This is a genomic window from Amaricoccus sp. (assembly GCF_017993425.1).
In the GTDB taxonomy this organism is placed as follows: Bacteria; Pseudomonadota; Alphaproteobacteria; order Rhodobacterales; family Rhodobacteraceae; genus Amaricoccus.
In genome coordinates this window covers 1-54,300 of record NZ_JAGOMQ010000029.1, presented here as the reverse complement: position 1 = coordinate 54,300, position 54,300 = coordinate 1, and the positions used below count along the sequence as shown (strand labels likewise).

Here is a 54,300-nt window from a genome sequence, read left to right as displayed (position 1 = left end):
GAGCGCATGGAGGCCGGCCCCCCGCCCGACCTCCGGGACGGCCCTCCGCTCGCGGAGCGCGCCGACGCCGGTCCGCGCCCCCACCTCCGGGAACCCGCCGCCCCCGCGCAGCCCGCCCCGGCCACCCCGCGCCCCGACCTCGGGGAAATCCCTGCGCCCGCGGAGCCCTTCGCGGCCAGCCCGCGCCCCGAGCCCGCCCGCCCTGCGCCCGCGCCGCGACCCGAGCAGCGGCTCGACCCCGCGCCCGCGCGGCCCGCCGAGGCGCCGGCGACGCCGCTGCGGCCCCGGCATTCCGACCGCCCGGCCCCGCCCCCGGCGGTGATCCCCGAGCCGCCGCTCCGCCGCCGCGGCGGCGCCGCCGGCTTCCTGCTGGCGCTGGCGCTCGCCGCCGCGGCGACGGCGGCCTACCGCAACGCCGAGCCGCTCGCCGCCCGCCTCCCGGCCGCCGGATCCGCCCTCGACGCCTATGCGGAGCGCGTCGACGCCGCGCGCCTCTGGATCGAGACGACGCGCGACCGCCTCACCGGCTCCTGACCGGCGCTCATATTATCGCAACAATATCAAATAGATAATCAGCGTCCTACTGCGGGACGCCCCGCCCCGGGGCCTTACTCCGCCGCCTGCCCCGCGACGGCGGCCTCGGCCGCCCGCTCCGCCTCGATCTCCGCCGCCTTGCGCTCGACCAGCTCGACGATGTGGTCGATCATCCCGGCATTGCCGAGCTTGTGGTGCTGCCGGCCCGCCAGGTAGACCATCCCCGCCCCGGCCCCGCCGCCGGTGAAGCCGACGTCCGTCATCAGCGCCTCGCCCGGCCCGTTGACCACGCAGCCGATGATCGAGAGCGACATCGGCGTCTTCACGTGCTCCAGCCGCTTCTCGAGGATCTCCACCGTGCGGATCACGTCGAACCCCTGCCGCGCGCAGGACGGGCAGGAGATGATGTTCACCCCCCGATGCCGGAGCCCCAGCGCCTTCAGGATCTCGAACCCGACCTTCACCTCCTCGACCGGATCGGCCGAGAGCGACACCCGCAGCGTGTCGCCGATCCCCATCCACAGCAGGCTGCCGAGCCCCACCGCCGACTTCACCGTCCCGCCGACGAACCCGCCCGCCTCGGTGATCCCGAGATGGATCGGCGCGTCCGTCGCCTCCGCCAGCGCCTGATAGGCCGCGGCGGCGAGGAACACGTCCGACGCCTTCACGCTGATCTTGAACTCGCGGAAGTCGTTGTCCTCGAGGATGCGGATATGGTCGAGCCCGCTCTCCACCATCGCGTCGGGGCAGGGCTCGCCGTACTTCTCCAGCAGATGCTTCTCCAGGCTCCCGGCGTTCACCCCGATCCGCATCGAGCAGCCGTGGTCCTTCGCCGCCCGGATCACCTCACGCACCCGCTCGGCCGAGCCGATGTTGCCCGGGTTGATCCTGAGGCACGCCGCCCCCGCCTCGGCCGACTCGATCGCCCGGCGATAGTGGAAATGGATGTCCGCGACGATCGGCACCGGGCTCTCGCGCACGATCTCGCGCAGCGCCCGGGACGACTCCTCGTCCGGCACCGAGACGCGCACGATGTCCGCCCCGGCCTCGGCGCAGCGCAGCACCTGCTCGATCGTCGCCTTCGCGTCCGTGGTCGGCGTGTTCGTCATCGTCTGAACGCTGATCGGCGCGCCGCCGCCCACCGGCACCGGGCCGACATGGATGCGCCGGCTCTCGCGCCGGTCGATGTTGCGCCAGGGGCGGATCGGGTTGTGCGACATGGCTCCTTCCGCGGCGACCGCGACGCGGCGCAACATAGGCCGCGCCGCGCCGCATGTCACCCCGGCGGCGTCACCCCAGCGGCGGCCGGGGGATGCGCGGCAACAGGATCGTGAAGAGCCCGAGCAGCGGCAGGAACGAGCAGAGCTTGTAGACGAAGGCGATGCCGTGGCTGTCCGCGAGCCCGCCGAGCGCCGCCGCCCCGAGCCCGCCCGCCCCGAAGGCGAAGCCGAAGAACACGCCCCCGACCAGCCCGACCCGCCCGGGCAGCAGCTCCTGCGCGAAGACGACGATCGCCGGGAACGCCGAGGCGAGGACGAGGCCGATCACCACGACCAGCACGCCCGTCCAGAACAGCGACGCATAGGGCAGCAGCAGCGCGAAGGGGATCACCCCGAGGATCGAGAGCCAGATCACGAACCGCGCCCCGAACCGGTCGCCGATCGGCCCGCCCATGAAGACGCCGACCGCGGCCGAGCCGAGGAACAGGAACAGGAACAGCTGCGCGTCCCGGGTCGAGAGGGCGAACTGGTCCATCAGGTAGAAGATGAAGTAGCTCGACAGGCTCGCCATGTAGACGTTCTTGGTGACCGTCAGCAGGACGAGGATCGCCACCGTCCACTGCACCTGCCGCGACGGCAGCGGCAACGCCTTGCTCGGCGCCGCCCGCCCGGCATGGGCGCGGCGATGCGCGGAATACCAGCCGCCGACGCGGGTCAGCGTGACGATGCCCACCATGGCGATCGCCGCGAACCACGCGACGCTCGGCTGGCCGAACGGCAGCACGACGAAGGCGGCGAGCAGCGGCCCGACGGCATGGCCGACATTGCCCCCGACCTGGAAGAACGACTGGGCGAAGCCATGCCGTCCGCCCGAGGCGAGACGCGCGACCCGGCTCGCCTCGGGGTGGAAGACGGCGGAGCCGAGCCCGATCAGGCAGGCCGCCAGCACCAGCATCGCGTAGTCATGCGCATGGCCGAGCAGGATCAGCCCGAAGAAGCTGCTGGTCATGCCGACGGGCAGCGAATACGGGGCCGGCCAGCGGTCGGTGACGAGCCCGACCACCGGCTGCAGGAGCGACGCCGTCACCTGGAAGGCGAAGGTCAGCAGGCCGATCTGCACGAAGTCGAGCGAATAGTTGACCTTCAGCAACGGATAGAGCGACGCCAGCAGCGACTGCATGATGTCGTTCAGCATGTGGCAGAAGCTCACCGCCACCAGGATCGACAGCGCAGTCCTCTCGTAGCGGGGCTGCCCGCCGGCAAGCACGTCGGCCAACTCGTTCACTCCGGATTTGCGGGCGCGTCCGCCCACGCTGAATCGGCGCGGGCCGGGGCCTGCGCCGAAGAGGAGATAGCGCAGTTGCCCGCGGCCGTCTTTCGTGCTCTGGTCTAATATCTTCGCGATCGGGCCAAACAGGATGTCCCCGACCCCCTCCCGCATCCAGCGCGTCGAGCGCGCCGACGCGGTGCTGCACCTCCTCGACGAGCAGGCCCCCGCGGGCTACCGCGCGCCGCGCCACAGCCACGACCGCACGCAGTTCCTCTGCGTCTTCGCCGGCCTCGCCGCAGTGACGACGGATCGCGGCCGCTGGATGGTGCCGCCCGGCCATGCCCTGCGCATCCCCCACGGGCTGGAGCACGAGGTCGACATGCTGAGCGAGGTCGACGTGACCTCGCTCTACCTGCCGCCGCGCGGCGACGAGCCCGAGGACGAGGCCCCGACCGTGCGGGCGATCTCGCCGCTGGCCCGCGGCCTGATCGAGGAGGCGATTCGCCTCGGCGACGCGCCCGAGGGCGACCGCAAGACCCGGCTCGTCTACGCCCTCCTCGCCGAGGAGGCGGCCGCCCTGCCGGTGCGCCCGCTCGGCCTGCCCTTCCCCTCCGACCGCCGCCTCGCCGCGCTCTGCCGCGCCTTCATGCGCGATCCCTCGGCGGAGGTCCGCATCGACGACTGGGCGGCCGAGCTCGCCATGAGCCGGCGCACCTTCACCCGCTTCTTCGCCCGCCAGACCGGGGCCGGCTTCGCCACCTGGCGCCAGCAGGCGAGCATCTTCGCGAGCCTGCCCCACCTCGCCGCCGGCGAGCCGGTGTCGCGCGTCGCCATGCGCGCCGGCTACGGCAACGTCTCCGCCTTCACCACGATGTTCCGCCGGATGCTCGGCGCCGCCCCCCGCGACTACGTCCGCGCCCGCCGCGCCGACAGCCCCGCCGCAGGCTGAAAGCGCCCGCCTTCGCCGCGCAATAAAACTGCCAGCTTTTTATTCGTGCTTTAATCCAATGGATTCACCCATGTCCCATTGTGGGACGCCCCCCGCCGGGATTCCGCGGAGGAGGACCCGCCTAGCGGATCACGGCCGCCTGCGCCACCGGCTCGACCGCCCGCGCGATCGACTCCGGCACCTCGGCGACCACCCCGAACCGCTCCGCCAGCGCCGCCGGCTCCAGCGGCACGTCGCGCACCGCGCGGGTGCCGCTGCCGAGCGGCCCGCGCAGCTCCTGCCCGAGCCGGACATAGACCGAGCCGGAGTTCCCCGCCCAGATCATCGGATCGACGAGATCGGGCGGCAGCGCATAGCTCTCCCCGGTCTCGAGGATGCGCTCGAAGACCACGGTCTTGTCGGCGAGGTAGACCCGCACCCAGGCCGCCCGCTCCGCGACGATGGTGACCGCCGGCTGCCCCGCCGCCACGTCCGCCGCCGCCCTCGCCGGCGCGCCGACCACCGCCGGCTGCGGCCCGAACGGCGCCCCGGCGCCCGGCGTGGCCCCGGCGACCGGAACCGGCCGCGGCGCGGCGTCGGCCGCCGCGAGCAGGCCGACGCTGTCGGGATCGAGCGCCGCGATCGGCCCGTCGCGCGGGGCCAGAATCGGCACCTCCAGCTCCTGGCTCCGGTAGAGTTCCGCGAGCGCCGTCGCCGCCACCGGCTTCGCGAGCTCCGTCAGCTCCGGCTCCACCAGTGCCGCCGTCTCCGGCGCCGCGAGCGGCGGCGCCGAGGCGAGCGCGATGGGCGCCTCCTCCACCGGGGCGAACTGCACCCGCTGGATGTTCTGCAGCACGGTCCAGCCGCCCCAGCCGAGCGCCCCCACCACCGCCGCCAGCACCACGAGCGACCCGAGCGCCGACAGCGGCACCGCCGTCAGCCCCCGCCGCCGCGGCTCCGCCAGCGGAAAGTCCGGCCGGAACCCGCCGCTCGCCTTCCCCGGCCGCGGCGCCTCCCGCCCGGCGGCCGGCTTCGCCCCGAGCCCGACCGGGTTGCGAAAGCCGCTGTCGGCGCAGAACCGCCCGTAGACCTCGTCCGCGTCGAGCCCGAGATAGCGGGCATAGGCCCGCACGTAGCCCGGCACGAAGCTCGGATTCGGGAACACGCCCGGATCGGTGTTCTCGATCGCCGAGATGTAGACCGCCTTGATCCGCAGGTCGCGCTGCACGTCGAGCAGCGACCGGCCGAGCGTGGCCCGCTCGCCGCGCAGCTCGTCCCCTATCGGGAAGTCGAAGGCGCCGCGGGCAGCGTTCATGCCGGGACTCGTATTCATGCGATCGCCTGCGGGATCCTGCGCTCGTGCCTGACGTTTATGGGGATCGCACCGAATCGCCGACGCAAATCCCTGTTTCCTCGCAGGTTATCACCATTGCGGGGGGATAGTCAGCCGGCGCGCGTCATGGTTGAGCAAACTTTCCCGCGGCCGACCGCCGGGCCACACCCGGCCGGTCCCCGCGGGCGCAGGCTCAGTAGATGTAGCGGATCTGGTCGGTCCAGTAATGCTCCATCCGGCGCAGGCTCGCGTTGATGTCCGCGAGCCGCATCTCGCCCAGCACCTCGCGGCCGAGGATGCCCGCGGCGTGGCGCTGGAACAGGTCCGCGATGATCGTGCGGATATGCCGCCCCTTGTCGGTCAGCCGCACCCGCACGGCCCGCCGGTCCACCTCGCAGCGCTGGTGGTGCATGTAGCCGCACTCGACCAGCTTCTTGAGGTTGTAGCTGACGTTGGAGCCTTGGTAGTAGCCCCGCGTCTTCAGCTCGCCCGCCGTCACCTCGTTGTCGCCGACATTGAAGAGCAGCAGCGCCTGGACCGAGTTGATGTCGATGATGCCGAGCCGCTCGAACTCGTCCTTGACGACGTCGAGCAGCAGGCGGTGCAGGCGTTCGACCATGGACAGCGTCTCGAGATAGGAGCCGAGGAACTCGCCGTCCAGGACAGGTTCGGGAACCTTCGCCACCGAGGCGTGCACGCTCATGATCTCTCTCCGCATGACCCTGTGCCCGGACCGTTGCTCAGATTCATATACAACCCGTTAACGCCGACCCTGCCGACGCAGCTTTCGCCCCATGCCGCCGCCTCCGCTCACCCCGTGCCGTGAAAGGCGGCAATACGCCCGACGATTCCGTCGAAGCGGGAGGGCTGTCCGCAGTTGCGGCTAATCCAGAGATATAGGTCCTGGTCGTTCTCTAGCAACAGAGATTCAAATGCGTCGAGTTCGTCGGACGAAAGTCGTCCGAGTTCGGCGTCGGCGAAGCCGCCGAGCAGCAGGTCGGTCTCGCGCATTCCCCGCCGCCAGGCCCGCAGCCGCAGCCGCTTGAGCCGCACCAGGGCCTCGCTGATCTCGTCGGGAAGGTCGTGCGGCACGGGCCTCGCTCCTGTTGCGCGGCATGTTGGGGAACCCCAAGACGCCGCCGAAGTCGACGCACGCCGGGCCCCCGTCCATGGCCTTCCTCGCCAACGCGCCGTTGCGCGTCAAGCCGTCGCCCCCCGTGGCCATACCCTGCGCGCCCGACACGGCCCGCTTCCGGCCGTCGCCGCGGCGGCGGGCGACCTCCTCAGTTGTTCGCGGGCGCCGGAGCCGCCGGGGCCGCAGGCTCCCCCTCCACCGCGTCCTTGACCGCCTCGCCCGCGGCCTCGGCCGCGTCGCCGGTCGCCTCGGCGGCCTCGCCCGCCGCGGTCGCGGCGTCCTCCGCCGCATTCTCCACCGCCACGCCGGCCTTCTCCGCCGCGGCCTGGGGGTCCTGCCCTCCGAAGCCGAGGTAGAGCGCCAGCGCGATCAGGACGGCGCCCGCGATCAGGATCAGAATGCGCATCGCGCTCTCCCAAGACATGCGTTGCGGGCGCCTGCGCGCCCCTCGCGCGAACTGAGAGCCGAGCCCCCCGGGCGATGCAACTGAAATCGCCCCCCGCCCCGAACCCGGCCCCGCAGCGTGGCGCCGCCGCCGCGGCCTCTTCACTTGCCCCGGCGATTGCCCTATTGTGCGCGCTCCGTGGCGCAGGGTGCCCCGGTTTTTGTCCGAGCAACGATCGAAGGACCTGAAGGCCATAGCTCGCAGACCTCACAACGCGCCGCCCACGCGCGACACCGGCCCCCGCGTCAACGAACGCATCCGCGCCCCCGAGATCCGCCTCATCGGCGCCGAGGGCGAGAACATCGGCCTGATCACGCCCGAGCGGGCGATGCTCCTCGCCGAGCAGGCGGGCCTCGACCTCGTCGAGATCTCGCCGAACGCGACGCCGCCCGTCGCCAAGATCATGGATTTCGGAAAGTACAAGTACGAAACCCAGAAAAAGGAATCCGAGGCCCGCAAGAAGCAGAAGGTCATCGAGATCAAGGAGATCAAGTTCCGCCCCAACACGGACACGCATGACTACGAGGTCAAGATGCGCTCCGTGATGAAGTTCCTCGAGGGCGGCGACAAGGTCAAGATCACGCTGCGCTTCCGCGGCCGCGAGATGGCCCATGCCGACCTGGGCCGCAAGCTCCTCGAGCGCGTCGCCCAGGACGTCAGCGAGCTTGGCAAGGTCGAGGCCATCCCCCGGCTCGAGGGCCGGCAGATGGTCATGATGATCAACCCCGTCCGCCACTGAGCCGGACGGGCGACCGCCGACGCGGCCGCGACGCCATGACCCGCCTCCCCCGACATCGCCCTCGCGCCACGGCCCCGGCCGTGGCGGGCGGCTGAGCATGGCCCGGCGCGGCCGCCCCGTCGCCGAGGCGCTCGCCTTCGCGCCGGCGGCGCTGACCCTCGGCATCGTGCGGCTGCTGCCGTGGCGGGCGCGCCTCGGCCTCGGCGGCTGGCTCGGCCGGCGCATCGTCCTCGGCCTGCCGAAGCTCCGCGGCCGGGTCGACGCCAACCTGCGCTACGTGATGCCGGAGCTCGACGCCGCCGCCCGCCGCGGCGTCGCCGGCGCGGTCGGCGACAGCTTCGGCCGCACCTTTGTCGAGACCTTCTGCATGGCCGACTTCCAGGCGGCGCGCACCTGGATCGCGCCGACCGGCCCGGGGGCCGAGGCGGTGCTCGCCGCGGCGCGCGAGGGCCGCCCGGCGATCCTCGTCAGCGGCCATCTCGGCCAGTGGGAGGCCGGCCGCGCCTGGCTGAAGGCGACCTGCGGCGAGGCCGCCGGCGTCTACCGCCCGCTCAACAACCGCTGGCTCGAGCCGATCTACCGCCGCCAGCTCGAGATCGGCGGCCGGCCGATGCTCGCCAAGGGCGGCCCCGGCCTGCGCGGGCTCGTCACCCACCTCCGCGCGGGCGGCATCGCGGCGATCCTCATCGACCAGTACGACCGCCGCGCGCCCCGCCTCGACTTCCTCGGCCGCCCCGCGCCCACGCTGACGCTGACCGCCGAGCTCGCGCTCAAGCTCGGCGCGGCGCTCGTTCCCGGCTACGGCGTGCGCCAGCCCGACGGCGTCCACGTGGCGATCCACCTCGATCCCCCGGTCCCGCACACCACGGCCGAGGAGATGATGCAGGTCGTCAACGACAGCCTCGCCGCCCAGGTCCGCGCGCACCCCGGCCAATACCTCTGGCTCCACCGCCGCTGGACCAAGGACCTCGACCCGACCTGACCCGGCCGCAAGGCGGCGACGCCTGCTCCCCGAGCGGCAAGGTCCGTCCCGCGACGGCGCCCGCCGGGTGACATGCGCATGTCACCCGGCTCGACGCGGAGAGATAGCGGCGGGGACGGCGGAACCTCGAAGTGAGTCACACGGCGCCGCGAAATGCGCCGCTGATAACGATGCAATGATTTTCATCGTTTATATTCAAAATATTTCGAAATATACTTGCGCGGAAATTGCAGCTACCGGGCGACGCGGCCCCGCCCCCCTCAATCAACGGCAATGACCCAACCGACTGCTACAGAACCACCGCCGGCTCCGCCCGCCCCCGCGCGTCGACCCGACGCGCGAAGGTCATCCCGGCCGCCGGCTCCGCCTCGCGCGCGGCTTCGTCCATGCCCTCCTGCGCCGAAGTGACGAAGAGCGTGGCGAGATCGGCCCCGCCGAAGGCCGGGCAGGTCAGCCGCGACGCCGCGAACGCCTCCTCGTGCAGCAGCCGCCCGTCGCGCCCGTAGCACGCCACAAGCGACGACTCCCATTGCGCGTTCCAGAACCGCCCCTCGGCGTCGATCACCGCGCCGTCGGGATGCCGCCCCGTGCCGGCGAGCGCCAGCCAGACCTCCGCCTCCCCCGCCGGCCAGCCGCTCGCCGGGTCGAGCCGCTGCCGCCAGACGTTCCCCGCCCGCGTGTCGGCGAAGAACCCGAGCTCCGCCTCCGCATCGAAGCAGATCGCGTTCGGGACCGACAGCCCCGGCCGCAGCCGGCGCAGCTCGCCCCGCCAGTAGCGCCACAGCGAGCCGGCGCCGTCCTCGGCCCGCTTGCCCATCGTGCCGAACCAGAATCCGCCCCAGGGATCCGCGCGCCCGTCGTTCGACCGGAGCCGCGGCCCCTCCTCCGGCGGCATCGCCGCCACCCGCTCCCGCTCGCCGGTCGGGATCGCGAACCGCCAGAGCCCGCCCTCGCCCGCGACGAGCAGGTGGTCGCGGTCGATCCACCCCGCCGCCGACACCTGCTCGCCGAAATCCCAGGCCCGCTCCGCCGCGCCCTCGCGGCCGAGGAGCGCGCGCCCGTGGATGTCGAGCCAGAAGAGCTGCCCCCGCTCCGGGTGCCAGAGCGCCCCCTCGCCGAGCTCGCAGCGCCGCGCGTCGAGAACGTCCTCCATCACCCCATCCGCTCCGAGGCGTAGGAGCCGGGCGAGGCGGGAAACACCACCGTCTTGTTGCCGTTGAGGAACGAGCGCCGGTGGATATGCGCGTGGATCGCCCGGGCGAGCACCGAGGCCTCGACGTCGCGCCCGAGGCTCACGTAGTCCTCCGGCGACTGCGCATGGGTCACCCGCACGGTGTCCTGCTCGATGATCGGCCCCTCGTCGAGGTCGGCCGTCACGTAATGCGCGGTCGCCCCGATCAGCTTCACCCCGCGCTCGAAGGCCTGCCGGTAGGGGTTCGCCCCCTTGAAGCTCGGCAGGAACGAGTGGTGGATGTTGATGATCCGCCCCGACATCCGGGCGCAGAGCCCGTCCGACAGCACCTGCATGTAGCGGGCGAGCACGATCAGCTCCGCCCCCGTCTCCTCGACCAGCTCCATCAGCCGCGCCTCGGCCTGCGGCTTGTTGTCGCGGGTGACGCGGATGTGGTGGAAGGGCACGTCGTGGTTCGCCACCGCCTTCTGGTAGGTCATGTGGTTCGACGCGACCCCGACGAGATCGACCGGCAGCGCCCCGATCCGCCAGCGATAGAGCAGGTCGTTCAGGCAATGCCCGAAGTTCGAGACCATGATGAGCGTCCGCACCCGCTCCGCCTCGCCATGGATCGCCCAGTCCATGGCGAAGGGCCCGGCCACCGCCGGGAACCCCTCGCGCAGCGCGTCGAGCGTCGCGCCGGTCTCGGCGACGAACGAGATGCGGGTGAAGAACTTGCCCGTCTCGCGGTCGTCGAACTGCGCGGCGTCGGTGATGTTGCAGCCGCGCTCGGCGAGGTAGGTCGAGATCGCCGCCACGATGCCGCGGCGGGAGGGGCATTGCACGGTCAGGACATGGGAGTTCACGCGGATCACCGGATCGAGGAGGCCGACGCCCCCTATAGCCGACCCGCCGCCCCCGCGCGACCCGCCCGCGACCTCCGGCGCCCCGAACGCGCCCTCGTGAGGACCGCCGCAGACCCACGCCGCCGAAGACCCTCCCGAAGCCCCCCGGGACGCGCCCTGCCCGCGGCCCGGCGGCGCCCGCGCCCGCCGCCCCGGCGCTCGCCGCGGGCGCCACGTCCTGGAGTGTGAAGCGGCAGGGCCTTGCACGGGATCCGCCGGGTGCATGAGCCGCCAGACCGTGACGCTCTGAACGGGCGTCCGGGCTAGCGAATTCACGCTTCTCCTCCAGCCGCCATGGACCGAACGACAGGAAGCCGACAGCCGACCGAAGCGGGCTCCGCCCGCGAGGCTGCGGCGCGACAAGCGAAAGCACGGCTTTCGCCGCGCCGACGACCGGAGCGCATTGGCGCGGAGGTCGTCAGGGGTGAAGATTTCCCCGTCGCGCGCAATCCGTCCGTGAGCGCCCCCCGCAGGGGCGATCGCGGACGGATTTGTCACGGGTCAAATCCGTCGGGCTTCGACGTCGCGGCCCATTCCTCCCGATCCGTGGCTTCAGCCGGGATGTGTGAATGCCGTAGACGTCCGGGAGGCGATCTGCACCTGGCAGGGCCCGGTGGGCGGACTCCCGGCAGAAGGCAGGAAGTCCTCCAGCCAGCCGACCCGGATTGCCTGCCAGATGACGCCGAGGATAGGGCCGCTCAGGGTCAGGGCTATCCCGGACCCCGCGGCTATTCCACCGTGACCGACTTCGCGAGGTTGCGCGGCTGGTCGACGTCGGTGCCCTTCAGCACCGCGGCATGATAGGCGAGGAGCTGGACCGGCGCCGCGTAGAGGATCGGCGCGACGAACGGGTCGCAGGCCGGCAGCGCCAGCACCTCGCCCACCTCCTCCGCCACCCGCGCCGCGCCGGCGGAATCCGAGAGCAGCGCCACCGGCCCGCCGCGCGCCATCACCTCGTGGATGTTCGAAACCGTCTTGTCGAAGAGCGCGTCCGAGGGCGCGAGCGCGATCACCGGCGTCTCCTCGTCGACGAGCGCGATCGGCCCGTGCTTCAGCTCGCCCGCCGCATAACCCTCGGCGTGGATGTAGCTGATCTCCTTCAGCTTCAGCGCCCCCTCCAGCGCCAGCGGATACATCGCGCCCCGCCCGATGAAGAGCACGTCCCGCGCCCGCGACACCGACCGCGCGATCTCCGCGACCCGCGCCTCCTGCGCCAGCGCCTGCGCCATCAGCCCCGGCAGGCTCCCGAGCGCCGCCGCGAGCCGCGCCTCCTCCGCCGCATCGATCGTGCCCCGCGCCCGCCCCGCCGCGATGGCGAGGACCGCGAGCACCAGCAGCTGGCAGGTGAACGCCTTGGTCGAGGCGACCCCGATCTCCGGCCCGGCGAGGATCGGCAGCGCCAGCTCGCTCTCCCGCGCGATGGTCGAGCTCGGCACGTTGACGATCGAGAGCACCCGCGCCCCCTGCGACCGCACGTAGCGCAGCGCCGCCAGCGTGTCCGCCGTCTCGCCCGACTGGCTGACGAAGATCCCCATCGCGCCCGCCCCGAGCGGCGGCTCGCGATAGCGGAATTCCGAGGCCACCTCGATCTCGACCGGCAGCCGCGCCACGCCCTCGAACCAGTATTTCGCCACGTGGCACGCGTAGTGCGCCGTCCCGCAGGCGACCAGCGACAGCCGCTCCACCCCGGAGAGATCGAGCCCCTCCGGCAGCGACACCCGGTCCCGCGACGGCGCGAGATACTTGCCGAGCGCGTTCCCGAGCGCCGTCGGCTGCTCGTGGATCTCCTTGGCCATGAAGTGCTTGTAGGGCCCCTTCTCGACCGAGAACGCCTCCGCCGGCGTCGACTGCACCTCGCGCTCCACCCGCGCCCCGGCCGCGTCGAAGATCTCCGCGCCCGCCCGGGTGACCCGCGCATGGTCCCCCTCCTCCAGATAGGCGATGCGGCTCGTCAGCGGCCCCAGCGCCAGCGCGTCGGAGCCCACGTACATCTCCCCCTCGCCATAGCCGATGGCGAGCGGCGAGCCCTTGCGCGCGACGATCAGCAGGTCGTCCTCGCCCTCGAACAGGAAGACGAGCGCGAACGCGCCCTCCAGCCGCCCCAGCGCCGCCCGCACCGCCGCCAGCGGATCGCCGCCGTTGCCCAGCGCCCGGTCGACGAGATGCGCCACCACCTCCGTGTCGGTCTCGCTCTCGAAGACCCGCCCCTCCGCCTCCATCTCGGCGCGGAGCGCCCGGAAATTCTCCACGATCCCGTTATGCACCACCGCCACCCGCCCCGCGACATGGGGATGCGCGTTGCGGATCGAGGGCGCGCCATGCGTCGCCCAGCGCGTATGCCCGACCCCGGCATGGCCGCGGACCGGATCCTCCACCAGCAGGTCCGACAGCGCGATCAGCTTCCCCAGCGCCCGCCGCCGCCCCAGCCGCCCCTCGTGGACCGTGGCGATCCCGGCGCTGTCGTAGCCGCGATACTCCAGCCGCTTCAGCGACTCGAGGATCAGCGGCGCCACCTCGTGCCGGCCGAGCATCCCGACGATGCCGCACATCTCAGTGCGCCCCCCGCGCCTTGATCTCGCGCAGCCGCTCCATCAGCCGCGCCCCGAGCCCCGGCTTGACCGCCTGCCGCGCCCGCCCGAGCGCCAGCCCGCCCGCGGGCACGTCCTCGGTGATCACCGACCCCGCCGCCACCACCGCGCGCTCGCCGATCCGCACCGGCGCCACCAGCGCGCTGTTCGAGCCGATGAACGCCCCCGCGCCGATCTCCGTCCGGTGCTTGAACACCCCGTCGTAGTTGCAGGTGATCGTCCCCGCGCCCACGTTCGCCCGCGCCCCCACCCGCGCGTCGCCGACATAGCTCAGGTGGTTCACCTTGGCGCCCTCCTCGACGATGGCGTTCTTGATCTCGACGAAGTTGCCGACATGCACGTCCTCCGCCAGCTCCGCCCCCGGCCGCAGCCGCGCGAACGGCCCGACGACGGCGCCGCGGCTGACATGGCACCCCTCCAGGTGGCAGAACGCCCGGATCGTCGCGCCGCTCTCCACCGTCACCTCCGGCCCGAACACCACGTTCGGCCCGATCTCGACGTCGCGCCCGATCACCGTGTCGAAGGCGAACCACACGCTCGCCGGATCGCTCAGCGTCGCGCCGTTCGCCATCGCCTCCGCCCGCGCCCGCGCCTGGAACGCCGCCTCCGCCGCCGCGAGATCGGCGCGCGAGTTCACCCCCAGCGTCTCCGCCTCCGGGCAGACGATCGCCGCCGCCGCGAGCCCGCGCGCCCGCGCCAGCCCCACCACGTCGGTCAGGTAATACTCGCCCTTGGCGTTGTTCGGCTCGACCTGCGCGAGCAGCTCGAACAGCACGTCGCGATCCGCGGCGATCACCCCGGAATTGCAGAGCGTGATCGCGCGCTGCGCCTCGCTCGCGTCCTTCGCCTCGACGATCGCCTCCAGCGCCCCGTCCGGCCCCCGCACCAGCCGCCCGTACCCCCCGGGCTCCGCCGCCTCGAACCCGAGCACGACCACCGCCGCCCCCCCGACCCGCGCGTCGAGCATCGCCTGCAACGTGTCGGCCTGCACGAAGGGCGTGTCGGCGTAGAGCACCACCACGTCGCCGGCGAAATCCCCCAGCGCCCCGGCCGCCTCCAGCACCGCGTGCCCCGTCCCCTTGCGCTCGGCCTGCACCGCGACCGCCGCCTCCGGCGCGATCTCCCCGAGCGCCGCCTCGACCGCCTCCGCGCCGTGGCCGGTCACCACCACGATCCGCTCCGGCTCCAGCGCGCGGGCCGCGGCCAGCGCATGGGCGATCAGCGGCGCGCCGGCGAGCCTGTGCAGCGGCTTCGGCTGGTCGGAGTTCATGCGCGTGCCTTCGCCGGCGGCGAGCAGGATGATGGCGGTGGGCATCGGCAGGCTCCGGCGCAGCGTCGGGTTCCGCGGGCTTCTATCGCGGCCGCGCCGGGTCGGGAAGGCCGCGAGGCTTCAGTTATTGTTTCGCGTCATTGCCGCCCCCGACATCGCCAGGAGAGATCGCCCCCGCCGCCTCAACCTCAGCCGCCTCAACCTCAGCCGCCTCAGCCGCCGTCGCCTCACCCGACATCGCCTCACCCCACATCGCTCGTCCGACGCCGCCTCGCCCGACGTCGCCGCCCCCGACACTGCCCCGACCGCCGCCACATTGCCTCATCCGGGCGGAGGCGCCAGAAGGGGCGCCATGCGCCTCGCCGTGTTCGACCTCGACGGCACCCTCGCCGACACCTCCCGCGACCTGATCGCCGCGGCCAACGCCGCGCTCGCCGAGGCGGGCTACGGCGCGCCGCTCGACGCCGAGGCCGACAAGGTCCACGCCTTCGCCGGCGGCCGGGCGATGCTGCGGGTCGGCATGGCGCGGGCGACCGGCGGCTGGGACGCGGCCCGCGTCGACGCCGCCTATCCGCGGCTCCTCGCCGCCTACGCCGCCGACATCGCCCGCCACACCAGGCTCTACCCCGGCGTCGTGCCGGCGCTCGACGCGCTCGAGGCCGCCGGCTGGGGCCTCGCCGTCTGCACCAACAAGCCCGCCGCGCTCGCCGAGACGCTCCTCGTCGCCCTCCACCTCCGCCCGCGGCTCCGCGCCATGCTCGGGGCCGACAGCCTCGCGGTGCGCAAGCCCGACCCCCTCCACCTCCTCGAGACCATCGCCCGCGCCGGCGGCCGTCCCGACCGCGCCGTGCTCGTCGGCGACACCGCCAACGACCGCGACGCCGCCCGCGCCGCCGGCGTGCCTTGCGTGCTCGTCAGCTTCGGCCCCGAGGGCGACGCGGTCGCGTCGATGGCGCCCGAGGCCCTCCTCGACGACTACGCCGCCCTCCCCGCCCTCCTCGACCGGCTCGTGCCCGCGGCCTGATCCCGCGCCCCCGCGGCGAGGTCCGTCCCACGACGGCGCCCGCCGGGTGACATGCGCATGTCACCCGGCTCGACGCGGAGCGGCAGCGGCGGGGACGGCGGAACCTCGAAGTGAGTCGCACGGCGCCGCGAAATGCGGCGCTGATAACGATGCAATGATTTTCACCGTTCATATTCAAAATATTTCGAAATATATTTGTGCGCAAGTTCCGGGCACAGGCAGGCACGCCCGCAACTTTCTTTACTCCGTCATTCTCCACCCGATCAACGTCCACACGCCCAGTCCTGTCCGTCCCCCCGGCCAATCGGAACAGATCAGGCGAGTCCGGCTTGACCCCGCGCAAGCACGGCCCCGCCCCGCCGGCGGCCGTCCCGACCGCGCCGCCCTCCTCGTGCCCGCAGCTTGATCCCGCGCAAGGACGGCCCCGCCCCCACGGGGCACGAAGCCCGCATGGACCAGATCGACCGCCTCCGCCGGCTCGGGCTCTTCGACAGCCGGGTGCCCCGCTACACCAGCTTCCCGACCACGCCCAACTTCTCCCCGTCGGTCGGCGCCCGCTTCCAGGCCGAATGCCTCGCCGCGGTCGACCCGGCCGAGCCGGTCTCCGTCTACGTCCACATCCCGTTCTGCGAGCGGCTGTGCTGGTTCTGCGCCTGCCACACGCAAGGCACCAAAACCCTCGCTCCCGTCGAAGCCTACATCGCAGCGCTGGAGGCCGAGCTCGCCCTCGTCGCGGCGAGCCTGCCGCCCGGCGTGCGCATGGGCCGGCTGCACTGGGGCGGCGGCACCCCCACCATCCTGCCGCCGCCGCTGATCCACCGCCTCGCCGCGGCGATCCGCGCCGCGATCCCGCCCGCCGACACGCTGGAATTCTCCGTCGAGATCGACCCGACCCAGGTCGACCGCGCCCGCATCGCCGCGCTGGCGGAGGAGGGGATGACGCGGGCGAGCCTCGGCGTGCAGGACTTCGACCCGCTGGTGCAGCAGGCCATCGGCCGGCTCCAGAGCTTCGAGGCCACGCGCGAGGCGATCGAGGCGTTGCGCGACTGCGGCGTCGAGAGCCTCAACGCCGACCTCGTCTACGGCCTGCCCCACCAGACCCTCGCCCGGCTCGACGCCACGCTGGAGCGCACGCTGTCGCTCCGCCCCGACCGGCTGGCGCTCTTCGGCTACGCGCATGTCCCCTGGGTGGCGAAGCGCCAGAAGCTGATCGACGCGGCCGCGCTCCCCGACGACCTCGCCCGCTGGCGCCTCGCCGGACAGGCGGCCGGGCGGCTGGTCGCCGAGGGCTTCGACCGCATCGGCATCGACCATTTCGCCCGCCCCGCCGACGCGCTGGCGCAGGCGGCGCGCGAGGGCCGCCTGCGCCGCAACTTCCAGGGCTACACCGACGACCTCTGCCCGACGCTGATCGGCGTCGGCGCCTCCTCCGTCTCGCGCTTCCCCGCCGGCTACGTGCAGAACGCCCCCGCGACCGCGGCCTGGGGCAAGCGCGTCACGGAGGGCGGCCTCGCCGGCGTCCGCGGCCACGCGCTCAGCGACGAGGACCGGCTGCGGGCGCGGGCGATCGAGATGCTGCTCTGCGACTTCCGCCTCGACTTCACCGAGCTGGCCGCCCGCTTCGGCACCCTCGCCGCCGTGCTGGGCCCGACGGCGCGCGAGGTGCTGGACCGCTTCGACGGCTTCGTCACGGCCGAGCCGAACCTCCTCGCCATCCTCCCCGAAGGCGCCCCCCTCGCCCGCATCATCGCCAGCGCCTTCGACGACCGCCTCGGCGACAACGCCCGCTTCAGCCGCGCCTCCTGACCCGCACGGCCGCCAGCCCGGCGAGCCCGATCGGATGCGGGCCGGGGACAATTGCACACTCATCGGCGCTGCATTTCGCGGCGTCGTTCAACTCACGTCGAGCTTGCACGCTCCCTGCCCAGGCCGCTCCGCGCCGCCGGTCGACCCTTGCCGCCTCCGTCGTGTTGAGCGTGCCGCCGCACGCCAGCCATCACACTACACGACAGTGGAGAGAAATATCGGTCGGGAGGGTGCGGGACGGTGAAGCCAGACGGATTTGACCCGTGGCAAATCCGTCCGCGCTCGCCCCTGCGGGGGGCGAGCGCGATTCCGCGCTCGCCGGGGCGATCACGGCCGGATTGCGCGGTGCGTGGAAAATCTGGCCCCCCCACGGCCTCCGCGCCAATGCGCTCCGGCCGGCGGCGCGGCGAAAGCCGTGCTTTCGCTTGTCGCGCCGCAGCCTCGCGGGCAGAGCTCGCTTCGGTCGGGGCGAGCGCCCGCAGCCTCGGGCGGCAACCGGCTCCTGTCGTGTAGTGTGGCCAGCCATTTAGCTCACATTAACCAATCCAGTGAAATCAACGGCTTATCGAATATTCACGCGTGAACACGCCTGCGAGGCCCGGGCTCCGGGCGCGCCGGTCACCGCTTGACTCTGGCCCGCAAGGAGCCAGTCTCGACCCCATGACGGCGCCCGGGCGGCCACAAGCGGCCAAGGGCCCGGCGCGAGGGAGGGCGAGATGGCGGTCATCAACCGGATCGCGGCGTTCGAGGCCGAGTCGACGGCGTGGCGGCGTCGGCTCCACGAGATCCCCGAGCTCGACTTCGACCTCTTCGAGACCTCGGCCTTCGTCCTCGACCGCCTCCGCGAGATCGGGGTGGACGAGATCCACGAGGGCATCGCGAAGACCGGCATCGTCGCCCTGATCCGCGGCCGCGCCGAGGGGCCCGTCATCGGGCTGCGCGCCGACATGGACGCGCTCCCCATCCTCGAGGCCGTGGACCGACCCTGGAAGTCGACGAAGCCCGGCGCGATGCACGCCTGCGGCCACGACGGCCACACCACCATCCTGCTGACCGCGGCCCGCTACCTCGCCGAGACCCGCAACTTCGCCGGCACGGTGGCGCTGATCTTCCAGCCCTCCGAGGAGCTCTCCGGCGGGGCCCGGGTCATGGTCGAGGAAGGGGTGATGGAGCGCTTCGGCGTCACCCGGATCTTCGGCCTCCACAACGTCCCCGGCGTCGATCTCGGCCGCATCGAGACCCGCCCCGGCGCGATCATGGCCGCCTCCGACCAGTTCGAGATCACCCTCACCGGCCGCGGCGGCCACGCCGCCTTCCCCCACGACTGCATCGACCCGGTGGCGGCGGCGCTCTCGCTCGGCCAGGCCCTGCTGGCGATCCCCGCCCGCCGCGTCGATCCGGTCCGCGCCGGCGTGCTGTCGCTGACGGTGATCCGCGCCGGCGAGGCGACCAACGTGGTGCCGGCGACCGCCCATCTCGGCGGCACCGTCCGCACCCTCGACGCCGCCGAGCGCCAGACCATCGCCGACGCCGTCGCGACCGCGACCTCCGCGATCGGCGCGGCCTTCGGGGTCGAGGCGACCCTCGACTACGAGTTCGGCTACCCGGTGACCCGCAACGACCCCGACGAGGTCGCCTTCGCCGCCCGCGTCGCCCGCGAGGTCGTCGGCGAGACCCATGTCGACGCCTGCCGCCGCCCCGAGATGGGCTCCGAGGACTTCGCCTACATGCTGGAGGCCCGCCCCGGCGCCTACGTCTTCGTCGGCGCCGGCCCCGGCGCCGGCCTCCACCACCCGGCCTACGACTACAACGACGCAGTCACCCCCATCGGCGCCTCGTTCTTCGCCCGCCTCGTCGAGACCGCCCTGCCGCTCGACCGCTAGAGCAATGTCCAGCCGGGCGGAATCGTCCGGTTGGACATTGCGCAAATTCGAGACTCCAGAGCGGACGGCCCGGTTCAACCGGGACGGACTCCGCTCTGGCCGCTCACTCCGCCGCCGTCACCACCTCCACCTTCACCGCGGCCAGCGCGGCGCGGGCAGGGGCCGGCGGGGGAACGTCGGTGACGAGCAGATCCACCTCCTCGAGCGGACAGACCGGCACCGCCGCCCGGAAATCGAACTTCGAGCGGTCGGCGGCCACCATCAGCCGGTCCGCCCGCGCCACCATCGCCTGGGCGACGCGCGCCTCGTCGAGGTGGAAATCCGCGACCCCGTGCGCCGGATCGAGCGCCCCGGCCGACAGGATGGCGAGGTCGGCGCGGAACTGCGCCACGAACCCGAGCGCCTCCGGCCCGACCACCGCCCCGAGATCGGGCCGCAGCTCGCCGCCCGCGAGGTAGATGCGATGATCGCCCCGCCCCACCATGGCGCGGGCGATCTCGATCGAGTTCGTCACCACCGTCAGCCCGCGCCGCCCCGCCAGCGCCTCGGCGACGAAGACCGTCGTCGAGCCCGTGTCGAGCATCACGCTCGCCCCGTCGGGCACCAGCGCCGCCGCCGCCCGCGCGATCGCCCGCTTCGCCGCGGCCCGCACCCCCATCCGGCGCTGGAACGGCGGCTCGCGCTCGGCGAGCGCCACCTCGCCATGGGCGCGCACCAGCAGCCCCTCGTCGACCAGCGGCCGGACATGCCGCCGGATCGTCTCCCCCGAGACGTTGAGGCTCGCGGCAAGGCCGGCGATGGTGGCCCGCCCCTCGCCGCGCACCGCGTCCAGAATGTCGTTCTGCCAGCGGCTCGGCGCCATCGCGTCTCCAGTCCCCGGTCAAAGACTGCGCAACCCGCGCCGCAAACGCAACGCAATTGTGGATTTCTGTTGACCTGCCGTTGATTCTGGCTCGACCATGGCGGCGGGAAACAGGGGAGACCGACCCGATGATGCGACGCGCGCTCGCCGTGACTGCGCTCACGTCCACCCTGGCCCTCGCGGCTGCGGCCGCCGCCCAGGACTCGCCCGACCCGATCAAGCTGACGCTGCACGACTGGACCGGGCAGCTCATCACCACGACGATCATGGGCGAGGTGCTGAAGGAGGCCGGCAACAACGTCGAGTACGTGCAGGCCGACTACCTCGCGCAGTTCGCCGGGCTGAAGACGGGCGACCTCGACGTCGCCATGGAGATCTGGGAGACGACGGGGCGCGAGGCGATGGACGAGGCGACCGCCACCGGCCAGGTCGAGAACCTCGGCGAGACCGGGATGCAGGCCATCGAGGAATGGTGGTATCCCTCCTACATGACCGACAAGTGCCCCGGCCTGCCGGCCTGGGAGGCGCTGCTCGAGGACGAATGCGCCGAGGCCTTCTCGACGCCGGAGACCGCGCCGGACGGCCGCTATCTCGGCGGCCCGGTGACCTGGGGCGGCTTCGACGAGGAGCGGATCGAGGCGCTCGACCTGCCCTTCCAGGTGATCCACGCCGGCACCGACGCCGCGCTCTTCGCCGAGCTCGAGAGCGCCTACCAGCGCAAGGCGCCGATCCTGCTCTGGATCTACGCGCCGCACTGGGCCCCGATCAAGTACGAGGGCGAGTGGATCGAGTTCCCGCCCTACGAGCCCGCCTGCTACACCGACCCGTCCTGGGGCGTGAACCCCGACATGACCCACGACTGCGGCAAGCCGCGCGGGCCGATCTGGAAGGTCGCCTGGTCGGGCGTGAAGGACAAGTGGCCCGGCGCCTACGCGGCGATACAGAACTTCACCCTCTCCAACGACGAGATGGGCGAGATGATCGCCAAGGTCGACCTAGAGGGCGGCACGGTCGACGCGGTCGTCGCCGAATGGATGGACGCGAACAAGGATCGCTGGTCCGGCTGGATCGGCAAGTGACAGTGGCGGCGTTCCGGGGAGCACGCCGTCCCGTCGCGGGCGTCGCCCGATCCGGGCGGCGCCCGCTGCGCCGGGCCCGCCCCTCCGCGCGCCGGGCCTCCTCCTGCAAGCAGGGTTGAGGCCCTGACCATGGCGGCGGCGGAGAAGCTCGTCTGCCGCGGGGTCTGGAAGCTGTTCGGCCCCGGCGCGGAGGGCTTCCTCGCCCGGAATCCCGCCCCGACCCGCGAGGCGGTCGCCGCCGCCGGGCTGACCCCGGCCGTCATCGACGCCTCCCTCGCGGTCGCCGAGGGCGAGTGCTTCGTCATCATGGGCCTCTCCGGCTCGGGCAAGTCGACGCTGGTTCGCTGCCTGTCGCGGCTGGTCGAGCCCTCCGCCGGCGAGATCCGCTTCGAGGGCCGCGACCTGCGCGCCGCCTCGGAGCGCGAGCTGATCGAGCTGCGCCGGCACCGGATGGGCATGGTCTTCCAGCACTTCGCCCTGCTGCCGCACCTGAGCGTGCTCGCGAACGTCGCCTTCCCGCTGGCGGTGCAGGGCGTGGCGCGGGCCGAGCGCGAGGCGCGCGCCCGCGAGATGATCGCCCTCGTCGGGCTCGAGGGCCGCGAGGCGCGCCTCCCGCGCGAGCTCTCCGGCGGCCAGCAGCAGCGGGTGGGGATCGCGCGCTCGCTCGCCGTCGGCCCCGAGCTCTGGTTCCTCGACGAGCCGTTCTCGGCGCTCGACCCGCTGATCCGCCGCGAGATGCAGAACGAGTTCCTCCGTCTCCAGTCGCACCTGCGCAAGACCATCGTCTTCATCACCCACGACTTCGACGAGGCGATCCGCCTCGCCGACCGCATCGCGATCATGCGCGACGGGCGGATCATCCAGACCGGCACGGCCGAGGACCTCATCCTCGCCCCGGCCGACCCTTACGTCGCCGACTTCACCCGCGACGCGCCCCGCGCGAAGATCCTCTCCGCCCACGCCATCATGCGCCCCGGCGGCGACGGCCCGGTGGCCGGCGCGATCGAGGCGAGCCGCCGGGTGGCCGACTTCGCCGCCGAGGTCGAGGCCGCCGGCGCCCCCTTCGCCGTGGTGGAGAACGGAACGCGCATCGGCTCCGTCGGCCGCGCCGAGGTGATGGCGATCCTGCTCGGCCGCACGCCGGAGGGGCGCGCATGACCGCGCTGGCCCTCGCCCCCCCTGCCCCGCGGGCGCGCCTCCCCTGGGCGCTCGTCTGGCTCGCCGTCCTCGCGGCGACCATCGCCTTCTCGCACCTGCCGCGCGGCGCGCTCGACGGCCTCTGGGAGGAGGTGCCGCGGTCGATGCAGGTCCCCGTGGCGCGCTGGATCTCCGCGGCCACCGCCTGGCTCGTCGACGACGCCCGCCTCGGGCCGCTCGCCTTCCGCGACCTGACCCGGGGCGTGGCGGCGCTGCTCGAGGCCCCGCTGCGCGCCGCCTCCTCGCTCCTCGCCACCGGGCTGATGGACGGCGAGGGCTCGGCCGCGCGCCGCCTGCTGCCGCCCCTCCCCTGGCTCGGGATCGTCGGCGCCGCCGCGATCCTCGGCCTCCACGCCGGCGGCTGGCGGCTCGCCGCGCTGATGGCGCTCGCCTTCGGCTACCTCGCCGTCTTCGGCCAGTGGCGGAGCGCCATGGTCACCCTCGCCTCGATCGCCATCGCCGTGCCGCTCGGCGTCGCCGGCGGCCTCCTCCTCGGCATCGCCGCCTATCGCAGCCGCCGCTTCGAGGCGGCGCTGTCGCCGTTCCTCGACGCGATGCAGACGGTGCCGGTCTTCGCCTACCTGCTGCCGATCCTCGTCCTCTTCGGCTTCGGCCCGGCCGCCGCGCTGATCGCCACCGTGATCTACGCCATGCCGCCGATGGTCCGCATCACGCTCCTCGCGCTCCGCGGCGTGCCGCCGGAGATCGTGGAATACGGCCGCATGGCCGGCACGACGCCGCGCCAGCTCATCTGGCGGGTGATGCTGCCCTCGGCGCGGGCGCCGCTGATGGTCGGCGTCAACCAGGTGATCATGCTGTCGCTCAACATGGTCATCATCGCCTCGATGATCGGCGCGGGCGGGCTCGGCTACGACGTGCTGACCGCGCTCCGCCGGCTCGACATCGGCGCGGGGCTGGAGGCGGGCGTCGCCATCGTCGTCCTCGCCGTGGCGCTCGACCGGCTGAGCCAGGCCTACGCCGTGCGCGCCGGCCGCGGCCTGCCGCGCTCGCGCCTCCCCCTCGCCGCCCTCGCCGTCGCCCTCGCCGCCTGGGGCCTCGGCTTCGCCGTCCCCGCGATCGCGGTCTACCCGTCCGAATGGCAGGTCTCGACCTCCGCCTTCTGGGCCGGGGCGATCGGGTGGCTGAACGTCAACTTCTTCGACACCTTCGAGGCGATCAAGACCGCCGTCCTCACCAACCTCCTCGTCCCCGTCCGCCGCGTGCTGCTCGCCGTGCCGTGGTGGTGGGGGACCTTCGTCGTCGCGCTCGCCATGTGGCGGATCGGCGGGCCCCGCCGCGCCGCCATCGCGGCCGGGTTCGCGCTCTTCGTCGCCTTCACCGGCTACTGGGAGCCGGCGATGGTCTCGATCTACCTCGTCGGCGTCTCCGTGCTGATCGCCGCCGCGATCGGCGTCCCCGTCGGCGTCGCCTCCGGCCTGTCGCCCCGGCTCTGGGCCTGGGTCCAGCCCGCGATCGACACCCTCCAGACGCTCCCCTCCTTCGTCTACCTGATCCCGGTGGTGATGCTCTTCCGCGTCGGCGAGTTCACCGCGCTGATCGCCATCGTCCTCTACGCCATCGCCCCGGCGATCCGCTACGCCGCCCTCGGCGTCCGCGAGGTCAACCCGGCGCTGGTCGAGGCCGCGACCGCCATGGGCGCCACCCGCTGGCAGCGGGTCGCGCGCGTCCGCCTGCCGCTCGCCGCGCCGGAGATCCTGCTCGGCCTCAACCAGACCGTGCTCCTCGCGGTCTCCATGCTCGTCATCACCGCGCTCGTCGGCACCCGCGACCTCGGGCAGGAGGTCTACATCGCGCTGACCAAGGCCGACGTCGGCCGCGGCCTCGTCGCCGGCGCCTGCATCGCCATGCTGGCCATGATCGCGGACCGGATGCTGACCCAGGGCGCGGAGCGCCTCCGCCGCCGGCTGGGCCTCGCGCCATGACGCCGGCCGGTCCCCTCCTTCGACCGCCTCGCGCCGGAGGGCGCGCGCAGCGCCGCCGCCAGCTGCCGGGCCTCGCGCCATGACCGGCCGGGGTGGTCCCTTCCTTCGCCCTGCAAAAGCGAGGCACTGCCTCGCGCAGGGCGTCGACCCGGAGCGCGTTGGCGCGGAGGGGCGAGGGGCGCCGGGCCTCACCGTCGCTCTCCAATCCGCGCGCGCCTGCCTGGGCTGGCGCGGAATCGCGCCTGCCGTCGTGCCGAAGGCACGCCTGTGGCGTGACGGGCAGGCAGGCGCGCGCGGATTTGTCGACGGACAAATCCGCGAAGTGAATGCGGCGCCGTCGCGCCCGAACGGCAGCAGGAGAACGACGCGCCCCGCCGACGTCAGCACGACCGTCCCGCGCCGCCCCTCCGCGCGCGCGCCCGCCCGCCTACCAGGCCTCGCGCCATGACCCCCGCCGAAGCCGCCCTCCGCAAGGCCGAGACCCTCCCGATCTGGTCCGGCCCCGTCACGGCCGAGCCGCTGGAAGGCGGCATCACCAACCTCAACTTCACCGTCGCCGACGCCGGCCGCCGCTATGTCGTGCGCATCGGCGAGGACATCCCCGCGCACGGCATCTCGCGCAGCGCCGAGCTCGCCGCCGCCCGCGCCGCCCACGCCGCCGGGGTCGGGCCCGCCGTCCGCCACGCCGGGCCCGGCGTCCTCGTCGTCGACTGGATCGACGGCCGCCCCCTCGACGCCGCCGCCGTCCGCGCCCCGGCGAACCGCCCGCGCCTCGCCGACCTGCTCCGACGCACCCACCACGACGTCCCCCGCTGGTTCCGCGGCCCCGCGCCGATCTTCTGGGTCTTCCAGGTGATCCGCGACTACGCCGCCACCCTCGCCGAGACGGCGAGCCCCCACGCCCCCCGCCTCGCCCGCCTGACCGCCGAGGCCGCCGCGCTGGAGGAGGCGGTCGGCCCCGTCCGCATCGTCTTCGGCCACAACGACCTCCTGCCCGCCAACATCATCGACGACGGCGACCGGCTCTGGCTGATCGACTGGGAATACGCGGGCTTCAACTCGCCCCTCTTCGACCTCGGCGGCCTCGCCTCCAACGCCGGCATGGACGCGGGCGAGCGCGCCCTCCTCCTCGACGCCTATCTCGGCCACGCCGCCGACCCCGGCCTCGCCCGCGCCCTCGACGCGATGACCGCCGCCTCGCTCCTGCGCGAGACGATGTGGAGCATGGTCTCGGAGGCCCGCTCGACCATCGACTTCGACTACGCCGCCTACACGGCCGAGAACCTCGCCCGCTACGAGGCGGCGCTGGCGGCCTTCCGGGAGAGCCACGGATCATGACAGACCTGCCCTCGTCAGCGAAGACCATCGTGGTGGGCGGCGGCATCGTCGGGGCCTCGACCGCCTACCACCTCGCCGCCATGGGCCAGGAGACGCTGCTCCTCGAGCGCCACCAGCTCTCCTCCGGGTCGAGCTGGCACGCCGCCGGCCTCGTCGGCCAGCTCCGCTCCAACGCCAACGTCACCCAGCTCCTCGGCTATTCGGTCGCGCTCTACGACCGGCTGGAGGCGGAGACCGGCCTCGCCACCGGCTGGAAGATGAACGGCGGCCTGCGCCTCGCCTGCACGCCGGAGCGCTGGACCGAGGTGCGCCGGCAGGCGACGACCGCCCGCTCCTTCGGGCTCGAGATGCAGCTCCTCACCCCGCGCGAGGCGCTGGAGCTCTGGCCGCTGATGAATATCGACGACGTCATCGGCGCGGCCTTCCTGCCGACCGACGGCCAGGCCTCGCCCTCCGACATCGTCCAGGCCCTCGCCCGCGGCGCCCGCATGGGCGGCGCGACGATCCGCGAGGGCGTCGCCGTGACCGGCATCCGCGTCGAGAAGGGCCGGGTCCGCGGCGTGCTGACCGGCGCCGGCCCGATCGCCTGCGAGAAGCTGGTCCTCTGCTGCGGCCAGTGGACCCGCGCGCTGGCCGCCCGCGTCGGCGTCAACGTGCCGCTCGTCAGCGTGCAGCACCAGTACCTGATCACCGAGCCGATCCCCGGCGTCACCCCGGGCCTGCCGACGCTCCGCGACCCCGACCGGCTCACCTACTGGAAGGAGGAGGTCGGCGGCCTGACCATGGGCGGCTACGAGCCGAACCCCAAGCCCTGGGCCGAGGCGGGCGTGCCCGACGACTTCGCCTTCCAGCTCCTGCCGAACGACCTCGAGCATTTCGAGCCGACCATGGCCCTCGCCCTCGGCCGGGTGCCGGCGCTGGAGACGGCGGGCATCAAGTCCTTCATCAACGGCCCCGAAAGCTTCACCCCCGACGGCAACTTCATCCTCGGCCCGGCCCCGGAGGTGACGGGCCTCTATGTCGGCGCGGGCTTCAACGCCTTCGGCATCGCCTCGGGCGGCGGCGCCGGCATGGCGCTGGCCGAATGGGTCGCCAACGGCGCGCCGCCCTACGACCTCTGGCCCGTCGACATCCGCCGCTTCGGCCGCAACACCCTCTCGACGCGCGCGGTGCGCGAGCGCACGCTCGAGGCCTACGCGCGCCACTACGCCATGGCCTGGCCGCACGAGGAATACGCCTCCGCCCGCCCCGCCCGCCGCTCGCCGCTCTACGACCGCCTGGCGGCGAAGGGCGCCGTCTTCGGCGAGAAGCTCGGCTGGGAGCGCCCGAACTGGTTCGCCGCCGACGGCGAGCCGCCGGTGGATGTCCCGACCTTCGACCGCCCCAACTGGTTCGACGCCGTGGCGCGCGAGCACCGCGCCTGCCGCGAGGCGGCGGTGATCTTCGACCAGACCTCGTTCGCCAAGACCCTCGTCACCGGCCGCCACGCCGAGGCGGCGCTCTCCTGGATCTGCGCGGGCGACGTCATCCGCCCGCCGGGAACCCTCACCTACACCCAGATGCTCAACGCCCGCGGCGGCATCGAGTGCGACCTGACCGTGGCCCGCCTCGACGAGGAGACCTTCTACGTCGTCACCGGCACCGGCTTCGCCACCCACGACCTCGACTGGCTCCGCCGCAACATCCCGCCCGGCCTCGACGTGCGGCTGCACGACGCCACCTCGCAGAACGCCGTCCTGTCGCTGATGGGCCCCCGGGCGCGCGACATCCTCGCGCCGCTCGCCGAGGAGGACGTCTCGAACGCCGCCTTCCCCTTCGGGACCTGCCGCCGCCTCTCGGTCGCCGGCGCGCCGGCGCTGGCGCTGCGCATCACCTACGTGGGCGAGCTCGGCTGGGAGCTGCACGTCCCCGTCGAGTTCGCCGCCACCGTCTACGACGCCCTGATGGCGGCCGGCGCGCCCCACGGCCTGCGCGACGCCGGCTACCGCGCCATCGAGTCGCTGCGGCTGGAGAAGGGCTACCGCGCCTGGGGCGCCGACATCGGCCCCGACCACTCGCCGCTGATGGCCGGCCTCGGCTTCGCGGTGAAGCTCCGCAAGAACCTGCCCTTCCTCGGCCGCGAGGCGCTGGAGGCGCAGCGCGACGGTCGCCTGCCCCGCCTCCTCGCCGGCTTCACCCTCGCCGACCCGTCGGTGACGCTCCTCGGCCGCGAGACGATCTACCGCGACGGCAAGCGCGTCGGCTGGCTGTCCAGCGGCGGCTTCGGCCACACGGTCGGCCGCCCGATCGGCTACGGCTACGTCCGCGACCCGGAGGCCGGCGTCGACCCCGGCTACGTCCTCTCCGGCTCCTACGAGCTCGAGGTCGCGACCGAGCGCTTCCCCGCCGAGGCCTTCCTGCGCCCGCTCTGGGACCCCGAGGGCGCCCGTATCCGCGCCTGACGCCCCCGGGGGCGGCGCCGGCCGCCCCGCTCATGCCCATCCTCACCACCCTTGCCGACCGCGGCCCGCGGGCGCAGGCTCGACGTCCATCGGATGCAAGCTCGACAGGAGTCGGCATTGTATTCCACTATGTGGAATGAATTTGACGAGCTTTCGCCGCTCTCGCTCGATCCACCCCGTGGTGACCCCTTCGGTCTTGTTCCGGACATACGGTAGCATTCCAACTCATATAATTTGAAAACAATGTGTTACGCCGCAATATCGATTCCATGGGATGGATCACCGCTTCCCGTCGTTAATTTTTTGTTGCCCGCCTCGCCGATTCGGTATAGCAGCCCCGCACAAGGCGAATGCTCACGATCCATAATATGGACTATGCCGGGCCGAGCGCCGGGCACGCCAAGGGAGGATGTATGGCGGCGACCTATGATTCCCCGGTCGATGCGGACCACCTGATCCCGGAAATCACCGGGGCGGCCATGCATCCCGGATCCCGGTGGATGCGACCCTTCGCGGTCGTCGCGGCCGGACTGCTCGTTGTGATGATCGCGATGATCCTCGCCAACGTCACCTCGCGCTACCTGCTCAGCACCCCGATCATCTGGGCGGACGAGGTCGCGTCCATGGCCTTCCTCTGGCTCGCGATGATCGGCGCGGCGCTCGCCATCGACCGCAACGAGCACCTGCGCCTGACGATCTTCCTGCCGATGATCCCCGAGCGGCTCCGGCCCTTCATCAACGCCTTCGCGCTCCTGCTCGTGGCGACCTTCCTGCTCATCATGCTGCGGCCGGCCTTCGAGTACGCCTACGAGGAGGGCTACGTCACCTCGCCCGCGCTCGAGCTGCCGATGACCTACCGCGCCGCGGCGCTGCCCTTCGGCATGCTGCTGATGGCGGTCCTCGCCATGGTGAAGGCGGTCCGCGAGAGCACGCCCGCCACGCTCGGGGCCGCCGCCGTGGCCATCGCCGCGATCGTCGCGGGGCTCTACCTGATGGAGCCGGTCTTCGCGACCTGGGGCAACTGGAACCTCCCGGTCTTCCTCGGGCTCTTCGTCGCGCTGATGCTGATGGCCGGCGTGCCGATCGCCTTCTGCTTCGGGCTCGGGACGCTCGCCTTCCTGACCTTCGCCTCGACGGCGCCGATCTTCGTGATGATCGGCCGCATCGACGAGGGCATGTCGAGCCTCATCCTGCTCTCCGTGCCGGTCTTCGTGCTGCTCGGCTGCATCCTCGACGTCACCGGCATGGGCAAGGCGATCGTCGAGTTCCTCGCCTCGCTGCTCGGCCACGTGAAGGCCGGCATGTCCTACGTGCTCCTCGGCTCGCTCTTCCTCGTCTCGGGCATCTCCGGCTCCAAGGTCTCCGACATGGCGACCGTCGCCCCGGCGCTCTTCCCCGAGATGAAGCGCCGCGGCCACAAGCCGCGCGAGATGATCGCGCTGCTGGCCACCGGCGCCGCCATGGCCGACACCGTGCCGCCCTCGATCGTGCTGATCGTGCTCGGCTCCGCCGCCGGCGTCTCCATCGCGGGCCTCTTCACCTCCGGCTTCGTCATCGCGATGGTGCTGCTCCTCGTCCTCGCCGTCCTCGCCCGCTGGAAGGCGCGGCACGAGGACATGGCGGGCGTGCGCCGGGCGCCGCTCTCGACGATCGGCAAGACCGCCCTCGTCGCCTCGCCCGCCCTGGTGCTCCCCTTCATGATCCGGGCCGTCGTCGGCGGCGGCATCGCGACGGCGACCGAGGTCTCGACCATCGCCGTGGTCTATGCGCTCTTCATCGGCATCGTGCTCTACGGCGGGATCACCCCGCGCACGATCGGCAAGATGCTGGTCGAGACCGCCGCCCTCGCCGGGGCGATCCTGCTGATCCTCGGCACCGCCTCCGCCATGGCCTGGGCGCTCACCCAGACCGGCTTCGCGGGCAAGCTCGCCCAGGGCGTCTCCGAGCTCCCCGGCGGCTGGATCAGCTTCATGGGCGTCTCGATCCTGATCTTCATGGTGCTCGGCTGCGTGCTCGAGGGCCTGCCGGCGATCGTGCTGATGGCGCCGATCATGTTCCCGATGGCGCGCAACCTCGGCATCCACGACATCCACTACTCGATGGTGATCGTCACGGCGATGAACGTCGGCCTGATGGCCCCCCCGATCGGGATCGGCTTCTACATCGCCTGCAAGATCGGCAACGTCTCCCCGGACGAGGCGATGGGCGCGATCTGGCCCTACATCGCCGCCCTGGTGATCGGCCTCATCGCCATCGCCGCGGTGCCGTACTTCTCCATCGCCTTTCTCTGAGCTCGAACCACAACCGGGAGGAAACCACCCATGAAACTCACCCGACGCTCGCTCCTGCTCGGCGCCGCGGCCGGCGCGCTGGCCACGCCCTTCCTGCGCACCGGCCCCGCCCGCGCCGCCGAGATCAACCTCAAGCTCGCCAACAACCAGCCGCTGACGCACCCGATGAACGTCCGCGGGCTGGAGGCGGTCGAGCGGATCAAGGAGCAGACCGGCGGCCGGGTCGAGATCACCATCTTCCCGCAGAGCCAGCTCGGCGCCGACACCGACGTGCTGAGCCAGCTCCGCTCGGGCGGCGTCGACTTCTTCTTCCTCTCGCCGCTCATCCTCTCCACCTTCGTGCCCAACGCCTCGCTGAGCGGCATCGGCTTCGCCTTCCACGACTACCCGACCGTGTGGAAGGCCATGGACGGCGAGCTCGGCGCCTATGTGCGCGGCCAGATCGAGGAGAAGGGCCTCTTCGCCTTCGAGAAGATCTGGGACAACGGCTTCCGCCAGATCTCCTCCTCGACCAAGCCGATCGTCACGCCCGCCGACCTCGAGAACTTCAAGATCCGCGTGCCGGTGAGCCCGCTCTGGACCTCGATGTTCACCGCCTTCGGCTCGGCGCCCACCTCGATCAACTTCGCCGAGGTCTACACCGCGCTGCAGACCGGCACCGTCGACGGGCAGGAGAACCCGCTCGCCATCCTGTCGAACTTCAAGCTCTGGGAAGTCCAGAAATACGTCTCGATGACCAACCACATGTGGGACGGCTTCTGGCTGCTGGCCGGCCGGCGCTCGTGGTCGGGCATCCCCGACGACGTGAAGGAGATCATCCAGACCGCCTTCAACGAGTCCGGGATGCAGCAGCGCGCCGACATCGAGGCGCTGAACGCCTCGCTGCAGGGCGAGCTGGAGAAGAACGGCATGGTGTTCAACACCCCCGAGCTGCCGCCCTTCAAGCAGAAGCTGATCGACGCGGGCTTCTACGGCGAGTGGAAGGGCAAGTTCGGCGATGACGCCTGGGCTATCCTCGAGGCCGCCACCGCGCAGAAGCTGGGCTGAGGCACAGGCAGGGAAGGCGAGGGAGCGGGAGATGAACCGACAGCTGGTCCTGGGCGAGAGCGAGCCGGTCTCCGGCACCCAGTCGATCGACCGGGCGCTGTCGCTCCTCTCCCTCGTCGGCCGCGCCGGCGCCGCCGGCGCCTCGCTGGCCGAGGTGGTCGCCGGCAGCGGCCTCAACAAGCCGACGGCGCGGCGGCTCCTCGTCGCGCTGATCAAGGCCCGCCTCCTCGAGCAGGACCCGGCGACCCGGCGCTACCGGCTCGGCAGCGAGGCCTACGTCCTCGGCGTGCTGGCGACGCCGCGGCACGGGCTCCTCGCCCACGCCGCCGAGTCGCTGCGCGTCCTGTCGGCCGAGACGCGCGACGCGAGCTTCGTCTCGGTCCGGCACGGCAACTACTCCGTCTGCCTGCACCGCCAGGAGGGCAGCCACCCGCTGCGCACCCACGCGCTGCAGACCGGGGACCAGCATCCCCTCGGCGTCGGCGCGGGCTCGCTCGCCATCCTCGCCGCGCTGCCCGACGCCGAGGCCGGGCGGATCGTCCAGGACCTGGCGCCCGACCTCGGGCGCTACGGCGGCTACTCTCCGGAGATCCTGGCCGCCGACATCCAGCGGGCGCGCGAGAACGGCTACGCGCTCAACCCCGGGCGCTTCATCGCCGGCTCGTGGGGGATCGCCATGCCGGTGCGCTTCCCCGACGGCGGGGTCGCCGGCGCGCTCTCGATCGCCGCGGTCGAGTCGCGCCTGCAACGCGAGCGCCAGCTCGAGCTTGCCGGCGCGCTGCGGCGCGAGACCGCCGCGGTGGAGCGCCGGATGGCGAGAATTTTCGGGCCGACAGGTCCTGCAAAGGAGGAACACGACAATGGCTGACCCGCAGATCGTCGGTTGGGCGCACTCCAGGTTCGGCAAGTCTTCCGCCGCCGACACGATGGAGCTGATGGCCGAGGTGGTGGCCCCGGCGCTCGACCACGCCGGCGTCGAGACCGGCGACCTCGACGGCATCTTCGTCGGCTGCTTCAACAACGGCTTCCAGAAGCAGGACTTCCAGGGCGCGCTCGTCGCCATGGGCACCCCGGGCCTCGAAACCGTGCCCGCCGTCCGGCTCGAGAACGCCTGCGCCACCGGCTCCGCCGCCATCCACGCCGCGATGGACTTCATCGCCGCCGGCCGCGGCCGCGTCGCGCTGGTGGTCGGCGTCGAGAAGATGACCGCGCTCCCCACCGCCGACGTCGGCGACGTGCTCCTCAACGCCAGCTACCGCGCCGAGGAGGGCGACACCGAGGGCGGCTTCGCCGGCGTCTTCGGCCTGATCGCCGGCAACTACTTCCAGCGCTACGGCGACCGCTCCGCCGAGCTCGCGATGATCGCCGCCAAGAACCACGCCAACGGCATGAACAACCCCTGGGCCCACATGCGGAAGGACTTCGGCTTCGACTTCTGCAACACGATCTCGGAGAAGAACCCGCACGTCGCCGGCCCCCTCCGCCGCACCGACTGCTCGCTCGTCTCCGACGGCGCCGCGGCGCTGGTCCTCGCCGACGCCGAGACGGCGGCCGGGTTGGAGCGCGCCATCGCCTTCCGCGCCCGGGCCCAGGCCAACGACTTCCTCGCGCTCTCCCGCCGTGACCCAGTCGCCTTCGAGGGCGCCCACCGCGCCTGGGCCGAGGCGCTCGCCGCGGCCGGCGTCGCGGTGACCGACCTCGACCTCGTCGAGACCCACGACTGCTTCACCATGGCCGAGATGATCGAGTACGAGGCGATGGGCCTCGCCCCCCGCGGCGAGGGCTGGAAGGTGATCCGCGAAGGCGTCTCCCGCATGGACGGCGCCCTGCCTGTCAACCCCTCCGGCGGCCTGAAGTCCCGCGGCCACCCGATCGGCGCCACCGGCGTCTCGCAGCACGTCATGGCCGCGATGCAGCTCGCCGGCGACGCCGGCGACATGCAGGTGAAGGACGCAAGCCTCGCCGGCGTCTTCAACATGGGCGGCGCCGCCGTCGCCAACTACGTCTCGATCCTGGAGCGCGCGCGATGACCGACCCCGCCGGAGGCCTCGCGCCCTGCTCGACGCGGGTGATGAACCTCGCCCAGTTCGTCTCCCAGGCCCGCCGCCGCGAGCCCGACGCCGTCGCGGTGGTCTGGGGCGACGCGACCTGGAGCTGGTCCGAGCTCGACGCCCGCATCGACGCCATCGCCGCGGCCCTGCAGACCCGCTTCGGCGTGACCAAGGGCGACCGCATCCTCGTGCAGTCGCAGAACTGCAACCAGCTCTTCGAGACGATGTTCGCCTGCTTCCGCATCGGCGCGGTCTTCGTCCCGACCAACTTCCGCCAGACGCCGGACGAGGTGCGCTACCTCTGCGAGGCCTCCGGCGCGATCGGCATGATCTGCAACGCGAGTTTTCCCGACCACGCGGCCGCCTGCCGCACCGCCTTCACCGTCGCCATCGGCGAGGCGGACTTCGGCCCCTCCTACGAGGCGCTGGTCGCGGAGCACCGGGGCGCCACCCCCGCCGAGGTCGCGGTCGACCGCGACGACCCCTGCTGGTTCTTCTTCACCTCCGGCACCACCGGCCGCCCCAAGGCGGCGGTGCTGACCCACGGCCAGATGGCCTTCGTGGTCAACAGCCACCTCGTCGACCTGATGCCCGGCCTCACCTCGGCCGACGCCTCGCTCGTCGTCGCGCCGCTCTCCCACGGCGCCGGCGTCCACCAGCTCACCCAGGTCGCCCGCGGCGTGAAGACCGTGATGCCGGCCGGCGAGAGCTTCGACGTCGAGGCCGTCTGGTCGCTCGTCGAGAAGTGGCGCGTCTCGACCATGTTCACCGTGCCGACCATCCTCAAGATGCTGGTCGAGCACGAGGCCGTCGACCGCTTCGACCATTCGAGCCTGCGCTACGTCATCTACGCCGGCGCGCCGATGTACCGCGAGGACCAGAAGCGCGCCCTGAAGGCGCTCGGCCCGGTCCTCGTCCAGTACTTCGGCCTCGGCGAGGTCACCGGCGCCATCACCGTCCTCCCCCCCGCCCTCCACGCGGCCGAGGACGGCGAGGGCGTGCGCGTCGGCACCTGCGGCTTCGAGCGCACCGGGATGCAGGTCCAGATCCAGGACGACGACGGCGCGGCCCTCGGCCCCGGCGAGACCGGCGAGATCTGCGTGATCGGCCCCGCCGTCTTCGCCGGCTACTACAACAACCCCGAGGCCAACGCGAAGTCGTTCCGCAATGGCTGGTTCCGCACCGGCGACCTCGGCCACGTCGACGCCGAGGGCTTCCTCTACATCACCGGTCGCGGCTCGGACATGTACATCTCCGGCGGCTCGAACATCTACCCGCGCGAGATCGAGGAGAAGATCCTGACCTTCCCCGGCATCAGCGAGGTCGCCGTCGTCGGCGTTCCCGACCCGCTCTGGGGCGAGGTCGGCATCGCGGTCTGCGTCGCCAACGGCGGCGCGGTCAGCGAGGAGGCGCTGGCCGCCCACCTCTCCGGCAAGCTCTCGCGCTACAAGATGCCGAAGCGCTTCCTGTTCTGGGACGCGCTGCCGAAGTCGGCCTACGGCAAGATCACCAAGAAGCTCGTCCGCGAGGAGCTCGACCGCCTGGGCGCGCTGCAATGAGCGGCGCGGTCGTCGTCACCGGCGGCGCCTCCGGCATCGGCCGCGCCGTCATCGACGCGGTGCTGGCCGAGGGCTGGAGGGCGGTCGTCCTCGACCTCCCCGGCGCCGCCCTCGACGCGGCCCGCGCCGCGCTCGACCCGGCCACGGCGCGCGTCGCCGGCATCGACGTCTCCGACGAGGCCGCGGTCGCCGCCGAGATCGCCGAGATCGAGCGCGACTTCGCGCCGATCGCCGGCGTGGTCAACTCCGCCGGCATCGCCCGCGACCTGCCCGCGATGGAGACCGACGCCGCGCTCTTCCGCCGCATCCTCGACATCAACGTCGTCGGCTCCTTCGTCGTCGCCCGCGAGGCGGCCCGCGCCATGCGGGGCCGCGGCGGCTCCATCGTCAACATCGCCTCCGTCTCCGGCCTCCGCGGCAACGAGGGGCGGGTCGCCTACGGCGCCTCCAAGGGCGCGGTGGTGACGATGAGCCTCGTCCTCGCCGTCGAGTTCGCCGAGATCGGCGTGCGCGTCAACGTCGTCGCCCCCGGCCCGATCGAGACGCCGATGGTCCGCGAGCACCACGACGACGTCGCCCGCGCCACCTGGATGGGCGCCGTGCCGATGCGCCGCTACGGCACGCCCGAGGAGATCGCCGCGGCGGTCGTCTTCCTGCTCGACGGGTCGCGCTCCGGCTACGTGACCGGGCAGACGCTCAGCGTCGACGGCGGCTTCACCGCGGCCGGCATCCTGACGGGCAAGTCGCGCGCCGCCACGGTCGGCGCGGCCTGAGCACCGCCGCAGACGCGCGTCAACCTTCAAGACCAATCGGCTAACGGAGTGAAATTATCATGATATTTCAGATACTTGATCCGACTAACACACGTGTTAGCACGCGGCGTCACGGTCTCTGAGGCGGCGCGCAAGGGAGGGAACGGGACGATGACGATCTACAGGCTCAACGGGGACGACGTCCCCGATCTACCCGAGGCGGGCGCCTTCTGGGTGGCGCCGAGCGCCAGCGTGGCGGGCCGGGTGACCCTCGGCCGCGACGTCGGCGTGTGGTTCGGGGCGGCGATCCGCGCCGACGACGCCCCCGTCTCCATCGGCGACGGAACCAACGTCCAGGACAACGCGGTGCTCCACGCCGACCCGGGCTTCCCGCTCGTGATCGGCGCCGGCTGCACCATCGGCCACGCGGCCATCGTCCACGGCTGCGCCATCGGCGACAACACCCTGATCGGCATGGGCGCGACCATCCTCAACGGCGCCCGCATCGGGGCCAACTGCATCGTCGGCGCCAACGCGCTGGTGACCGAGGGCAAGGAGTTCCCCGACGGCAGCCTGATCGTCGGCGCGCCGGCCAAGGCCGTCCGCAGCCTCGACGCCGCCGCCATCGACGGGCTCCGCCGCGCCGCCGAGGTCTACGTCGCCAAATGGCGCCGCTACGCCAGCCACGCCGAGGCCATCGCCTGATGGACACGACGCTCGCCGACCGCCACGCGCTGATCCGCCACCCCGGCCCCCCCGCCGCCGAGCGCCGCCGGGTCGTCCCCGGCCGCGCCCGCCGCGCCGAGGTCGCCCTGCCGGCCGGCGCCGTGCTGATGGACGCGGTCGCCGCGGCGATGGACGCGCTCGGCTGCGACACCGCCATGCTGCTCCTCGACGGGCTCCAGATCGGCCCCTACGCCTACGTCATGCCGCGCTACGGCTCGCCCGACGGCGTCCGCGCCGCCTGGTACAGCGAGACCCGCACCGGCGCCCGCGCCACCCTCGAGCACGCCACCGCCACCGTCGGCCGCCGCGACGGAAGCTGGTGGCTGCACTGCCACGCCGTCTGGGACGCCGACACCCCGGACCCGAAGTCCGGTCACCTCCTGCCCGACCAGGTGACCATCGCCGCCGACGCGACCGTGACCGCGGTCGCCTTCGACGGCGGGCGCTTCGAGGTCACCCCCTGCGACGAGACGCTGTTCCCGCTCTTCCGCCCCCTGCCCACGCAGGCCCCTGACGGCCCGGCCAACGCGGCAATCGTCACCTTCGGCCCGCACGAGGACGCCGTCGCCGCCACCCGCGCCGTCGCCGCCGGCCTCGGCTTCGCCGCGCCCGCGCTCTACGGCATCGGCAGCCTGATCGGCGCCGACTTCGCCGACGCGCCCTCGATGGAGGCCCCCGCCTCGGAGATCCTGCTCCTGCCGGACGCCACCCCCGAGCGGCTGCGCGTCCACTGCGTCGACCCCGAGGGGGCGATGTTCCGCGGCACGCTCCTGCCCGGCCGCGCGCCGGTCTGCGTGACCTTCGAGATGATGATCGTAGCCGGCTGACCGGAGGAGCCCAGATGCCCGAGCCCCATGGATCGCCCCTGCCGAGGCCCCGGACGCTGGTTCACCCAGGCCGGTTCAACCCCGTCCGCATCCAGAGCCAGCGCTCCGCCAGCGGCCGCCACGTCCGGCTGGCGCTCCTGCCCGGCGTCACCCTCTTCGACGGGCTGATCCAGCCGCTGGCGGCCCTCGGCATCACCAGCGCCTCGACGACGATCCTCGGCGGCTTCTTCGACCGGCTCGACTACTGCGTCGCGCCGCCCGACCCCGAGGGCAGCGCCGTCATCGCCTACACCCGCCCGATCCCGGCGGGCCGCGCCTGCATGATCTTCGGCAACGCCACCATCGGCCGCAGCATGAAGGGCGCGCCGCTCGTCCACTGCCACGCCGCGATCCGCACCGAGGCCGGCGAGGTCAAGGGCGGCCACATCCTGACCGAGACCTGCGTCGTCGGCCGCGCGCCGATCCCCGTCCTCGTCACCTCGCTCGACGAGTTCGAGCTCCGCCAGGCCTTCGACCCCGAGACCAACATCCCCCTCCTCCAGCCCCACAGGGAGTCCCGCGATGGATGACACGATCGCCGTCGAGAGCGGCAGCATGGGCCGCGTCGCCTACGCGCGCATCGCCCCCAACGAGGACCTCGTGCTCGGCGTCGAGAAGCTCTGCCTCGCCGAGGGCTTCCGCAACGCCTTCGTCCGCGGCGCGCTCGGATCGCTGGTCGACGCCTGCCTCGCCGACGCCGACGGCGGCCTGCGCCACGTCCGCGGCCCGGCCGTCGAGATCGTCAGCCTCGCCGGCGAGGTCCGCTCCGCCCCCGACGGCTCGCTCCGCGCCGCGCTCACCGGCGTCGTCGCCGACCCCGAGGGCAACGTCAGCGGCGGCCCCTTCGTCCCCGGCCTCAACCCGATCTGCATGACCTTCGAGGTCACGCTCGAGGAATGGCTCCCCGCAGCCTGATCCCGATCCCCCGACAGGCGCCCCGCCCACACCCGCCCCCGCGGCGGCGTCCGCGCGCCATCGAGCAGACACCCCCGAACACAAACGGAGATCACCATGGCCGACAGGCTGAAGGGAAAGGCGGCGATCGTCTTCGGCGCGGGCTCGTCCGGCCCGGGCTGGGGCAACGGCAAGGCCGCCGCGGTCGCCTACGCCCGCGAGGGCGCCCGCGTCGCCTGCGTCGACCTGAGCGCCGACACCGCCGGCGAGACCGCCGCGCTCATCGCCGCCGAGGGCCTCGAGGCGATCGCCGTCGCCGCCGACGTCACCCGCCTCGCCTCCGTCGAGGCCGCGGTCGCCGAGACGCTCGCCGCCTTCGGCCGCATCGACATCCTGCACAACAACGTCGGCGCGACCCACATGGGCGGCCCGGTCGAGCTCGACGAGGCCGCCTTCGCCGCCGCGATCGACCTCAACCTCGGCCCGGTCTACCGCACGGCCAAGGCCGTCCTGCCCGCCATGCTGGCCCAGGGCGGCGGCGCGATCGTCAACATCTCGTCCCTCGCGGCGATCCGCTGGACCGGCTATCCCTACTTCGCCTACTACGCCACCAAGGCGGCGGTGAACCAGGCGACCGTGGCCCTCGCCATGCAATACGCCCGCCAGGGCATCCGCGCCAACTGCATCATGCCCGGCCTGATCGACACCCCGCTGATCTACCGCCAGATCTCCGGCCAGTACGGCTCCGTCGAGGAGATGGTCGCCGCCCGCAACGCCGCCGTGCCCCTCGGCCGCATGGGCACCGCCTGGGACATCGCCGCGGCTTCCGTCTTCCTCGCCTCCGACGAGGCCGCCTTCATCACCGGCGTCTGCCTCCCCGTCGACGGCGGCCAGAGCTGCGCCACCCAGGAGCTCGGCCGCTGACCCCGAACGCCACGCGGACGCCTGTGCGCGCCCGACCGCGCAGGCGCCCGCCCGCCCGAAGCGGCCGATGCCCGGCCCTGGACAAGCGCGCTCCGCCTCCCGCCCCGCTCGACAGTCGGGTCCGCCGACATCCGCAGAGAGCATCGGCGCGTCCGCATGGCGGGCGCAAGGCAGGCGCCGCCGACGCCCGCATCGGCAGGAAAGCCGCCCCCGGCGGGCCCGCCCGTCAGCCGGAGATCGCCCCCCGCCCCCCGCACACCGCACAATCCTCCCGCGCCCGCGTCCCCAGCCGGCGGCTCTCGCCATGGAGCCCGTCGAAGATCGCCAGCCGCCCCCGCAGCCCCTCCCCCGCGCCGGCGAGCAGCTTGATCGCCTCGAGCGCCAGCATCGACCCCATCACCCCGGGCAGCGCCCCGACGATCCCCGCCTCCGCGCAGGCCGGCGCCAGCCCCGCCGCCGGCGCCTCGGGAAACACGCAGGCATAGCACGGCCCCCCCCGCGCCGGATCCCAGAGCGCGATCTGCCCCTCCCACTGGCTCATCGCCGCGGCAAGCAGCGGCCGCCCCGCCGCCACGCAGGCCGCATTGACCGCATGGCGCGTGGCGAAGTTGTCGCTGCCGTCGAGCGCCAGATCCCAGCCCGCCACCAGCGCCGCCGCCCCCGCCGCCTCCAGCCGCCCCTCCATCGCCTCGACCGTCACATGCGGGTTCAGCCGCCCCAACGCCTCCGCCGCCACCAGGACCTTCGGCCGCCCCACATCCGCGGTCGAGAACAGCACCTGCCGCTGCAGGTTCGACAGGCTCACCACGTCGTCGTCGATCACCCCGAGCGTCCCCACCCCCGCGGCCGCGAGATAGAGCAGCGCCGGACAGCCCAGGCCGCCCGCCCCGACCACCAGCACCCGCGCCGCCCCGAGCCGCCGCTGGCCCGGGCCCCCCACCTCGCGCAGCACGATATGGCGCGCGTAGCGCTCGATCTCCTCCGGCGACAGCGTCACAGCGGCTTCTCCAGCCAGCGCCGCGCGCCCAGCCTGCCCACGTCGTGCAGCACGACATGCCGGCCGCAGCGCCCGATCTCCTCCGGCGACAGCGTCACAGCGGCTTCTCCAGCCAGCGCCGCACCGCCGGGCCGCCGACAGGTACATATCCCGCCCGCGCGAACATCCCCGGCGACTGCCACTCGCCCACCGCCGCGCCGATCCGCCGCGCCCCCCGCGCCGTCGCCTCGCCCTCCGCGGCGCGCAAGAGCGCCCCGCCCACCCCGCGCCCCCGCGCCGCCGGCTCGACCCGCAGCATCTCGATCTCCGCCGTCTCCCCCGCCACGCGCAGCCGCACGTGGCCCTCCAGCCCGCCATCCGCCCCGCGCCAGCCGAGCGACACCCGCGCCCCCGGCGCCTCGGCCGCCAGCGCCGCCGCGGTCTCTGCCGCCAGCGCCGCGTCGTCGTCGAACTGCACCAGTCCCCGCGGTCGCGACGGCGGCGCCTCGGCCACGGCCGCCGCCCCGCTCTGCCGCCGCAGCGACCGCACCCAGAGCGCATAGGCCGCGACCGGCGCCAGCCCCGCCCCGGTCCACACCGCCGCCCGCGCCCATGCCGCCACCTCGGCCCGATACGGGTCCCCCCGCGGCGCCAGCAGCGAGGCCCCGAGCGCCAGCGCCGCCGCGACCGCCACATACCGCCAGGCCCGCCGCGGCGCGCCGACCAGACGGGCGACGAGCAGCGCGAGAACGCTCAGGACGATGACAAGCAAGACGGACATGGCTGCGGCCTCTCCTGCCGCCCACCTAAGTCCCCGCCCGCGCCGGGAGCAAGCCACGGCGATCGCCCGAAGCCCCGCCCGCCGCTCCCGCCGCTCCCTTCTTCCTTCTTCCTTCTGTCCTTCCCCCATCGGGCAGGTTCCCCCCGCCCTTGGGCGGGGGGGAAGGGGGGGTGGGGAGACCGCGCGCAACGGCGCGCAGGGGCCCCGCCCGCGCTTGCGCGGGCGGGGAGACCGACTCCGGAGCGCAAAGGCGCTCCGTCGATCCTTCGGAGCCAGCGCGCCCATGCCTTCCGGCGATCGCCCCCGGAAGCCGGCCCGGAGCACGTCCACGAGGCTGGCATTGTCGCCCGACCCGGCTATGGTGCCCGGAAACGAGAGCCCCGGGAGGAGCCGTGCGGACCAAGAAGATCGTGAACGACGGCGACCGGGCCGTCGACGAGATGCTCGACGGCGTCCTCGCCGCGCATCCCCGCCACCTCGCCCGCGTCTCGCCCCGCGCCGTGGTGGCCAGGGACGGACCGCGCGCCGGCAAGGTCGGGCTGGTCATCGGCGGCGGCTCCGGCCACGAGCCCACCTTCCTCGGCTTCGTCGGCCGCGGCCTCGCCGACGGCTGCGCGGTCGGCAACGTCTTCGCCTCGCCGCCGCCCGACCCGATCCTCGACTGCACCCGCGCCGTCGATGGCGGCGCCGGCGTGCTCTACATGTACGGCAACTACGCCGGCGACGTGATGAACTTCGACATGGCCGCCGAGATGGCCGCCATGGACGACATCGAGGTCCGCACCGTGCTGACCACCGACGACGTCGCCTCCGCCCCCCGCGACCGCCGCGACACCCGCCGCGGCGTCGCCGGCAACTTCTTCATCTTCAAGGCCGCCGGCGCCGCCTGCGACCGGATGCTGCCGCTCGACGAGGTCGAGCGCCTCGCCCGCCACGCCAACGACCGCACCTTCACGATGGGCGTCGCCCTCGCCCCCTGCTCGCTGCCGCAGACGCGGCGACCGAACTTCGAGATCGGCGACGACGAGATGGAGATCGGCATGGGCATCCACGGCGAGCCCGGCGTCGCCCGCGGCCCCCTCGCCCCGGCCGACGCCATCGTCGACGCGATGATGGACCGCATCCTCGACGAGATGGCCGCCGCGGCCGGCGACCGGGTGGCGGTCCTCGTCAACGGCCTCGGCGCCACGCCGCTGATGGAGCTCTACGTCATGCACCGCCGGGTGGCGCAGCGGCTGGAGAGCGCCCGCCTCGCCACGCACGCGACCTGGGTCGGCAACTGGTGCACCTCGCTCGAGATGACCGGCGCCTCGGTGACGCTGATGCACCTCGACGACGAGCTGGCGCCGCTCCTCGACCACCCCTGCGACTGCGCGATGTTCCGGGCGGGCTGACCATGGCGGTGACGGGAGACGACCTGAGGGCGATGCTCGCGGAGATCGCCACGGCGATCGCCGCGGAGAAGGACGAGCTCTGCCGCCTCGACGGGGTGATCGGCGACGCCGACCACGGCGTCGCCATGGCGCTCGGCTTCGGCGCCGCCCGCGACGCCGCGGCGGCGCTCGACCCCGGCGCCGACCCGACCGCGGTGCTGAACGCCGCGGCCAGGGCCTTCCTCTCCGCCGTCGGCGCCTCGACCGGCCCGCTCTACGCCACCGCGCTGATGCGGGCGGGGGCGGCGGTCAAGGGCAAGGCCGCGCTCGACGACGCCGACGTCGTCGCGCTCGTGCAGGCGATGGCCAAGGGGATCGCCGACCGCGGCAAGGCCGAGCCCGGCGAGAAGACCATGCTCGACGCCTGGGCCCCCGCGGCGGAGGCGATCGCCGCCACGCCCGGCCCCCTCGCCGCCCGCCTCGCCGCCGCCGAGGCCGCCGCGCAGGCCGGCGCCGAGGCGACGAAGGCGATGGTCGCCGGCAAGGGCCGCTCCTCCCGCCTCGGCGAGCGCGCCCTCGGCCACATCGACCCCGGCGCCGCCTCCGCCGTCATCGTCATCGCCGCGATGAGCCGGGCGCTGGGCCGGGTTCGGTCCTCCTCGGGACCGCGGCCAGCCGTCTGATCGGCTTTCTCTTCCGGGGGACGGTCACGCCGAGAACTTCGGCGCCGATGGCGCCTCGTCGCGCGGGAGAGAGCCCGGGCGGACGCCGCGGCGGGTGGAGGCCCGCCGCGGCCCGCGTGCTAGGCCCGGCGGCGGCGCAGGCGCAGCGCGCCGAAGGCGGCGACCCCGGCGAGCGCGAGCGGCAGCGCGGCGGGAAGCGGCACCGGCGCAGTGGAGACCTGGCCGCGGATCTCGCCGGCCATGTTCGCCATGGTGTGGACGTTGACGTACCACAGCCCGGCGAGGAAGTCGGCCATTTGCGTCGCGTCGATCGTCGTCGACCCGCTCGTCCCGCTGGCAAGGCCGCTGAGATCGCCGATGTTGACCTGGATGCCGGCGGACGCGCCCGGGGGGGCGGCGCCATGGAAGTGCATCATCATCGCTTCGCCGGTGAGGCCGGAATACTCCACCTTCCAGCTGAGCGCGCCGGTGTCGGTGTCGAGCCGGCCACGCCCCCAGCCGGCGGCGTCCGGCGCTGCAACGGCGACCGCCGTCTCCTGAGCCTGGCTCATCGTGCCCGTGGTCCAGCGCAGGGTGGCGGCGTCGGCTCCGCCGCCAAGGATCACGGCCCCACCGCATACGACCAAGGCGAGTTTCTGCATCATCTACAACTCCCTAGGTTGTTATTATAGCGCGACGAGACGATATTCAGCAAAGCTAGCAGAATTAACCGATTCTTTCTATCCGTTTGTAACTGGCCAAGCGGTCCCACGGGTAGGACCGAAGCGGCGAGCGGGTCCCGAGCCGGCAATCGATTCTCGGATCGTCGCGGCCCCGGACCGTCCCGCCAGGGGACGGTCCTGCCGGGCACGGTCTGCCGGAATGCTCACGCCTTGGCGTACTTGGCGTCGACCTCCTCGATCGCCTTGACGTTGCCCGCCGAGCGGCCCGCTTCGTCGAAGGTCTGGGCAAGGAAGGCGTCCGCGATCGACTTCGCCAGCTCCGACCCGATCACCCGCGCCCCCATGGTGATGATCTGGGCGTTGTTCGAGAGCGCCGCCCGCTCCGCCGAATAGGTGTCGTGGGTCAGCGCCGCCCGGATCCCCGGCACCTTGTTCGCCGAGATGCAGACCCCGATCCCGGTCCCGCAGACGAGGATCGCCTTGTCGTAGGTCCCGTCCCTGACCTGGCTCGCCACCCGGTCGCTCAGATGGGCGTAGAGCTTCTCCGCGTCGCTCCGCGGCTGGCTCACCTCCTCCACCTCGTAGCGCCCCTTCAGGTGCTCGGCCAGCGTGTGGGCAAGCTCCGCCCCGGCGCTGTCGCCGGCGATCGCGATCTTCATGGCTTCCTCCGTCTCGATCTTCTCGGTTCAGGATATCGGTTCAGGATACATGGCGCGTCAGAGCGTCGCCACGACGCGCTTCAGGATGTCGACATAGCCCTCCGCCGCCCAGGCCGAGCGGCCGATGAAGAGCCCGTCGACATGCGGGCACGCCACCAGCTCCGCCGCGTTTCCGGGATTGACGCTGCCCCCGTAGAGCACCTGCGGCGCCCGCCCCAGCACCTCCGCGGCGGCCTCCTTGATCAGCCCCTGCTGCCGGTCGGCATAGTCCGAGCTCGCCGGGATCCCCTTCTCCCCGATCGCCCAGACCGGCTCGTAGGCAAGGAGGATCTCCCGCTTCCGCTGCCCCGCGTCGAGCCGCGCCAGCGCCCCCTTCGTCTGCGCCGCCAGCACCGCCCCGGCCCGCCCCGCCTCCCGCTCGGCCAGCGTCTCGCCGACGCAGATCAGCGGCACGAACCCGTGGCGCACGGCGGCCTCCGTCTTCAGGCCCACCGTCTCGTCGGTCTCGCCGAAATGCTCCCGCCGCTCGGAATGGCCGAGCTCGATCAGGTCGAGCCCGCAATCCCTGAGCTGCACCGGCGACACCTCCCCCGTCCAGGCCCCGGCATCGGCCCAGTGCATGTTCTGCGCGCCCACCTTGACCCGCGACCCCGCCAGCGCCCGCTTCACCTCCCGCACCGCGGTGAACGAGGGGATCACGAAGGGCTGCACCCGCGCATCGAGCTCCGGCACGAAGGCCGCCAGCGCCTCGGCGAAGGCGAGCCCCTCGGCGAGCGTCTTGTTCATCTTCCAGCTGGTTCCGACCCAGACCGTCATCCCGTCACTCCTCCCCGTCCCCGACCACGTCGAGCCTCGCCCCGGCCGCCTCCAGCGCGGCGCGGTCCTCCTCCCCCGGCGCCCGGTCGGTCAGGACCGAGTCGAAGGCGACAAGATCGCACAGGAAATGCAGCGCGGGACGCCCGAACTTCGTATGGTCCACCAGGAGGCGCCGCTGGTCCGCCGCGGCGATCATCAGCCGCTTCGCCTGCACCACCTCCTGGTTCTGGTGCCACGCGGCCGCCCCGCGGATCGCCGACGACGACAGGAACGCCACGTCCGCCCGCAGCCCCCGCATCGCCTCCTCGCAGGCAAGCCCGAAGAACCCGTGGAACTTGCGGCTGTACTGCCCCCCCAGCGCGATCAGCGTGACGCCGTTCGCCCCGGCCAGCTCCCCGATCGCCGTGAGGTTGTTGGTGATCACCGTGACCGGCCGCCGCGCCGCGAGATGACGGGCGACGGCCCCCGCCGTCGAGCCATCGTCGAGGATCACGGTCTGCCCCGGCTCCACCAGCCGCGCCGCCGCCCGGGCGATCCGGTCCTTCTCCGCCGCCGCGAGGCTCGCCCGATACCGATAGTCGCTCTCGAACCGAGCCGAGGACCGGATCGACGCCCCCCCGCGCACCTTCCGCAGCAGCCCCCCCGCCTCCAGCTCGTCGAGGTCGCGGTGGATGGTCATCCTCGACACTGCGAACCGCGCCGAGAGATCGTCGACCGTCGCCGACCCCGCCTCGATCAGCGCCTCCATGATCGCCTGCCTGCGTCCCGCGAGCCTCATGCCTGCTCCCAGCGCCTCCGGGATTTCCGTAACGGCCTGAACCGGAGATTTCAACCTTGAATATGTTATAACTCACATCTTGTATGTGATTTTCCGGATCGCCGCCCTTCGCGCCCGGAGGAACCGCTCGCGCGATCTTGGGGGCCGGCGGCTGGCGGCGCGCCGCGCCGCCGGCTATATCGGCGGGATGCTCGCCGACCTCATTCGCCGCCTCGCCGCCCCGCCCGACCCGGCGCCGCTCGCGCCGGAGGACTGCCGCCTCGCGCTCGCCGCGCTGATGGTGCGGCTGGCGCGGGCCGACGACAGCTATACCGGCCGCGAGCGGCAGCGCATCGACCGCATCCTCGCCGAACGCTACAGGCTCGACGCCGCGTCGGCCACGGCGCTCCGCGCCGAGGCCGAGGCCGCCGAGGAGGCCGCCCCGGATACGGTGCGCTTCACCCGGCACATCAAGGCGGCGGTGCCCTACGAGGACCGGGTCGGCGTGATCGAGGCGCTGTGGCAGGTGGCGACGGCGGACGAGGTCGACGCCGACGAGCGCGCCTTCCTGCGGCTGGTCGCGAACCTCATCGGCGTCACCGACCAGGACAGCGGGCTGGCCCGCCAGCGCGCCGCCGAGGCCGCCCCGCGCCGCAGCGGCCCCTGGGGCTGAAGCGTCCCACGGTGGGACGCCACGGCGGCGGCAAGGGTCGACCCGCGGCGACGCATCGCCCCGCGACGGCTCCCGCAGGTTGACATGCGCATGTCACCTGCTCGACGCGGAGCGGTCGGGACAGAGAGAGCGCAAGCTCGAAGGGAGTCGAACGGCGCCGCGAAATGCGGCGCTGATGACCGTGCGGCGCCGGGGCCCTTATGTCGTGACGTGCTCCGGAGGGCCGGTCAGAAGCCGAGCCCGAGGCTCCGGGTGATCAGCACCTGCAACCCGTACTGGTTCGCCGTGCCGCCCTCGACGATCGGCGAATCGGCCGCGTCGTTCACCAGCCGCTCGTAGGTCGCCTTGCCCTCGACGCCCCAGTGCGACGAGAACGAATACCGCGCCCCGAGCTCCACGCCGGCGCTGTAGAAGCCGGAAGACGGGCTGTAGGCGTCGTCGAAGGCCGAGCGGTTGCGGTTCGTCTCCGCCTCCGACACGCCGAAATAGGTGTCCATGAACCGCGACGAGCCCCAGTAGGCGCGCGGCCCGAAGTTCACCACCCAGGCGTCGTTCGGCCGCAGGATCGCGTCGGCGCCGAACTCGCCCACCCAGGAATGGTGGCCGATCACGCCGTAGCTCAGGTCGCCATAGGCGCGCCAGTATTCCGCGTCGTAGCCGAGCCCGAGGCCCAGCTCGAAGGAGGCGTCGACGTCGTCGAGGCCGCGCAGCTCGCTGTGGTCGCTGGCGCGGCGCTCGGAGATGTAGCGGGCGGTGCCCCGCGGGCCGAAGCCCTGCAGGAAGCCGACCGCCCCCGAGGAGCCGAACTCGAAGCCGCCGGGCAGCCGCACGTAGTCGAAGCGCAGCACGCCGGAGGGGCCGAAATCGTACTCGTCGGAGCCGAAATAGTCGGGCGTGTAGCTCGCGCCCGCGCCCACCGTGAAGCGCACCGCCGGCTTGCTCGGGTCGAAGGCCTGCAGATCCTGCTCCTGGGTCGCGAGATCGAGCTTCGTCTGCGCCATGGACTGCACGGCGCTCGTCGCGAGCGCGGCGGCGGCGATCAGGCAGAGACGGCGACAGGCGGGACGCGACATTCGTAGCTCCAGGCGGGTGGTTCATTTTTCACCAAATACGATAAAAGCCGTTAAGGCAAGGCGACCGCCCACCGTTTCACGCGAATCTTCGCAGCTGCGGCCGAAGCGAGCCACGGGGAGAGCCATGACGCGCGACCGCATCCTCGCCTGGGCCGCGCTGGCGGCGACGCTGCTGATCTGGGCGAGCTTCCTCGTCTCGACGCGGGCCGCCGTGGCCACCGCGCTCGGGCCCGTCGAGATCGGCCTGATGCGCTTCGCCCCCGCGGCGCTGCTCTTCGCCCCGGTCCTCGTCCGCCGCGGGCCGATTCCCGCCGGCGCGACCTGGCGCGACGCGACGGTGTTCGCGCTCTGCGGCGGCGTCGCCTTCGTGTTCCTGCTGGCGAGCGGGATGCGCTTCGCCCCGGTCGCCGACGCCGGCGTCTTCGCGCCCGCAATGCTGCCGCTCTGGGTGGCGCTGATCGCCCGCTTCGCGCTGGGCGAGCGCGTCGGCGGCCTGCGCGCCGCGGGGCTCGCGCTGATCGTCGCCGGCGCGCTCGCCGTCGGCGGCTGGGCGGCGATGACCGAGGGCGCGCCCGGGGCGTGGCGCGGGCATGTCCTCTTCGCCTGCGCCTCGTTCAACTGGGCGATCTACACCATCGCCTTTCGCCGCTCCCGCCTCGCCGCGCTCCCCGCCGCGGCGATGCTCGCCTTCTGGGCCGCGGCCGGCTTCCTCGTCCTCGCCGCGCTCCTCGGCACGCATTTCGCCGCCGTGCCGCTGCGCACCGTGGTCATCCAGACCCTGCTCCAGGGCGTGCTCTCCGGCTTCGTCGCCACCTACACCTTCTTCTACGCGATCGAGCGCCTCGGGGCCGGGCGCACGGCGACCTTCGCCGCGGTGGTGCCGATCCTCGCCGCGCTCGGGGCCTGGGCCTTCCTCGGCGAGCCGCTCGACGCCGCCAAGGGCGTCGGCGTCGCCATCACCGCCATCGGCGTGGCGCTCGCCTCACGCCCGGGCCGCGAGCCCGTCCGCGAGAACCCGGCGCACCACCGCTAGGTCGGCGCCCCGCTCGACACAGGTCGCGCGATGGGCGAGCACGAAGGCGATCCGCCCCCTTGTCCTGCTCCATCAGCGCCAGCAGCCCGTCCACGTCGGGCCGATCGCCCTGCTCCCGGCCTCACGCCCGGCCCGATAGCCCGTCCGCGAGCACCCGGCGCACCACCGCCAAGTCGGCGCCCCGCTCGACATAGGTCTCGCCGATGTCGCGGGCGAGCACGAAGGCGATCCGCCCCGCCTTCGCCTTCTTGTCCTGCTCCATCAGCGCCAGCAGCCCGTCCGCGTCCGGCAGATCGCCCGGAATCTCGGCGAGGCTCCGCCGCATCCCCATCGCGGCGAGATGCGCGGCCACCCGGCTCGGCGCCTCCTGCGGGCAGAGCCCCAGCGCCGCCGAGGCGTCGAAGGCGAGCGCGCAGCCGATCGCCACCGCCTCGCCGTGCAGCAGCCGGTCCGAATACCCCGTCGCCGCCTCCAGCGCATGGGCGAAGGTGTGCCCGAGGTTCAGGAGCGCCCGCTCCCCCTGCTCCGTCTCGTCCCGCGCGACGATGCCCGCCTTCATCTCGCAGGACCGCCGGATGGCGTGGATCCGCGCCGCCTGATCCCCCGCCGCCAAAGCCGGCCCGTTCCGCTCCAGCCACTGAAAGAACGCCGCGTCCCCGAGCAGCCCGCACTTCACCACCTCGCCATACCCGGCGAGGAAGTCGCGGGGCGGCAGCGTGTCGAGGAGCCCCGTATCCGCCAGCACCAGCCGCGGCTGGTGGAAGGCCCCGATCAGGTTCTTCCCCCGCGGCGAGTTGATCCCGGTCTTCCCCCCCACCGAGCTGTCGACCTGCGCGAGCAGCGTCGTCGGGATCTGCACGAACCCGACCCCCCGCCGCAGGATCGCCGCCGCGAACCCGGCGAGATCGCCGATCACCCCACCCCCGAAGGCGACGACCAGATCGTCGCGCTCCACCTTCTCGGCGATCAGCCATTCCACCGCCGCCTCGATCCCGCGCCAGCCCTTGGTCGCCTCGCCCGGCGGCAAGGCCAGCGCGGCGGACGCGATCCCCTCCGCCGCCAGCGCCGCCTCCAGCGCCGGCAGGTGCAGCGCCGCGACCCGCTCCTCCGTCAGGATCGCCACCCGCTGCCGCTTCAGCAGCGGCGCGATCCACCGCCCCGCCGCCCCGACGAGGCCCCGGCCGATCAGGATGTCATAGCTCCGGTCCGCCAGCTCGACGCGCACGGTCTCCGGCACGGCGCCAGGCGCCTCGGCTCTCTCTCCGCTCACGCGATCTCCTCCAGCGTCGGCGGCAGCCCCGGCCGCCCCCGGTCATGCGCGGCGAGCCCGGCGAGGATCGCCCGCGCCGTCGCCTCGTGGCTGGCGTTGCGCCGGCTCTCCACCGTGACGTCGGCCAGCGCATAGACCGGATAGCGCCGCTCCATCAGCTCCGACAGAACCCCCCGCGGGTCCGGCGCCTCGAGGAGTGGCCGCCCCGGCCGGTCGCGCACCCGGTCCCACAGCGTCTCGAGGCTCGCCCGCAGCCAGACCGACACGCCGTGCGCCGCGATCTCCTCGCGGGTCCGCGGCTCGATGAACGCGCCCCCGCCGGTCGCCAGCACCCCCGGCGTCTCGGCGAGCAGCCGCGCCAGCACCCGCCGCTCCACGTCGCGGAACGCCGGCTCGCCATAGAGCCGGAAGATCTCCGGGATCGTCATCTGCGCCGCCGATTCGACCACCGCGTCGGAATCGGTGAACGGCGCGTCCAGCATCGCCGCCAGCCGCTTGCCGACGCTGGTCTTGCCCGCGCCCATCAACCCGACCAGCACCAGCGGCCGCGTGAGCCGCAGGCGCGCCCGGGCAGGCCGGGCCGGGTCGGGAGAGGTCTCGCGGTCGATCATGGCGATTGTAGGGGGGCCCTGCCCGGGGTAAGGTTCCTGCCAAAGGTCGCGGCCGTAGCGCCGACGATTGAGCAGGTAGAGACGCGGCGGTCAAGCCGCGCGGGCAGAGCAGGTTATCATGCGGCTGGCGTTCAAGGTCTTGCTGTGGCTCGTCGTCCTCGCGGCGATCGGCTTCGCGGGCTTCGCGCTGCTGTCCGACCTGCCGGCCCCGTCGCGCGAGATCTCGCTGCCGGTCCCGGCAAGATGAGGCCGCGAACGCGCCCGGCGGCGCTCGCCGCGGCGCTGGCCCTCGCGACGGCGACGACGACCGCGGCGGCGCAGCCCCGCAGCGCGATCCCCTGGCTCTCCGACAGCGTCGAGCTCTCCATCCCCGCCCTGCCGCCGCCGCGGCCCAAGCCCGCCGCCGGCCCGGGCGCCGGCGCCATCACCGTCACCCCGCTCGACCCGGTCAGCCGCGACGCCGTCGGCCTCCTCAAGCCCGACGCCAGCGGCCTGCCGCGACGGCTCTGGGGCGGCGCCACCGCCGACGAGGTGCGCGCGCTCCTGATCGAGCACCCCGACGCCGGCCCGCCCGCGGCCCGCGCGCTCTTCCGCCGCCTCCTCCTCGCCGAGGCGGATCCGCCGGCCGGCGCCGGCCCCGGCTCCGAGGTGCTGCTGACCCGGCTCGACCGCCTGCTGGAGCTCGGCGCCCTCGACGAGGCCGAGGGGCTGATCCTCGCCGCCGGCCCCGAGACGCCGGAGCTCTTCCGCCGCTGGTTCGACGTCGGCCTCCTCACCCAGCGCGCCCAGCCGCAATGCGAGGCGCTGCGCCTCAACCCGGCCCTCTCGCCCACGCTGCCTGCGCGGGTGTTCTGCCTCGCCCGCGGCGGCGACTGGAACGCCGCCGAGATCACCCTGACCCTCGGCCAGGGCGTCGGCGCCATCTCGCCCGAGCAGGAGGCGCTGCTCGCCCGCTTCCTCGACCCGCAGCTCTTCGAGGAAGACCCCGAGCCGCCGCTCCCGCGCCCGCTGACCGCCCTCGACTTCACGCTGCGCGAGGCGGTCGGCCTGTCGCGCCCGCCCGGGCAACTGCCGCTCGCCTTCCTCTGGACCGACCTCACCGAGCACACCCCGATGCGGATGCGGGTCGAGGCGGCGGAGCGGCTGGTCCTCGCCGGCTCGGCCGGCCCGGACGCGCTCCTCGACGCCTACCGCTCCGGCGCCCCGGCGGCCTCGGGCGGCATCTGGGACCGCGCCGCCGCCGCGCAGGCGCTCGACGCCGCGCTCGCCGCCGGCGCGCCGGAGAAGATCGCCGACGCCCTCGCCGCCGCCGACGCGGCCCTCTCGGCCCGCGGCCTGCGCGTGGCCCTCGCCACGGCCTACGCCCCGGCGCTCGCGGCGCTCGACCCGGCCAGCCTGCCGGAACCGGCCCGCGGCAAGGTGGTGGAGATCCTCCTCCTCGGCGGCGAGAGCGGGGCCGCCGCCCGCGTCGCCGGCCCCGCCCCCGACCCGCGCACCGCGGCGCTCCTCGCCATCGCCGGCGTCGGCGCGCCCCCGCCCTCGCTCCCCGACGACCCCCGCCTCGCCGCGGCCCTCGCCGGGCTCGCCGACCGGCCCCCCGCCGACGAGCGCGAGACCCGCCTCGCCGCCGAGGTCGCCGACGGCGCCGCCGGGACCGCGATCGTCGAGGCCCTCGCCCTCGCCGCCCCCGGCCCCGCCATCGACCCGGCGAGCCTCACCGCCGCCCTCTTCGCCCTGCGCGCCGCCGGCCAGACCGACTCCGCCCGCGCCATCGCCCTCCAGGCCCTGCTCCTGCCAGGGGAATCCTGATGCCCGCCCGGACCCGGCCGCCGCATCCTGCCCCCGCCGCCGGTCCCGCGAGCCTCGCCGCGGCGCCGCTCGCCCGCGCCGCCGGACACGGCGACGCCCTTCACGCCCTGCCGCCACCGAGGGAACCCCTGATGCCCGCCCGGACCCGGCCGCCGCATCCTGCCCCCGCCGCCGGTCCCGCAAGCCTCGCCGCGGCGCCGCTCGCCCGCGCCGCCGGACACGGCGACGCCCTTCACGCCCTGCCGCCACCGAGGGAGCCCCTGATGCCCGAATGGACCTGGCCCCCGCCGCCCCGCGCCGCCGTCGATCCCGCGCGCCCGATCGCGCTCCCCCTGCGCGCCGCCGGCCGGACCCGCCCCGCGATCACCCGGCCGGGGGAATCCTGATGCCCGAACGGACCTGGCCCCCCCGCTTCCTCGAGGCGCTCCGCGCCGAGCGCGACGCCGCCCAGAACACCCTCGCCGCCTATTCCCGCGACCTCACCGACTTCGCCGACTTCCTCCGCCCGCGCGGCCGCGACTTCGCGAGCGCGGTGCGCGCCGACGTCGAGGCCTACCTCGTCGCGCTCGACGACCGCGGCATGGCGCAGGCGACGCGGGCGCGGCGGCTCTCGGCGATCCGCCAGTTCTACCGCTTCGCCTTCCTCGAAGGCTGGCGCACCGACGACCCCGGCGCCCTCCTCAAGGGTCCTCGCAAGGCCCGCACGCTCCCCGGCACGCTCTCCGAAGCCGAGGTCGACCGCCTGCTCGACGCCGCCGAGCGCCACGGCAAGACCCCGGCCGAGCGCCTACGCTCCGCCTGCCTGATGCAGCTCCTCTACGCCACCGGGCTGCGCGTCAGCGAGCTCGTGGCGCTGCCCGCCGCCGCCGTGCGCGGCGACCCGCGGATGATCCTGATCCGCGGCAAGGGCGGCCGCGAGCGCATGGCCCCGCTCTCCGATCCCTCCCGCCGCGCGCTCGCCGCCTGGCTCGCCGCCCGCGACGCCGCCGACGACACGGGCGCCCGCGAGGGCCGCCCCCGCTCGCCCTACCTCTTCCCGGCCCGCGGCAAGAAGGGCCACTTGGGGCGCGAGCGGTTCTTCGTCATGATCAAGAACATCGCCGTAGAGGCCGGCGTCTCCCCCGCCGCCGTCTCGCCCCACGCGCTGCGCCACGCCTTCGCGACGCACCTCCTCGCCCACGGCGCCGACCTCCGGGTGATCCAGACCCTCCTCGGCCACGCCTCGATCGCCACGACCGAGATCTACACCCACGTCCTCGACGCCCGCCTGAAGGAGCTGGTGCTGGAGAAGCATCCCCTCGCCGAGCCCGCCGCGACCGACGACGCCGCCCGCGACCCCGAGCCGGAGATCGGATGAGCCGAAGCATCACGATCCTCGGCCTCCTGCTGGCGCTCGCCGCATCGGCAGCCCGCCGCCCGGGCCTTCCGGCGCGGCGCAAAGGCACACACGCCGTTTCCAAACGAGGGCCACGCTGCACGACGCCTGCCCTGCCGGATCCACGGGGGCCCCGAGCGACCGAAGCGGGCTTGCCCGCGAGGCCCGGCGCGACAAGCGAAAGCATTGCTTTCGCCGCGCCGACGGCTGGAGCGCGTTGGCGCGGAAGCCGTGAGGGGCGCCGATTTCTCCGGGAGCGCGCCATCCGTCCGTGAGCGCCCCGGCGAGCGCGGCAACGCGCTCGCCCCCCGCAGGGGCGATCGCGGACGGATTTGCCACGGGTCAAATCCGTCTGGCGTCGGCGTCGCGGCCAGCCTCGGGCCGGGGCTTCCTCTCCACTGTCGTGCCGTGTGGTCCGCCCACACTACACGACACAGTGCTGGCTGAGGGCGGCTGGTTGGATTCTACTGGACGACTCCCTTGCAAGGATCGTCCCATGTCTCACCGAGCCGTCGCCGCCCTCTCCCGGACGCTACGGGGCCATGT

49 protein-coding genes and 2 pseudogenes are annotated in these 54,300 nt (G+C 73.2%); 31 read left to right on the top strand and 20 right to left on the bottom strand.

Going from position 1 to position 54,300, the window contains the following annotated elements; all coding sequences use genetic code 11:
* Positions 1-534: pseudogene (locus tag KBB57_RS14205) on the top strand (hypothetical protein); the annotation flags it as partial.
* Between the two features lie 74 nt (positions 535-608).
* On the opposite strand, the gene ispG reads toward KBB57_RS14205, so the two are convergent.
* The gene (ispG, locus tag KBB57_RS14200) at positions 609-1,754 is read right to left on the bottom strand and encodes a flavodoxin-dependent (E)-4-hydroxy-3-methylbut-2-enyl-diphosphate synthase (protein ID WP_290751395.1); all 1,146 of its coding nucleotides are present in this window, start codon (positions 1,752-1,754) and stop codon (positions 609-611) included.
* Between the two features lie 70 nt (positions 1,755-1,824).
* Positions 1,825-3,021, bottom strand: a complete 1,197-nt coding sequence (locus tag KBB57_RS14195; protein WP_367272700.1) for an MFS transporter — start codon at positions 3,019-3,021, stop codon at positions 1,825-1,827.
* A gap of 151 nt (positions 3,022-3,172) precedes the next feature.
* Between KBB57_RS14195 and KBB57_RS14190 the strand changes: the two genes are divergently transcribed.
* The gene (locus KBB57_RS14190; RefSeq protein WP_290751390.1) at positions 3,173-3,973 is read left to right on the top strand and encodes a helix-turn-helix domain-containing protein; all 801 of its coding nucleotides are present in this window, start codon (positions 3,173-3,175) and stop codon (positions 3,971-3,973) included.
* A 121-nt stretch (positions 3,974-4,094) separates the two neighbouring features.
* On the opposite strand, the gene KBB57_RS14185 is transcribed toward KBB57_RS14190, so the two are convergent.
* The 4 genes from KBB57_RS14185 to KBB57_RS14170 form a co-directional block, all read right to left on the bottom strand.
* Positions 4,095-5,267 carry a helix-turn-helix domain-containing protein gene (locus KBB57_RS14185; protein ID WP_290751388.1) on the bottom strand — a complete coding sequence of 391 codons (1,173 nt, stop codon included), beginning with the start codon at positions 5,265-5,267 and terminating at the stop codon, positions 4,095-4,097.
* Between the two features lie 211 nt (positions 5,268-5,478).
* Positions 5,479-5,988 carry a MarR family winged helix-turn-helix transcriptional regulator gene (locus KBB57_RS14180; RefSeq protein ID WP_290751386.1) on the bottom strand — a complete coding sequence of 170 codons (510 nt, stop codon included), beginning with the start codon at positions 5,986-5,988 and terminating at the stop codon, positions 5,479-5,481.
* 107 nt (positions 5,989-6,095) lie between these two features.
* Positions 6,096-6,377 (bottom strand): succinate dehydrogenase assembly factor 2, encoded by a 282-nt coding sequence (locus tag KBB57_RS14175; protein WP_290751382.1) that lies wholly within the window; start codon positions 6,375-6,377, stop codon positions 6,096-6,098.
* 191 nt (positions 6,378-6,568) lie between these two features.
* Positions 6,569-6,826 (bottom strand): hypothetical protein, encoded by a 258-nt coding sequence (locus tag KBB57_RS14170; protein ID WP_290751380.1) that lies wholly within the window; start codon positions 6,824-6,826, stop codon positions 6,569-6,571.
* Between the two features lie 232 nt (positions 6,827-7,058).
* On the opposite strand from KBB57_RS14170, the gene infC reads away from it, so the two are divergent.
* Positions 7,059-7,604 carry a translation initiation factor IF-3 gene (gene infC, locus KBB57_RS14165; RefSeq protein ID WP_367272699.1) on the top strand — a complete coding sequence of 182 codons (546 nt, stop codon included), beginning with the start codon at positions 7,059-7,061 and terminating at the stop codon, positions 7,602-7,604.
* Between the two features lie 97 nt (positions 7,605-7,701).
* Positions 7,702-8,586, top strand: coding sequence for a lysophospholipid acyltransferase family protein (locus KBB57_RS14160; protein ID WP_290751375.1), 885 nt, complete (start codon positions 7,702-7,704; stop codon positions 8,584-8,586).
* Between the two features lie 289 nt (positions 8,587-8,875).
* Here the strand turns inward: KBB57_RS14160 and KBB57_RS14155 are convergent, their stop codons facing one another.
* From KBB57_RS14155 to glmU, 4 genes are all read right to left on the bottom strand, one after another.
* On the bottom strand, positions 8,876-9,739 hold the full coding sequence (locus tag KBB57_RS14155; RefSeq protein WP_290751373.1) for an SMP-30/gluconolactonase/LRE family protein: 864 nt from the start codon (positions 9,737-9,739) through the stop codon (positions 8,876-8,878).
* On the bottom strand, positions 9,739-10,623 hold the full coding sequence (gene purU / locus KBB57_RS14150) for a formyltetrahydrofolate deformylase (protein ID WP_290751371.1): 885 nt from the start codon (positions 10,621-10,623) through the stop codon (positions 9,739-9,741). The genes KBB57_RS14155 and purU overlap by 1 nt, the downstream gene beginning before the upstream one ends.
* A gap of 767 nt (positions 10,624-11,390) precedes the next feature.
* On the bottom strand, positions 11,391-13,211 hold the full coding sequence (gene glmS, locus KBB57_RS14145) for a glutamine--fructose-6-phosphate transaminase (isomerizing) (RefSeq protein ID WP_290751369.1): 1,821 nt from the start codon (positions 13,209-13,211) through the stop codon (positions 11,391-11,393).
* A 1-nt stretch (position 13,212) separates the two neighbouring features.
* Positions 13,213-14,565, bottom strand: coding sequence for a bifunctional UDP-N-acetylglucosamine diphosphorylase/glucosamine-1-phosphate N-acetyltransferase GlmU (gene glmU, locus KBB57_RS14140; protein WP_290751367.1), 1,353 nt, complete (start codon positions 14,563-14,565; stop codon positions 13,213-13,215).
* A 307-nt stretch (positions 14,566-14,872) separates the two neighbouring features.
* Between glmU and KBB57_RS14135 the strand changes: the two genes are divergently transcribed.
* The 3 genes from KBB57_RS14135 (at position 14,873) to KBB57_RS14125 (ending at position 19,233) form a co-directional block, all read left to right on the top strand.
* Entirely contained in the window at positions 14,873-15,544 is a 672-nt protein-coding gene (locus tag KBB57_RS14135) for an HAD-IA family hydrolase (protein ID WP_290751365.1), read from the top strand.
* 450 nt (positions 15,545-15,994) lie between these two features.
* On the top strand, positions 15,995-17,350 hold the full coding sequence (hemN, locus tag KBB57_RS14130; RefSeq protein WP_290751363.1) for an oxygen-independent coproporphyrinogen III oxidase: 1,356 nt from the start codon (positions 15,995-15,997) through the stop codon (positions 17,348-17,350).
* Between the two features lie 716 nt (positions 17,351-18,066).
* The gene (locus tag KBB57_RS14125) at positions 18,067-19,233 is read left to right on the top strand and encodes a M20 aminoacylase family protein (protein WP_290751361.1); all 1,167 of its coding nucleotides are present in this window, start codon (positions 18,067-18,069) and stop codon (positions 19,231-19,233) included.
* A 103-nt stretch (positions 19,234-19,336) separates the two neighbouring features.
* On the opposite strand, the gene KBB57_RS14120 is transcribed toward KBB57_RS14125, so the two are convergent.
* Positions 19,337-20,095: a DeoR/GlpR family DNA-binding transcription regulator gene (locus tag KBB57_RS14120; protein WP_290751358.1), complete on the bottom strand. Its 759-nt coding sequence runs from the start codon at positions 20,093-20,095 to the stop codon at positions 19,337-19,339.
* A gap of 128 nt (positions 20,096-20,223) precedes the next feature.
* On the opposite strand from KBB57_RS14120, the gene KBB57_RS14115 reads away from it, so the two are divergent.
* From KBB57_RS14115 to KBB57_RS14040, 16 genes are all read left to right on the top strand, one after another.
* Positions 20,224-21,174: an ABC transporter substrate-binding protein gene (locus tag KBB57_RS14115; RefSeq protein WP_290751356.1), complete on the top strand. Its 951-nt coding sequence runs from the start codon at positions 20,224-20,226 to the stop codon at positions 21,172-21,174.
* Between the two features lie 129 nt (positions 21,175-21,303).
* The gene (locus KBB57_RS14110; RefSeq protein ID WP_290751353.1) at positions 21,304-22,332 is read left to right on the top strand and encodes a glycine betaine/L-proline ABC transporter ATP-binding protein; all 1,029 of its coding nucleotides are present in this window, start codon (positions 21,304-21,306) and stop codon (positions 22,330-22,332) included.
* Positions 22,329-24,314 (top strand): proline/glycine betaine ABC transporter permease, encoded by a 1,986-nt coding sequence (locus tag KBB57_RS14105; protein WP_290751352.1) that lies wholly within the window; start codon positions 22,329-22,331, stop codon positions 24,312-24,314. Before KBB57_RS14110 ends, KBB57_RS14105 begins: the two co-directional genes overlap by 4 nt.
* Positions 24,315-24,758: 444 nt before the next feature.
* Positions 24,759-25,652: a choline/ethanolamine kinase family protein gene (locus KBB57_RS14100; RefSeq protein WP_290751351.1), complete on the top strand. Its 894-nt coding sequence runs from the start codon at positions 24,759-24,761 to the stop codon at positions 25,650-25,652.
* Positions 25,649-28,093 (top strand): FAD-dependent oxidoreductase, encoded by a 2,445-nt coding sequence (locus KBB57_RS14095; protein WP_290751349.1) that lies wholly within the window; start codon positions 25,649-25,651, stop codon positions 28,091-28,093. Before KBB57_RS14100 ends, KBB57_RS14095 begins: the two co-directional genes overlap by 4 nt.
* Positions 28,094-28,506: 413 nt before the next feature.
* The gene (locus KBB57_RS14090; protein ID WP_290751347.1) at positions 28,507-30,384 is read left to right on the top strand and encodes a TRAP transporter large permease subunit; all 1,878 of its coding nucleotides are present in this window, start codon (positions 28,507-28,509) and stop codon (positions 30,382-30,384) included.
* 30 nt (positions 30,385-30,414) lie between these two features.
* The gene (locus KBB57_RS14085; RefSeq protein WP_290751345.1) at positions 30,415-31,431 is read left to right on the top strand and encodes a TRAP transporter substrate-binding protein; all 1,017 of its coding nucleotides are present in this window, start codon (positions 30,415-30,417) and stop codon (positions 31,429-31,431) included.
* A gap of 31 nt (positions 31,432-31,462) precedes the next feature.
* Entirely contained in the window at positions 31,463-32,299 is an 837-nt protein-coding gene (locus KBB57_RS14080) for an IclR family transcriptional regulator (RefSeq protein ID WP_290751343.1), read from the top strand.
* Positions 32,292-33,461 (top strand): acetyl-CoA acetyltransferase, encoded by a 1,170-nt coding sequence (locus KBB57_RS14075; protein WP_290751340.1) that lies wholly within the window; start codon positions 32,292-32,294, stop codon positions 33,459-33,461. Before KBB57_RS14080 ends, KBB57_RS14075 begins: the two co-directional genes overlap by 8 nt.
* Complete coding sequence (locus tag KBB57_RS14070; RefSeq protein ID WP_290751338.1) at positions 33,458-35,041, top strand: acyl-CoA synthetase; 1,584 nt, start codon at positions 33,458-33,460, stop codon at positions 35,039-35,041. The genes KBB57_RS14075 and KBB57_RS14070 overlap by 4 nt, the downstream gene beginning before the upstream one ends.
* Positions 35,038-35,814: an SDR family NAD(P)-dependent oxidoreductase gene (locus tag KBB57_RS14065; protein WP_290751335.1), complete on the top strand. Its 777-nt coding sequence runs from the start codon at positions 35,038-35,040 to the stop codon at positions 35,812-35,814. The genes KBB57_RS14070 and KBB57_RS14065 overlap by 4 nt, the downstream gene beginning before the upstream one ends.
* Positions 35,815-35,964: 150 nt before the next feature.
* Positions 35,965-36,498 carry a gamma carbonic anhydrase family protein gene (locus KBB57_RS14060; protein WP_290751333.1) on the top strand — a complete coding sequence of 178 codons (534 nt, stop codon included), beginning with the start codon at positions 35,965-35,967 and terminating at the stop codon, positions 36,496-36,498.
* Positions 36,498-37,346 (top strand): DUF296 domain-containing protein, encoded by an 849-nt coding sequence (locus KBB57_RS14055; protein ID WP_290751331.1) that lies wholly within the window; start codon positions 36,498-36,500, stop codon positions 37,344-37,346. The genes KBB57_RS14060 and KBB57_RS14055 overlap by 1 nt, the downstream gene beginning before the upstream one ends.
* Positions 37,347-37,360: 14 nt before the next feature.
* Positions 37,361-37,915, top strand: a complete 555-nt coding sequence (locus tag KBB57_RS14050; protein WP_290751329.1) for a DUF296 domain-containing protein — start codon at positions 37,361-37,363, stop codon at positions 37,913-37,915.
* A complete protein-coding gene (locus KBB57_RS14045) occupies positions 37,908-38,300 on the top strand; it encodes a PPC domain-containing DNA-binding protein (protein WP_290751327.1) in 393 nt (130 codons plus the stop codon). Before KBB57_RS14050 ends, KBB57_RS14045 begins: the two co-directional genes overlap by 8 nt.
* Before the next feature lie 96 nt (positions 38,301-38,396).
* Positions 38,397-39,203, top strand: a complete 807-nt coding sequence (locus KBB57_RS14040) for an SDR family NAD(P)-dependent oxidoreductase (RefSeq protein WP_290751325.1) — start codon at positions 38,397-38,399, stop codon at positions 39,201-39,203.
* 226 nt (positions 39,204-39,429) lie between these two features.
* Here the strand turns inward: KBB57_RS14040 and KBB57_RS14035 are convergent.
* Both KBB57_RS14035 and KBB57_RS14030 read right to left on the bottom strand, forming a co-directional pair.
* Positions 39,430-40,185, bottom strand: a pseudogene (locus tag KBB57_RS14035) (ThiF family adenylyltransferase); the annotation flags it as partial.
* 109 nt (positions 40,186-40,294) lie between these two features.
* Positions 40,295-40,960, bottom strand: a complete 666-nt coding sequence (locus tag KBB57_RS14030; RefSeq protein WP_290751323.1) for a GNAT family N-acetyltransferase — start codon at positions 40,958-40,960, stop codon at positions 40,295-40,297.
* Positions 40,961-41,352: 392 nt separating this feature from the next.
* Between KBB57_RS14030 and KBB57_RS14025 the strand changes: the two genes are divergently transcribed.
* Entirely contained in the window at positions 41,353-42,354 is a 1,002-nt protein-coding gene (locus KBB57_RS14025) for a dihydroxyacetone kinase subunit DhaK (protein ID WP_290751320.1), read from the top strand.
* 2 nt (positions 42,355-42,356) lie between these two features.
* Complete coding sequence (dhaL, locus tag KBB57_RS14020) at positions 42,357-43,016, top strand: dihydroxyacetone kinase subunit DhaL (RefSeq protein WP_290751318.1); 660 nt, start codon at positions 42,357-42,359, stop codon at positions 43,014-43,016.
* Between the two features lie 119 nt (positions 43,017-43,135).
* On the opposite strand, the gene KBB57_RS14015 is transcribed toward dhaL, so the two are convergent.
* The 4 genes from KBB57_RS14015 to KBB57_RS14000 all read right to left on the bottom strand — a co-directional run bounded on the left by KBB57_RS14015 (position 43,136) and on the right by KBB57_RS14000 (position 45,931).
* Positions 43,136-43,621 (bottom strand): CHRD domain-containing protein, encoded by a 486-nt coding sequence (locus KBB57_RS14015; RefSeq protein WP_290751316.1) that lies wholly within the window; start codon positions 43,619-43,621, stop codon positions 43,136-43,138.
* Between the two features lie 260 nt (positions 43,622-43,881).
* On the bottom strand, positions 43,882-44,337 hold the full coding sequence (locus tag KBB57_RS14010) for an RpiB/LacA/LacB family sugar-phosphate isomerase (RefSeq protein WP_290751313.1): 456 nt from the start codon (positions 44,335-44,337) through the stop codon (positions 43,882-43,884).
* Positions 44,338-44,394: 57 nt separating this feature from the next.
* Positions 44,395-45,153: a triose-phosphate isomerase gene (locus KBB57_RS14005; RefSeq protein ID WP_290751311.1), complete on the bottom strand. Its 759-nt coding sequence runs from the start codon at positions 45,151-45,153 to the stop codon at positions 44,395-44,397.
* A 4-nt stretch (positions 45,154-45,157) separates the two neighbouring features.
* The gene (locus KBB57_RS14000; protein ID WP_290751307.1) at positions 45,158-45,931 is read right to left on the bottom strand and encodes a DeoR/GlpR family DNA-binding transcription regulator; all 774 of its coding nucleotides are present in this window, start codon (positions 45,929-45,931) and stop codon (positions 45,158-45,160) included.
* Between the two features lie 187 nt (positions 45,932-46,118).
* Here KBB57_RS14000 and KBB57_RS13995 point away from each other — a divergent pair, with 187 nt between their 5' ends.
* The gene (locus KBB57_RS13995; RefSeq protein ID WP_290751399.1) at positions 46,119-46,583 is read left to right on the top strand and encodes a TerB family tellurite resistance protein; all 465 of its coding nucleotides are present in this window, start codon (positions 46,119-46,121) and stop codon (positions 46,581-46,583) included.
* A 227-nt stretch (positions 46,584-46,810) separates the two neighbouring features.
* Here KBB57_RS13995 and KBB57_RS13990 read toward each other — a convergent pair whose 3' ends face one another.
* Positions 46,811-47,656: a MipA/OmpV family protein gene (locus KBB57_RS13990; protein WP_290751304.1), complete on the bottom strand. Its 846-nt coding sequence runs from the start codon at positions 47,654-47,656 to the stop codon at positions 46,811-46,813.
* Positions 47,657-47,780: 124 nt separating this feature from the next.
* Between KBB57_RS13990 and KBB57_RS13985 the strand changes: the two genes are divergently transcribed.
* Entirely contained in the window at positions 47,781-48,689 is a 909-nt protein-coding gene (locus KBB57_RS13985) for a DMT family transporter (RefSeq protein ID WP_290751302.1), read from the top strand.
* 121 nt (positions 48,690-48,810) lie between these two features.
* Here KBB57_RS13985 and aroB read toward each other — a convergent pair whose 3' ends face one another.
* Positions 48,811-49,926: a 3-dehydroquinate synthase gene (gene aroB, locus KBB57_RS13980; protein ID WP_290751397.1), complete on the bottom strand. Its 1,116-nt coding sequence runs from the start codon at positions 49,924-49,926 to the stop codon at positions 48,811-48,813.
* Between the two features lie 29 nt (positions 49,927-49,955).
* Positions 49,956-50,570: a shikimate kinase gene (locus tag KBB57_RS13975; protein WP_290751299.1), complete on the bottom strand. Its 615-nt coding sequence runs from the start codon at positions 50,568-50,570 to the stop codon at positions 49,956-49,958.
* A gap of 118 nt (positions 50,571-50,688) precedes the next feature.
* Between KBB57_RS13975 and KBB57_RS13970 the strand changes: the two genes are divergently transcribed.
* The 4 genes from KBB57_RS13970 (at position 50,689) to KBB57_RS13955 (ending at position 53,736) form a co-directional block, all read left to right on the top strand.
* A complete protein-coding gene (locus KBB57_RS13970) occupies positions 50,689-50,817 on the top strand; it encodes a hypothetical protein (RefSeq protein WP_290751297.1) in 129 nt (42 codons plus the stop codon).
* Positions 50,814-52,379: a hypothetical protein gene (locus tag KBB57_RS13965; RefSeq protein ID WP_290751295.1), complete on the top strand. Its 1,566-nt coding sequence runs from the start codon at positions 50,814-50,816 to the stop codon at positions 52,377-52,379. The genes KBB57_RS13970 and KBB57_RS13965 overlap by 4 nt, the downstream gene beginning before the upstream one ends.
* A gap of 263 nt (positions 52,380-52,642) precedes the next feature.
* Positions 52,643-52,765 carry a hypothetical protein gene (locus KBB57_RS13960; protein WP_290751293.1) on the top strand — a complete coding sequence of 41 codons (123 nt, stop codon included), beginning with the start codon at positions 52,643-52,645 and terminating at the stop codon, positions 52,763-52,765.
* Positions 52,765-53,736, top strand: coding sequence for a tyrosine recombinase (locus KBB57_RS13955; RefSeq protein ID WP_290751291.1), 972 nt, complete (start codon positions 52,765-52,767; stop codon positions 53,734-53,736). The genes KBB57_RS13960 and KBB57_RS13955 overlap by 1 nt, the downstream gene beginning before the upstream one ends.
* The last annotated feature ends 564 nt before the right edge of the window (positions 53,737-54,300 follow it).

Bases quoted from the DNA above. Each gene is read 5' to 3' on its own strand.
- ispG (WP_290751395.1), bottom strand. From the start codon at position 1,754: ATGTCGCACAACCCGATCCGCCCCTGGCGCAACATCGACCGGCGCGAG.
- KBB57_RS14190 (WP_290751390.1), top strand. From the start codon at position 3,173: ATGTCCCCGACCCCCTCCCGCATCCAGCGCGTCGAGCGCGCCGACGCG.
- KBB57_RS14185 (WP_290751388.1), bottom strand. From the start codon at position 5,267: ATGAACGCTGCCCGCGGCGCCTTCGACTTCCCGATAGGGGACGAGCTG.
- KBB57_RS14180 (WP_290751386.1), bottom strand. From the start codon at position 5,988: ATGAGCGTGCACGCCTCGGTGGCGAAGGTTCCCGAACCTGTCCTGGAC.
- KBB57_RS14170 (WP_290751380.1), bottom strand. From the start codon at position 6,826: ATGCGCATTCTGATCCTGATCGCGGGCGCCGTCCTGATCGCGCTGGCG.
- KBB57_RS14160 (WP_290751375.1), top strand. From the start codon at position 7,702: ATGGCCCGGCGCGGCCGCCCCGTCGCCGAGGCGCTCGCCTTCGCGCCG.
- KBB57_RS14155 (WP_290751373.1), bottom strand. From the start codon at position 9,739: ATGGAGGACGTTCTCGACGCGCGGCGCTGCGAGCTCGGCGAGGGGGCG.
- glmS (WP_290751369.1), bottom strand. From the start codon at position 13,211: ATGTGCGGCATCGTCGGGATGCTCGGCCGGCACGAGGTGGCGCCGCTG.
- glmU (WP_290751367.1), bottom strand. From the start codon at position 14,565: ATGCCCACCGCCATCATCCTGCTCGCCGCCGGCGAAGGCACGCGCATG.
- KBB57_RS14135 (WP_290751365.1), top strand. From the start codon at position 14,873: ATGCGCCTCGCCGTGTTCGACCTCGACGGCACCCTCGCCGACACCTCC.
- hemN (WP_290751363.1), top strand. From the start codon at position 15,995: ATGGACCAGATCGACCGCCTCCGCCGGCTCGGGCTCTTCGACAGCCGG.
- KBB57_RS14125 (WP_290751361.1), top strand. From the start codon at position 18,067: ATGGCGGTCATCAACCGGATCGCGGCGTTCGAGGCCGAGTCGACGGCG.
- KBB57_RS14120 (WP_290751358.1), bottom strand. From the start codon at position 20,095: ATGGCGCCGAGCCGCTGGCAGAACGACATTCTGGACGCGGTGCGCGGC.
- KBB57_RS14115 (WP_290751356.1), top strand. From the start codon at position 20,224: ATGATGCGACGCGCGCTCGCCGTGACTGCGCTCACGTCCACCCTGGCC.
- KBB57_RS14110 (WP_290751353.1), top strand. From the start codon at position 21,304: ATGGCGGCGGCGGAGAAGCTCGTCTGCCGCGGGGTCTGGAAGCTGTTC.
- KBB57_RS14105 (WP_290751352.1), top strand. From the start codon at position 22,329: ATGACCGCGCTGGCCCTCGCCCCCCCTGCCCCGCGGGCGCGCCTCCCC.
- KBB57_RS14100 (WP_290751351.1), top strand. From the start codon at position 24,759: ATGACCCCCGCCGAAGCCGCCCTCCGCAAGGCCGAGACCCTCCCGATC.
- KBB57_RS14095 (WP_290751349.1), top strand. From the start codon at position 25,649: ATGACAGACCTGCCCTCGTCAGCGAAGACCATCGTGGTGGGCGGCGGC.
- KBB57_RS14090 (WP_290751347.1), top strand. From the start codon at position 28,507: ATGGCGGCGACCTATGATTCCCCGGTCGATGCGGACCACCTGATCCCG.
- KBB57_RS14085 (WP_290751345.1), top strand. From the start codon at position 30,415: ATGAAACTCACCCGACGCTCGCTCCTGCTCGGCGCCGCGGCCGGCGCG.
- KBB57_RS14080 (WP_290751343.1), top strand. From the start codon at position 31,463: ATGAACCGACAGCTGGTCCTGGGCGAGAGCGAGCCGGTCTCCGGCACC.
- KBB57_RS14075 (WP_290751340.1), top strand. From the start codon at position 32,292: ATGGCTGACCCGCAGATCGTCGGTTGGGCGCACTCCAGGTTCGGCAAG.
- KBB57_RS14070 (WP_290751338.1), top strand. From the start codon at position 33,458: ATGACCGACCCCGCCGGAGGCCTCGCGCCCTGCTCGACGCGGGTGATG.
- KBB57_RS14065 (WP_290751335.1), top strand. From the start codon at position 35,038: ATGAGCGGCGCGGTCGTCGTCACCGGCGGCGCCTCCGGCATCGGCCGC.
- KBB57_RS14060 (WP_290751333.1), top strand. From the start codon at position 35,965: ATGACGATCTACAGGCTCAACGGGGACGACGTCCCCGATCTACCCGAG.
- KBB57_RS14055 (WP_290751331.1), top strand. From the start codon at position 36,498: ATGGACACGACGCTCGCCGACCGCCACGCGCTGATCCGCCACCCCGGC.
- KBB57_RS14050 (WP_290751329.1), top strand. From the start codon at position 37,361: ATGCCCGAGCCCCATGGATCGCCCCTGCCGAGGCCCCGGACGCTGGTT.
- KBB57_RS14045 (WP_290751327.1), top strand. From the start codon at position 37,908: ATGGATGACACGATCGCCGTCGAGAGCGGCAGCATGGGCCGCGTCGCC.
- KBB57_RS14040 (WP_290751325.1), top strand. From the start codon at position 38,397: ATGGCCGACAGGCTGAAGGGAAAGGCGGCGATCGTCTTCGGCGCGGGC.
- KBB57_RS14030 (WP_290751323.1), bottom strand. From the start codon at position 40,960: ATGTCCGTCTTGCTTGTCATCGTCCTGAGCGTTCTCGCGCTGCTCGTC.
- dhaL (WP_290751318.1), top strand. From the start codon at position 42,357: ATGGCGGTGACGGGAGACGACCTGAGGGCGATGCTCGCGGAGATCGCC.
- KBB57_RS14010 (WP_290751313.1), bottom strand. From the start codon at position 44,337: ATGAAGATCGCGATCGCCGGCGACAGCGCCGGGGCGGAGCTTGCCCAC.
- KBB57_RS14005 (WP_290751311.1), bottom strand. From the start codon at position 45,153: ATGACGGTCTGGGTCGGAACCAGCTGGAAGATGAACAAGACGCTCGCC.
- KBB57_RS14000 (WP_290751307.1), bottom strand. From the start codon at position 45,931: ATGAGGCTCGCGGGACGCAGGCAGGCGATCATGGAGGCGCTGATCGAG.
- KBB57_RS13995 (WP_290751399.1), top strand. From the start codon at position 46,119: ATGCTCGCCGACCTCATTCGCCGCCTCGCCGCCCCGCCCGACCCGGCG.
- KBB57_RS13990 (WP_290751304.1), bottom strand. From the start codon at position 47,656: ATGTCGCGTCCCGCCTGTCGCCGTCTCTGCCTGATCGCCGCCGCCGCG.
- KBB57_RS13985 (WP_290751302.1), top strand. From the start codon at position 47,781: ATGACGCGCGACCGCATCCTCGCCTGGGCCGCGCTGGCGGCGACGCTG.
- KBB57_RS13975 (WP_290751299.1), bottom strand. From the start codon at position 50,570: ATGATCGACCGCGAGACCTCTCCCGACCCGGCCCGGCCTGCCCGGGCG.
- KBB57_RS13970 (WP_290751297.1), top strand. From the start codon at position 50,689: ATGCGGCTGGCGTTCAAGGTCTTGCTGTGGCTCGTCGTCCTCGCGGCG.
- KBB57_RS13965 (WP_290751295.1), top strand. From the start codon at position 50,814: ATGAGGCCGCGAACGCGCCCGGCGGCGCTCGCCGCGGCGCTGGCCCTC.
- KBB57_RS13960 (WP_290751293.1), top strand. From the start codon at position 52,643: ATGCCCGAATGGACCTGGCCCCCGCCGCCCCGCGCCGCCGTCGATCCC.
- KBB57_RS13955 (WP_290751291.1), top strand. From the start codon at position 52,765: ATGCCCGAACGGACCTGGCCCCCCCGCTTCCTCGAGGCGCTCCGCGCC.